Source organism: Kitasatospora sp. NPDC024654 (genome assembly GCF_055559155.1).
In genome coordinates, this window is sequence record NZ_JBVHLF010000039.1 from 1 (window position 1) to 57,671 (window position 57,671).

General features: G+C 68.4%; 30 protein-coding genes and 2 pseudogenes (1 of these 32 running past the window's edge). 12 read left to right on the plus strand and 20 right to left on the minus strand.

All coding sequences use genetic code 11. The features are described from left to right. Nucleotides 1–765, minus strand: a 765-nt coding sequence (locus ACZ38L_RS22570; RefSeq protein WP_465696340.1) for a transposase, incomplete at its 3' end; no start/stop codon positions are given. 139 nt (nt 766–904) lie between these two features. Continuing rightward, the gene (locus tag ACZ38L_RS22575; RefSeq protein ID WP_465696342.1) at nt 905–1,474 is read right to left on the minus strand and encodes a chloramphenicol phosphotransferase CPT family protein; all 570 of its coding nucleotides are present in this window, start codon (nt 1,472–1,474) and stop codon (nt 905–907) included. A 247-nt stretch (nt 1,475–1,721) separates the two neighbouring features. On the opposite strand from ACZ38L_RS22575, the pseudogene ACZ38L_RS22580 reads away from it, so the two are divergent. Both ACZ38L_RS22580 and ACZ38L_RS22585 read left to right on the plus strand, forming a co-directional pair. Beyond that, nucleotides 1,722–2,962 (plus strand): annotated as a pseudogene (locus ACZ38L_RS22580) (IS701 family transposase). A gap of 267 nt (nt 2,963–3,229) precedes the next feature. Continuing rightward, nucleotides 3,230–3,712: a transposase domain-containing protein gene (locus ACZ38L_RS22585; RefSeq protein WP_465696345.1), complete on the plus strand. Its 483-nt coding sequence runs from the start codon at nt 3,230–3,232 to the stop codon at nt 3,710–3,712. 10 nt (nt 3,713–3,722) lie between these two features. On the opposite strand, the pseudogene ACZ38L_RS22590 reads toward ACZ38L_RS22585, so the two are convergent. From ACZ38L_RS22590 to ACZ38L_RS22610, 5 genes and pseudogenes are all read right to left on the minus strand, one after another. Beyond that, nucleotides 3,723–3,911: pseudogene (locus tag ACZ38L_RS22590) on the minus strand (transposase); the annotation flags it as partial. Nucleotides 3,912–4,190: 279 nt separating this feature from the next. Further along, nucleotides 4,191–5,402: a transposase gene (locus tag ACZ38L_RS22595; protein WP_465696347.1), complete on the minus strand. Its 1,212-nt coding sequence runs from the start codon at nt 5,400–5,402 to the stop codon at nt 4,191–4,193. 11 nt (nt 5,403–5,413) lie between these two features. Beyond that, on the minus strand, nt 5,414–5,926 hold the full coding sequence (locus ACZ38L_RS22600; RefSeq protein WP_465696350.1) for a transposase: 513 nt from the start codon (nt 5,924–5,926) through the stop codon (nt 5,414–5,416). Between the two features lie 189 nt (nt 5,927–6,115). Beyond that, complete coding sequence (locus tag ACZ38L_RS22605) at nt 6,116–8,575, minus strand: glycoside hydrolase family 15 protein (RefSeq protein ID WP_465696352.1); 2,460 nt, start codon at nt 8,573–8,575, stop codon at nt 6,116–6,118. 819 nt (nt 8,576–9,394) lie between these two features. Continuing rightward, complete coding sequence (locus ACZ38L_RS22610) at nt 9,395–9,694, minus strand: hypothetical protein (protein WP_465696354.1); 300 nt, start codon at nt 9,692–9,694, stop codon at nt 9,395–9,397. 3 nt (nt 9,695–9,697) lie between these two features. Here ACZ38L_RS22610 and ACZ38L_RS22615 point away from each other — a divergent pair, with 3 nt between their 5' ends. The 6 genes from ACZ38L_RS22615 to ACZ38L_RS22640 all read left to right on the plus strand — a co-directional run bounded on the left by ACZ38L_RS22615 (nt 9,698) and on the right by ACZ38L_RS22640 (nt 16,312). Then, a complete protein-coding gene (locus ACZ38L_RS22615) occupies nt 9,698–10,066 on the plus strand; it encodes a hypothetical protein (protein ID WP_465696356.1) in 369 nt (122 codons plus the stop codon). 180 nt (nt 10,067–10,246) lie between these two features. Beyond that, nucleotides 10,247–11,602, plus strand: a complete 1,356-nt coding sequence (locus ACZ38L_RS22620) for a tyrosine-type recombinase/integrase (protein ID WP_465696358.1) — start codon at nt 10,247–10,249, stop codon at nt 11,600–11,602. Nucleotides 11,603–12,222: 620 nt separating this feature from the next. Then, complete coding sequence (locus ACZ38L_RS22625; protein WP_465696360.1) at nt 12,223–12,495, plus strand: hypothetical protein; 273 nt, start codon at nt 12,223–12,225, stop codon at nt 12,493–12,495. 271 nt (nt 12,496–12,766) lie between these two features. Next, entirely contained in the window at nt 12,767–14,059 is a 1,293-nt protein-coding gene (locus ACZ38L_RS22630) for a hypothetical protein (protein WP_465696363.1), read from the plus strand. A 203-nt stretch (nt 14,060–14,262) separates the two neighbouring features. Then, the gene (locus ACZ38L_RS22635; RefSeq protein WP_465696365.1) at nt 14,263–15,378 is read left to right on the plus strand and encodes a hypothetical protein; all 1,116 of its coding nucleotides are present in this window, start codon (nt 14,263–14,265) and stop codon (nt 15,376–15,378) included. A 358-nt stretch (nt 15,379–15,736) separates the two neighbouring features. After that, nucleotides 15,737–16,312, plus strand: coding sequence for a hypothetical protein (locus tag ACZ38L_RS22640; RefSeq protein WP_465696367.1), 576 nt, complete (start codon nt 15,737–15,739; stop codon nt 16,310–16,312). Between the two features lie 479 nt (nt 16,313–16,791). On the opposite strand, the gene ACZ38L_RS22645 is transcribed toward ACZ38L_RS22640, so the two are convergent. The 8 genes from ACZ38L_RS22645 to ACZ38L_RS22680 form a co-directional block, all read right to left on the minus strand. After that, on the minus strand, nt 16,792–17,211 hold the full coding sequence (locus ACZ38L_RS22645; RefSeq protein ID WP_465696369.1) for a hypothetical protein: 420 nt from the start codon (nt 17,209–17,211) through the stop codon (nt 16,792–16,794). Further along, nucleotides 17,208–18,152, minus strand: coding sequence for a hypothetical protein (locus ACZ38L_RS22650; RefSeq protein ID WP_465696372.1), 945 nt, complete (start codon nt 18,150–18,152; stop codon nt 17,208–17,210). Before ACZ38L_RS22650 ends, ACZ38L_RS22645 begins: the two co-directional genes overlap by 4 nt. 455 nt (nt 18,153–18,607) lie before the next feature. Beyond that, nucleotides 18,608–19,207, minus strand: a complete 600-nt coding sequence (locus ACZ38L_RS22655) for a DUF1349 domain-containing protein (RefSeq protein WP_465696375.1) — start codon at nt 19,205–19,207, stop codon at nt 18,608–18,610. A gap of 26 nt (nt 19,208–19,233) precedes the next feature. Next, on the minus strand, nt 19,234–20,358 hold the full coding sequence (locus ACZ38L_RS22660; protein ID WP_465696377.1) for an acyl-CoA thioesterase/bile acid-CoA:amino acid N-acyltransferase family protein: 1,125 nt from the start codon (nt 20,356–20,358) through the stop codon (nt 19,234–19,236). Between the two features lie 514 nt (nt 20,359–20,872). After that, nucleotides 20,873–21,343 carry a DUF1877 family protein gene (locus ACZ38L_RS22665; RefSeq protein ID WP_465696380.1) on the minus strand — a complete coding sequence of 157 codons (471 nt, stop codon included), beginning with the start codon at nt 21,341–21,343 and terminating at the stop codon, nt 20,873–20,875. Between the two features lie 27 nt (nt 21,344–21,370). After that, nucleotides 21,371–29,404 (minus strand): fibronectin type III domain-containing protein, encoded by an 8,034-nt coding sequence (locus tag ACZ38L_RS22670; protein WP_465696382.1) that lies wholly within the window; start codon nt 29,402–29,404, stop codon nt 21,371–21,373. Between the two features lie 557 nt (nt 29,405–29,961). After that, a complete protein-coding gene (locus ACZ38L_RS22675) occupies nt 29,962–33,588 on the minus strand; it encodes a fibronectin type III domain-containing protein (RefSeq protein ID WP_465696384.1) in 3,627 nt (1,208 codons plus the stop codon). 932 nt (nt 33,589–34,520) lie between these two features. After that, a complete protein-coding gene (locus ACZ38L_RS22680) occupies nt 34,521–36,140 on the minus strand; it encodes a serine/threonine-protein kinase (protein WP_465696434.1) in 1,620 nt (539 codons plus the stop codon). 703 nt (nt 36,141–36,843) lie between these two features. Between ACZ38L_RS22680 and ACZ38L_RS22685 the strand changes: the two genes are divergently transcribed. From ACZ38L_RS22685 to ACZ38L_RS22700, 4 genes are read left to right on the plus strand one after another with little or no spacing between them, the layout of a single operon-like run. Beyond that, complete coding sequence (locus ACZ38L_RS22685; RefSeq protein WP_465696386.1) at nt 36,844–38,352, plus strand: DUF2397 family protein; 1,509 nt, start codon at nt 36,844–36,846, stop codon at nt 38,350–38,352. Continuing rightward, nucleotides 38,352–39,662 carry a DUF2398 family protein gene (locus tag ACZ38L_RS22690; protein WP_465696437.1) on the plus strand — a complete coding sequence of 437 codons (1,311 nt, stop codon included), beginning with the start codon at nt 38,352–38,354 and terminating at the stop codon, nt 39,660–39,662. Before ACZ38L_RS22685 ends, ACZ38L_RS22690 begins: the two co-directional genes overlap by 1 nt. Beyond that, nucleotides 39,662–45,037, plus strand: a complete 5,376-nt coding sequence (locus tag ACZ38L_RS22695; protein ID WP_465696389.1) for an SbcC/MukB-like Walker B domain-containing protein — start codon at nt 39,662–39,664, stop codon at nt 45,035–45,037. The genes ACZ38L_RS22690 and ACZ38L_RS22695 overlap by 1 nt, the downstream gene beginning before the upstream one ends. Further along, nucleotides 45,030–46,316 carry a DUF2399 domain-containing protein gene (locus ACZ38L_RS22700; RefSeq protein WP_465696392.1) on the plus strand — a complete coding sequence of 429 codons (1,287 nt, stop codon included), beginning with the start codon at nt 45,030–45,032 and terminating at the stop codon, nt 46,314–46,316. Before ACZ38L_RS22695 ends, ACZ38L_RS22700 begins: the two co-directional genes overlap by 8 nt. 351 nt (nt 46,317–46,667) lie before the next feature. On the opposite strand, the gene ACZ38L_RS22705 is transcribed toward ACZ38L_RS22700, so the two are convergent. The 5 genes from ACZ38L_RS22705 to pglX form a co-directional block, all read right to left on the minus strand. Continuing rightward, complete coding sequence (locus ACZ38L_RS22705) at nt 46,668–48,836, minus strand: DEAD/DEAH box helicase (RefSeq protein WP_465696394.1); 2,169 nt, start codon at nt 48,834–48,836, stop codon at nt 46,668–46,670. Next, a complete protein-coding gene (gene brxD, locus ACZ38L_RS22710; RefSeq protein ID WP_465696397.1) occupies nt 48,833–50,179 on the minus strand; it encodes a BREX system ATP-binding protein BrxD in 1,347 nt (448 codons plus the stop codon). Before brxD ends, ACZ38L_RS22705 begins: the two co-directional genes overlap by 4 nt. After that, nucleotides 50,179–52,950, minus strand: coding sequence for a BREX-2 system phosphatase PglZ (pglZ, locus tag ACZ38L_RS22715; protein WP_465696400.1), 2,772 nt, complete (start codon nt 52,948–52,950; stop codon nt 50,179–50,181). The genes brxD and pglZ overlap by 1 nt, the downstream gene beginning before the upstream one ends. Then, on the minus strand, nt 52,950–56,891 hold the full coding sequence (locus ACZ38L_RS22720) for a DUF6079 family protein (protein WP_465696402.1): 3,942 nt from the start codon (nt 56,889–56,891) through the stop codon (nt 52,950–52,952). Before ACZ38L_RS22720 ends, pglZ begins: the two co-directional genes overlap by 1 nt. A 62-nt stretch (nt 56,892–56,953) precedes the next feature. Then, nucleotides 56,954–57,671: the 3' portion of a BREX-2 system adenine-specific DNA-methyltransferase PglX gene (pglX, locus tag ACZ38L_RS22725; RefSeq protein WP_465696404.1), read on the minus strand. It continues 2,978 nt past the right edge of the window; only the last 718 of its 3,696 coding nucleotides appear in the window; its start codon lies off the right edge, out of view; it ends in the stop codon at nt 56,954–56,956.

Consider the following 57,671-nt stretch of genomic DNA (forward strand, 5'->3'; position numbering starts at 1 on the left):
ACGGCCGGTGAAGGCCCAGCCGACCGAGTACTCCCAGCGAAACGTCGGCGAGGCGCGACCCCCGGCCGAGGCGATCCACTCCAGCAGCTCGCGGGAGAACCCGGCCCCGTCCACCCTGACCAGCAGCTTCTGCCGCCTCCACCACGGCAGTTGGGCCACCGCCCGGGCCAGCACACCGATGTTCACCACCGTGTCGTTGGCAGGCGTGCCACCCGCGTGCAGCTCGGCGACGAGCACCTCGCCGGTGTTGTCGCACACCGCCACGAAGGCGTGGTGGCCGAAGGTGCCCTTGTAGGTGCCGGATGCTCCGTCCTTCTCCGACGGGGCGGTGACCAGGGAGCCGTCGGTGTCGATGACCGTCCAGCCGGTCAGCTCGACGCCGTCCACGACGACTTCCGGGAAGCCCTCGGGGCGGTCGCGCAGCAGCCGCCAGACGTGACGGCGCACGCTGGCCCGGGCCCGCTCGATTCGCCCGAGGGCGAGGGCGTCGATCTCCTTCAAGCACCGCCACACGGTCGGATAGGAGGCCACCGGCCCGAACACCGGCCGCTGATGCTCCAGCAGCCGCACGTCCCGGATACACACCGCTCCCAGCGTGATCGCCACGGCGAGGTCGGTCAGCACCTGCCCCCGATCGTGCACGGGCCGGAAGCCCTTGCGCGCCAGCGCGCCCGACAGCGCCACGGTCAGCCCCGTCCGCTCGGCGAGCAGCCGCAGGTGCACCCCGCCGACATGCCCGATCTGCCCCTTGCCGTCCCCCGACATCGCCAAACCCCGCGCCCACTCGCTACCCTGCACGTGAAAGGTGCCCCCACCCCGCCGACGATCTGACCCTAGTACTCCAGCCGTAGATCGTGATCTCCATGCGGCAGGGCCCGTGTCGATCAGGCTCAGTTCTCCGTGCTCAGCTTTCCTGGTAGTCCGTCAGGCAGTCTCGGCGGAGTCGGGTGAAGGCAGTGGGGCTGGGACGGTGCGGGAGGAACTCCTTGATCCGCCGGGCGCATTCGCGTGGACTGGCCGTGCTGGTGTCGCATTCGAGGTCGTAATCGCCGTGGGCGTGGACCAGGTCGTATTGGTGCGCCGCGAGGCCCTGCGGGCGGTCGCCCCGGGCCAGCTCACGGCGGGCTAGTTCGTCCAGCGGGCAATGGACACCGACGAACAGTACGTCTTCGGGCCGCAGCACCGTCAGGCAGTCGAGCAGCCGCCACGGCTCGCTCAGAACGTGGTCGACCACAATGTCGTTGCCCGCCTCTGCCATTGCCGCAATCGAGCGGTGGAAGCCCATCCTGGTCCGCCGCAGCGCGGCGTCGAGCTCCTCCGCCCCAAGCTCCCGCTTGCTGCGCATAGCGTTGAAGCCGTCGACCGCCAGGTGAAAGAAGACGCCGTCGTCCAGGATGTCCAGAAGCTCCCGGGCGATGCTCGACTTCCCTGAACTGGACGTGCCGTTGAGAAAGATGATCCGACCAGGTGTCATATCAGCATGATCACACGTTGCTGCCCTAGCGCCGGGTTCAGGGGTCCTCCAACGGATCTCGGCGCCCGGAAGATCCGTAAAGATCCCCGAACCCGCCAGAGAGTGTGCTCGCGCCAGCGAGGGCGAGACCAACGACGGCTGCGGCCACCGTTGAGCATCGTGAGTTGTGTCGACAAACGAAGATCAAATGGTGGCCGCGGGTCACATCGTAGTGCCTGCCCGCTGGCGGTCGATGTTCGACCAGCTGATGGGCCGCGTCGCAGGCCGATTCAGCAGAATCGAACCACGCCGCCGCGCAACCGCGCTGGTACTGGGCCTGCTGTCAGACCTGCCGAGGAAGAACTGCTGGACCCTGGCCGAGCACGCGGGCGACGCGACCCCGGACGGCATGCAGCACCTGCTGCACCGCGCGAAGTGGGACGCCGATGCGGTCCGCGATGACGTGCGCGCCTACGTCGTGGAGCACCTGCGCGACGATGATGCGGTGCTCGTGGTCGACGAGACCGGGGACCTGAAGAAGGGCACCGCGACCGTCGGCGTGCAGCGCCAGTACACCGGCACAGCGGGCCGCATCGAGAACGCGCAGGTCGCCGTCTACCTGGTCTACTCCGCAGCCCGGGGGCATGCCGCGATCGACCGGGCGCTGTATGTGCCGCGCTCGTGGACCGACGACGCGGACCGCTGCCGGGCCGCGGGCATTCCAGAGGGCCTCACCTTCGCGACCAAGCCGCAGCTCGCCGCCCGGTGATCAGCCGGGCGCTCGACGCCGGGACGCCCGCCCGCTGGGTCGCGGGCGACGAGGTCTACGGCGACAACCCGCACCTGCGGGCCGCTCTCGAAAGCCGCCAGTTCGGCTACGTGCTGGCCGTCTCCAGCAACCACCAAGTCGTCACGCCCGCGGGGAAGTTCCCGGCGAAGGCGCTGGTGGCGAAGATCCCCAGGCGGGCTTGGCAGCGGCACTCGGCCGGGGCGGGCGCCAAGGGCGAGCGGTACTACGACTGGGCCCAGATCGACATCCACAGCCCGGCCGCCCGCCCCGGCCACTGGTGGCTGCTGGTCCGCCGCAACCGGCGCAGCGGTGAACTCGCCTTCTACCGCTGCTATTCGCCGCGCCCGGTGCCGTTGTCCGACCTGGTGCGGGTGGCCGGTCGGCGCTGGACGGTGGAGGAGACGTTCCAGGCAGGCAAGGGCCTGGCCGGCCTGGACGAGCACCAGGTCCGCCGCTGGACTTCCTGGCACCGGTGGGTCACCCTCGCGATGCTCGCCCACGCCTTCCTGGCCGTCACCGCAGCCGCCGAACGCCGAGACCACCCCGCGCCCGACGACCTGGTCCCCCTGACCGGCAACGAGCTCCAGCACCTATTCGCGGCACTGATCAACCCGGTCCACGCTCTTGCGCATCGACTCCGCTGGTCGCGGTGGCGACGGCGCCACCAGGCCCGCGCCCGCGCCTCCCACTACCGACGACAAGCAACCGCTCAGCCGTGAAGATCACGATCTACGGCTGGAGTACTAGACAAGCCGGATCATCGCAGGTGGCAGCAATGCCGGTGAATTAGCAGAACTCTGCTGGTCAGCGGCCCATTGAAGGTCGGGTTGGGCCGATTTCATCCTTGGTGACGCTGGGTAGTTCGTCACGTTCTGATGATGACTCAGCCGAGTGGCGGACACAGCAACGGAGCCCCCGATAGGACAGAAGATCGACCAAGATCCGACTGTCTGATGGGGGCTCCGTTGGGTGCTCAGTCTGCCAGCATGTCCGTCCTGCCCGCCAGGGTCGCCGCGCACAACTCGCGGCACTCACGGAGAGTTCCGGTCGGCGAGCGGTTCGGGGAACGGGTCCGCCTCGGGGTGCTGACTCGCTGGATCACACCGGAGATCGTTGACGAGGTGTTGGAGCGCACCGGTCGCATCGAGGTTCGACGACGGCTCCTGCCGGCCCGGGCGGTGATGTACTTCGTCCTGGCGCTGTGCCTGTTCAGCAGTGCCGAGAGTGCAGGTCAGCCGGGATATCGGGCGGTCTTGCGCACCCTCACCGAGAAGCTGCGGAGCCAGCCCGGGTTTGGACTTCAGCGGCTGCCGACGAGCCCGGCCCTGACCAAGGCCCGCCAGCGACTGGGCGAGAAGCCGCTGCGCGTGCTGTTCGAGCGGACCTGTGGCCCGCTGGCGACTCCCGCCAGCGCCGAGGCGTATGCCTCAGGATACGAGATGGCTCATGCGGCGTGTGATTCCACGTAACTGATAGGAAGTCGGCCGGCATGGCCCGCCACTTGGTGCCGTTGTCGACCAGGTAGTGGATGGCGTCCAGCATCGTGCGGTGGCAGTACGCCTCGTGCTGCCCGCCCCGGCCCCGCAGCCAGCCCGGCACTGGCAGCAGCGGTCTCACCGCCGCCCATTCGGCGTCCGACATGTCCGTCGGGTAGCGGGGCTCGCGCATCCCGTGGTCGCCGGCGTTCCCGAACCGGTGAGCCAGGCAGTCACACGCAAGGGTGACCGGGCGGGACTCCACGGCCGCCACTGCGAAAAGCTGTGACAACAGGGCCTCCTGGATCACTCGTTGGCGTAGACACCCTCCGAGCTACCACGAGGCCCTGCTTTCATGCCCGGCACCGACCGCGATCACCCGATCGAGACTTCCGTTCGATCGACAGCCTCCTTGATCGGTACGACAACTGCTTCTTAGCTTGACTCTGTCGGGGATCTTGGACGACGGGGCTCAAGTACCGAGGGTGCGCCAGGACTTCGTCCGGGGGATGTCGTTCTCGTCCAGGTAGGTCTGGAAGGCGGTCGGCGGTCTCGGCGGGAGAGCTCCCTCGGTGACGGGCCGGCCGCTGAGTCGTTCGATGTTCACGGCGATGGCTGTGAGTACGTGCTGCAGGTGGGCTTTCGGCCGGCCTCGGTAGCGGCAGTGGCGCATGCCGTGTCCGTGGGCGAACTCGTTCATGGTGCCCTCGATACCGGAGCGGACCGCGTAGCGGGCCTTCCACTCCGGTGTCTGCTGCTCTGTTCGGACGTGGACTTGCAGGTCGCGGAGTTCTCGCGGGGGGAAGCCCACGTTGCGGGCGTCACCGGAGCTGGTGCAGCGGGGGCGGTCCGGACACGGCTGGCACTGGCTCTTGGTGAACCGTGCCACGATCAGGGGTGCCGCGGTGGGCGAGGAGGTCGGGTAGGGGCCGTGCCATCCGGCGCTGACCTGGCCGTTGGGGCAGGTGACCTGTCGGCGGTCGAAGTCGATGTGGAAGTCGTCGCGGTCGAACCCTTCGTTCTTGCGGTGCTGGCGGGTGGGGTTGCCCGGCAGGGGTCCGCTGACGGTGACCTGGTGTTCGCGGGCGGCTCGTTCCAGGTGGACGAGGGAGGTGTAGCCGCCGTCGACCAGGTGCTCGGCGGGCAGCAGTTCGCGACGTGCCAGGCGGGTGTGGATGCCGGGCAAGGCCTGGCCGTCGTTGGTGGCGGCCGAGGTGGTGGCCACGTCCGTGATCACGTTGACGCTGTCGGGAGCACAGGTCTCGGTGACGTGCGCGGCGAAGCCTTTCCAGCTGATGATGTGCCCGTGGCGGACGTAGCGCGCCGTGGTGTCGTAGGGGGAGACGATCGCCGACGCGGAGGGCGGCAGGCCACCGTCGTCAGCGGTGCGCCAGCGCAGGCGGCCCGCCGCGTCACGGTAGTAGTTCTGCACGAGGATCTGCCGTAGGGCTTCGGCCTGCGGGCCGGGCCGGTAGGCCGGTCCGTGCTCGTGGAGGTGTTCCAGCAGGCGGCAGGCGTCGTCACCGGCGGCGAGGATCCTGGTCTTGGGCCGGGTGGGGTTCTTGCCCAGGCGGACCGGGCGGCCGTAGCGACGCCCCCAGTCCTCGTCGACCAGGCCGGTCAGCAGGTGCGAAGCGGTCCGGGCCACCTCTTCCAGGACGGCACGGACGGCCTCGGTGACCATTTCCAGCCGGGTCAGTTCGGCACCGCGGCCAGGACGTGGGTGGAGTCGGTGCGCTGAGTGGTGCGCTCGCGCACGAGTCCGGCCTCCTTCAGGCGCGCGAGTGCCAGATCGAGGAGGCGGTCGGCTCGGTCCTCCAGGACCAGGCGCTCACGGAAGTCGGCCAGCACACTGTGGTGGAAGCCGGGATCGTCCAGTTCCATGGCCATCGCGTACTTGAAGTCGATGCGGCAGCGCACCGCTTCGGCCGCTTGCCGGTCCGACAGGCCGAGCAGGAACTGCAGCACGCTGACGGTGGCCAGCTGGGCGGGCGAGATGCCGGGGCGTCCGTCGCGCGGGTACCAGCCCGCGAAGTCCTCGTCGCGCCACAGCCCGTCCAGCCGGTCTCTGACCCACATCGCCGTCGTGCCGCCGGGGTTGCTCGCCCGCGCGATTTGCGCGGTCAGAGCCGGAACTTGCTCACCGGAGCGGGGATGGAGCGACAACTGACACCTCGACAACTGCAGGTCTTCGATCAGCCCGAGCATGCCCGCTGATCAGGCGGGCACACCGGGAACGCTCCAAGATCCCCGACAGAGTCAAGCTTAGACAAGCCTCATCATTGCAGCCCAGAAGGCACTTTCGCTTTTTCGATCACGATCTGGATACGGCCCCAGATGAAACGCGCAGGCTAGCGCTCGGCGTACCGGGGGCCGAGCCAGCTGCATGGTGCGGGGTCAGCGCCAGGTGTCGTTGAGGGTGACGCTGCCGGAGGCAGGGCTGGTGTAGGAGTTGTTGGGGTCGCTCTCCCAAGTGATCGTGCCGTCAGGGTTCTTCTTGATGTACTTGTACTGGAAGGTTGTGTTCGCGGGCACGGACACAGTGCCGGACCAGATTGGGTAGGCCACCGAGGACAGAGGGATTGCCGCGCTGGTATTCCAGTTGCCGAGGGCGGGGATCGAGCCAACAAGGTAGACGTTCTGGCCCCAGTTGGTGGTGGCGTTCACGTCGAAGGTCGTCTGGACCTGGCTGGCATTGGCATAGCGCTGCGCGACGATCGCCGGGGTGTCCACAGTGGTGCCGGCGGAGATGTCGATGGCGAGACGGACGTACTGGGCCATGGCCCACATCAGCGGGGTGGAGGAGTTGTCGGGCTGGCCTTGGGTGAATCCGTCAGCGCTGGCGACGGGCCAGATCTGCTCGGAGATCTGGTAGCCGTCGTTGGCAGCGTTGGCCATGCTGCTCAGCATGGCGTTGGCATCGGTGATGTTGCCGGTCTGCACGTCGTACTCGCCGCGCTCGCCGGACAGCACCGGCCAGGGGCGGCCGACGCCTGCGCCGGTGTAGTCGGCGCCCGTGGAGGTCTCACCGTAACCATCGTGATTGTAGCGATTGAAGTAGGTGCCGACGCCGGGGATCACGGTCTTGATGGTGGCGTCGACCGCGGCCAGGGAGTTGGTGATCTGGGGCGAGGTGGGGTTCTTGATACCGAGTCGGGTCAGCTCCAGGAAACCCTGGTCGACGATGGCTCGTTCATCCCAGGTGCCGCCGCTGTTGGATAGCGAGACGGTGTCACCATTGTTCGGGTTACCGTTGGGGCTGATCCGGAGGTAGTAAGAGCCGCCTGCAATGGAACCGGTGGTGGTGTATGTGTCGGCGTCGACCGCGGTCTGGAACGTATCCGCAGCGTTGAGGTAGGTGGTCGCATCCGTGGAGTCACCATTGGCGGTGGCGATGTTCGCGGCGCAGACCAGGCCAGCGATCTCGGCGGCCATGGTGGACGGGGAGTAGCCGCTGTTCTCCTCCCAGCGCTCTTGTCCCGTCTTGGGGCCGTTGCTCACCAGGTAGTTGGCCAGTAGCTGGAGCTGGGGCCAGGTCGTCGAATCGGTGCGGCCGAGCTGGTAGGCCAGGATGATCGGGAAGGCGGCTTGGTCCATCTGGATGCCACCCCACTCCTGTGTGCCGTTGAGCCAGGAGTTCTGCTTGACATAGCCACTGGAGGTTTCCTCGTAGTTGAGGATGTAGCTCAGCGCGTCGTTGGCGTCGGTGGTGTCACCAGCTGCGAGCAGCGCGGTCGCCATCTGGTACTCGTCGCGCGTCCAGACTAGGTGATAGCCATGCTGGCCGGCGCTGTTGGCGCTGACACTCCCGCCCCAGGGCGTGTTCGGTGCCGCGACGAAGCCGCCGATGTAGTTCTTGTCCTCGTCGGCCTTCACCTCCATCAGCGACACGTCGTACTGCTGTAGGAGTTTCGAGTCGCTGGTGACGGATGCCGGGGCAGCGTGCAGGCCGCCCATCCAGGAGTGCCAGCCCGACCGGAACGCGGACTCGGCCGAGCTGAAGCCAGTGGAAAGGGACGCGGAGGTGTCCGCCACTGCCGCTGAGGTGCTGGTGTCGAAGCCCAGCGCCAAGGTGAAGCTTGTTGATCCGCTGGTAGCGACGGGGATCTGACCGGTCTGAGTGATGTGCCCGGCCGAAGAGACGCCGCTGTAGCTGGTGGACAGGTTGCGGTTGCTGCCCAGCAGGCTCACGCCGTCGCTGGAGGTGCCGGCATATCCGGTGTTGGTGGCGGTGAAACCGGTGCTCGCAGCCATGGCGCTGGCCACGGTGCCGTTGCTCGCCGTCAGGTCACCGCCTGCATCGGTGCCGCCGCTGTTGCCCATGCCGTCGTTGTTCAGCGCCGGGCTGTATTGGGCGTACAGGTTCAGCGGCGATGAGGTGTGGTTGGTGAAGGTGGTGTTGATCAGCACCACCGAGCGCGAGGGGTCAGCGATGTAGGTCTTGGTGATCGTGTACTTGCCGTTGGTGGCAGTGTTCGTCTGCTGCCATTCCAATGAGGTTGCGTCCACTAGGGACACGGCATGCGTGGTGTTGGCGACCTCGTTGTCCGTGAATGTCGATCCGTCGGTGACGTAGTACTGCAGTCCGAACGTGTCCGGGGTGTCGACCTGCGGATACATTACATTCTGTAGCTGGCCATCGCCCAGGGTGTACCAGATCTTGGAGTTGGGTGAGAGGGCGTCCGCGAAGCCCTGGGTGTGCGGCTCGTCCCAGAAGGCGTCCGCCCCGGGCCCTCCGGAGACTATCGCCGCCGCAGCGGGACCAGCAGACGCAGCCAGCGCCGCAGCGACCATGCTGATCCCAGCCGTGAAGAGGGAAGTGCGGCGCAGCCACGGCTTGGCTCTGTTGATGGACATCGTTATCCACATATGCCTTTCGATCGCCCATCGAAGTGGGGGTGCGCCGCAGGCACGGCGACCTGCGCCCGGGCGTGTCTTGGCCCTCGACGCAGTCCCTGACACTGCGTCGGCCCGCCGAAACGGTGTTGGCCGTGCAGAGCTTGTCCGGTCGCACAGATACTGTCAATACTCCAAGCATGGAACCCTGGCCCACACACCTTCCTCTTCGAGTAGTGAACGCAAGGTGGGTGCAGGTCCGCGCCATTCGGATCGACCTCGCCCTCCGTGGCGCCAGTTGCCATATCTCTTGAAGATGAAGGCTGGGGCCACTCTTAAGTAGCCGTCAGCCATCTGGGGGTCTCCACGCACTTGTGGTGAGCTACCTGCGGGCGCCGCGAACAAGGAGGCACTAGCACCGAACACCTGCGCTGGCTATGAGGCATGCGTCGAACTGAGCCTGACCCGCGCATTCGGCCGCCGTCGGCTCCTCGATGTCCAGCCCAAGTCGATCGACGGCGGGTAACCGCCGCACCCACCCCGCCAGTGCCGCCGGCTCCCTTGAGCCCAACAGCGAGGGCTGGCGCCGCACCGAGGAACGCAAACACTTCAGCGAGGTCGCCGACGCCATCGTCAAGCCGCACCTGCCCAGCGGCGGCACGATGACCGTCTCCTACAGCCCCCTGCTCGAATCCGCCCACCGCGTCGGCCGCGCCCTGAACCACCTCGACGACTCCGGCCTCACCGAGAGCGTCCTCACCGAAACTGCCACCGAACTCGCCGCCGTCGAGAACGCCGAACTCGGCGACCTCACCGGCCGCGCCCAGCAGGCCGTACTCCTCAGCCGCGAGGACGCCCCCCGTCCAGGTCGCCGCCGCCGACCGCCTCCTCGAACAGGACCCCTTCGGCCCCACCGCCCTGTTCACCGACATCGACCCCACCGCCGCCGCCGTCGCAGCCGCCCACTGGCTGGCCGCCGCAGCCGAAGTCACCGCTGAGGCCAGTGGGCAGGACCCCACCCAGGTCGTCCTCGAAGCCGACAACATCGAAGCCCTCCCCCACGAAACCCCCACCCTCGTCCTCGGCCTCATCGACGACGGCGCCACCCCGCATGACGCCGTCACCGGTCTCGTCCGCCACGCCATGCACATCACCGACGGCCTGCTCCTCGACCCCGCCGGTCTCAGCGAGCAGCTCGACGACCTGACGGAGGACCTCGCCGAGTACACCGGCGACGATGAGGCCGACCTCGACGACATCGCCCTGCGCCTGACCCCGCTCGACCCCAAGCGCCCCGCACGCGACCTCCTCGAAGACCTCCTCTCCGGCATCCACGGCTGCTGGCTCCTCCACAGTGAGTACGACGAGCTCGACGACGAAGAAGAGGACGAAACCTCCGAGTCCGAGGACGACGAAGAACAGCAGGCCGAAGCACACCAGCACCGAAGCCGCGCCCGTTTCGCACAGCTCGTCCGCCAGGAAGCCGCACGCAACCGCGACCGGCTGGTCTGAGGCGCTCAGCGCCAGGACGAACCCTGATCGCAGCCCACACTCGGGTTCTCCCTTGTCGCCAGTCAAGGGAGACCCGCAGGTCAAGGCAACACTTTCCGGGCCGGTGGTCGCACGGCGGTCGCCCCACCGACGCAGACTGGAAGGAAGACCACTCGCGCACGATCCTTCGAGGCGATCACCATGCGCTGCTCACCAAATCCCGGCAGAGACCGAGGCCGCGTCTACCGGCGCTGCGGGTGCCGTGACGACCACCGACGCCAGCTCGGCACCCGCTGCCCCCGCCTCGCCACCGACCCCCGCCACGGCAGCTGGGCCTTCGCCGTCGACGCCCCCTCCACTGACGGCCACCGCCGCACCATCCGCCGCGCCGGCTTCCCCGACGAGATCGAGGCCCACACCGCGCTGCGGCGCTTCAACGAGGGCCTGGCCCTCTGCGTTATCACCGACCCGCGGCAGCGCACCGCCGACTACCTGAGGGACTGGCTCGCCGAGCGGGAGCTCCACCTCAAGCCCACCACCATGGCCCGCTACCGCGCCTACGTCGAACAGGACCTCATCCCCGCCCTCGGCCAGATCCCCCTGATCGACCTCACCCGCCAGCACCTGCGGGCCTTCGTCACCGACCAGCTGCGACGAGGCCGCGGCAAGGTCACCGTCCACCGGATCATGGCCACCCTCTCCAGCGCCCTCGGCTCCGCCGTCACCGGCGAACGCCTGGCCCGCAACCCCGCCAAACCCCCGCTGCTGCCCCGCCCGGCCTCCGCCCCGCGGCACCTGTGGACCGAGGAGCAGACCGCCCGCTTCCTGCGCTTCACCCACGTCACGGACCCGCTCTACGCCGACCTCGCCGAACTCGTGATCGGCTCCGGCATCCGCAAGGGCGAGGCGCTCGCCCTGCACTGGGACGACGTCCACCTGCCCGAACGCGTCTTCTTTGTCCGCTCCACCCTCTCCGTCGTCGACAACAACCAGGTGTTGCTCACCGCGCCGAAGACCAAAGGCAGCAGGATGTGGGTCACCCTGTCCGACCGCGTCGTCGACGCCCTCGAAGACCGGGCCGGCACACGAGCGTTCGGCCAGATCACGCCCGCCGGCGGCTACGTCTTCCATCGCCACGGCCGCCCCCTGCACCCCAAGAGCGTCCTCGACCGCTTCCACCTGCTCTGCGACAAGGCCGGCGTCCCTCGCATCGCCCTGCACGACCTACGCCACCTCACCGCCAGCTTCGCCACGGCGGCCGGGGTCCCACTGCCCGTCGTCTCCAAGACCCTGCGTCACCGCACCCTGTCCACCAGCGCGAACATCTACACGGACCTGACGCTGCTCGCCGCCCGCGCGGCCGTCGACGCCGTCGCCTGGGTCCTCAACAATGCCGACCGCGCCGCCCTCGGCCGGCCCGCCTGCCGCGCCCGGCGCCCCTGGCACCAGAACCCGCGCCCGCACCGGCAACTGCCCGCGCACCAGCAGACACGAACGGAAGAACCCTCAGCCACCTGGCCAATGTGGCCCGGAGACCACCGTGCGACCACCAGCTGACCGGGCAACAGAAAGAGCCGGCACTCGGTTTCCCAAGTACCGGCTCTCACAACCGACTTCACAGTCGGGACGACAGGATTTGAACCTGCGACCCCTTGACCCCCAGTTGGTCGCGCCTCCGTCCGTCCTCTAGCAGACTGGACAGAGCGTCAGCTTCGAAGCCTTCAACAAGCCTACACTAAGCGGAGGTTCGCTCACTCAGCCGAGAGGTCGCCCGTCAACCCAAGTCATAGGCGCGGTGGTCAACTTCGCGTAGGAATGTCCAGATCTGCCTATGGGCGCTCATCGCCGCTCATCAGCTGTGGTCCCCAAATGGTCCCCAGGTCTCAGCGAGTCGCTGCCTCACCGACGGTAAGTTCGACCCCGCCAAGGTTCTCTACACCAGGGTACGCTCCCTCCCCTTCTGTAGCCAATATCACATGGAGTGGATGGGGCTCAGCCGTGCTTCGCACCGGGGCCAAGGTGAGACCGCGTTGACGTCACAGTCCGTGCACTTGCCACCAATCGCAGCATAGGGAGACCGCGCCGCGCGGCTACCAGTCGGCGGGCATGCAGATCTCGCCCGCCTCGCACCACGCCAGACCGAGCGGCTGACCGCCGCACTGCGCCGCAGCACCAGCGTGCTGCTGGTAGTCGGGTCCTGGCCAGGCGCGCGGCTGCGGCTGACGGTACGAGATCCGGCGCACCGAGGGCTGGGCGACGGCTGGGGACTACTCTCGGGCCGACAGGTCACGGTGGACGTGACCGGCCGCGGCGCGGTCAGCGGCCGCCCACGCAGCGAGCGGGTCTGGCTGCCCGACGCGCAAGGCGGCCTCAGCGCGCTCGCGCCGGACGAGGTCAGCCCCGCTGAAGAGCCGGCCACCCCGGACACGGCGCTGCTGGCCGTCCGGTAGCCGACCCCCTGGCCAGGTGAAAACAGCGCCCGAATCGCCGGGAACCAGCCGTGACGGTCCTACCGTCCAGACACGACGACCACTCGTTCGAAGGACTCCTCATTCTCATGCGCCCTGACTTCTCCAGACTTCGGCGTGTCTCATGAGACACATTGGTGCGGATGCTGTCGTGCGAAAGCGCAGGCTGAACAAGGGGGGTGACCGCTAGTCTGTACTGGAGCCCTGCTGGATGACCGCGGGCCCAGCGCCTTACGTGCGAGGTGGGGACGTCTTGAGCTATTTGACCGATGCTGAGCTTGCCTTGGGCCTCTCCCGGCATCTCTCCGTGTACCAGATGGGGCCCGAACGGGCGGCTCTGGAGCAGTTGGAGTTTGCTGGTTGGACCTTCGACGTCGCGTTCAGGTTGCAGGGGAGCACGGTCAGCAGCGCCGGCAGGGTGAAGGCCATCGGGCTCGAAGTGGGACTCGGCCCGCGGAACCTGCGAGACGTCATCGTGACGATGGAGACCCTGAGCTGGATCACGGCGGTTCGCGACGCGAACGGTCAGCTCGTGTCCATCACTGAGAGTATCCCCGCGGCAGGTGACCTCATACAGGCCGCACCCCAGCTCTTTGATGTGCTCATGGTTGGCCCTGTGGAGCGGGCAGCGCTTGCGCTGCTTCGTGCGACGACGCTGCAGCCGCTCCTGGAACAGGATGCGCTCCACGCCGCAGCTACGGCTGATGGCGTCAAGGGGCACGATCAGGCGGCTGCGGATGCTCTGAGGTACCTGACCCACACGGGTCTCATTCGGCGTGTCGTTGTCGACGACGGCCGTCCCGTGCTCTACAACCCCAACGTCTGGACTCAGGGAGACGACGCTGTCGCGAAGGCGGCGTTGCGGGCGGCGGATGCCAGAGCGACTGCTGATGTGACCGCTCTCATGGAGGAGGTCTCGCTCAATCCTGGCCTGCCCGAAGCGCACGTTCGGTCCACCGAGGCGAAATGGGTAGACTTCGCCGTGTCCCAGAACCTGGTGCAGAGGTCGGTCATCCAGACTTCTGATGGTGAAGAGCGGGGGTTCCTCTTCACGCCTCACGCCCGCCGTGATCCTTTCGGGGGGACCGCCGGAGATGCGTCTGGCCATGTCCGGCAGCTCGTGGGCTCGATGATCTATGCCACAACGTTTGCGACGTTCAAGCTTCATTCCCCGGAGGCCTTCCTGCGCGCGCTCATCAATCGCGGCGTGGCGGGCCACACCTCTAACGTCGGAACCGACTACCCGATGCTTGAGAAGGCGGGTGTCGTGAAGGTCGTGGACGGCTTTGAGCCGGGCCGGTATCGGCTCCAGCTTCTGCAGCAGGACGTCGCTCAGGATGCCCTCGACATGCTCAACGCTCGCGAGGGCACCGGCACCGAGAAGGCGGACGCGGCAGCTCTTCGGGCACAGCGCTCGTACCGCCATGTAGAGCAGGAGCGGGCGCGTCTCGCGTTGATTAGCGATGTCGACAAGGTCGAGGAGGCCAGGCTGATTGCCGCCCTCCGGGAAGTTCCTGTGAACCGGATGATGGGCGGCCGCAAGTGACCGGGGCGAGTATCGGAAGTGCGGGTGAGGGGGCATCCAGTCGCCGGCGCCGCGCCCCGGCTCGCCCTCAGGCCGGCACGAAGCCTGCGGACACCGTCGGAGGCACACTGGAGCGGCGGGTAGCTCGACTTGAGTTTGCGGAGGGTGCATACGTTCGTTTGCGCGTCCCGCTTCCGGCGGATGACGCGGATGCCGGGCGTGACGTGCTAACCGATATTGATGTGCTCTCGATTGATATTGATTCTCGGCTGCGCATTTCTCGATCAAGCATGGAGTGCAAAAGCGGCAGAGGGCAGAGTGGCGAGCCGAACACCATTGTATGGCTGGCTGGATTTCGGCAGTTGCTTGACCTGGATCGAGTGACAATCGTTCGCCAGACAGTAAGCCCGCGTGGTCAGGCCCTGGCGCGAAAGCTCGGCATTCTCGTGATGGATGAGGCGACTTTGAGTCGTCGAGAGAAGGCGCATGCCTGGCTTCCGGAGCGATTTGCACACCTGGATGGCCCGGCATGTGCAGCTGCAGAGGCCAGGACTGACACGCAGCTCAAGGGAATGCCGGGGCCCCTCTCTTCGCTGGCGCGACTTCTGCGGGGCGAAGCGCTCCTTGCCGACTCGCCGGCGCTCCTTCGTAGCGTTGAGGCATTCGGTGTTGCTGTGGAACGACAGGGCGTTCTTCCCGAACCAGCAGCCACTGTCTTGGCTGGGCATAGCCTGATGGCGGTACTACTGGCGGCATTGCAGGACGCTGGACGACTTGATGACTTCTCTGAGCGGCTGCTTCGGCGCAGGCTTGAGAGTGCGCTGACTGTTGGCGATCCGAACGACAGCTACGTGCTGCCGATGTTGGAAAGGGCGGATGCGTTCATTCGTCATGTCCAGGAGCGAACGCACAGGGCTTACGTAAGTTCTGGTGCTGAACCAGTTCGGATTGATTACCCTTCGCTGCGCGATTCTGTTGCCACTCCTCCTGCTTATATCAGCGACTATCTGGATCTTGTAGAGAGATTGCGGTCGAATCCGCAGGTGGCGCGGGAGCTCTTGCAGACCGCGGAGCTGGCATGTTTTGACGCGCTTATGGGTGACTCCGCATGGAAGTCGAAGTCATTTGAGCATCTATTTACAATGGAGCATAAGGCACTTTTGCTGGTTGGCTTTAGGTGTCTATCGAGAATTGCTGGCGATCGGGTGGCGTCGCATCTGAAAGGCTTGCACGCGCTATCATTTAACACTCCGTATGGGTCAGTTCCAGATCGAGGTCAGTCCGCCGATCAGAGCGCCCTGTTCACGGTGGACGACGTTCACGGAACTCGGGATGCGTAAACCGGGCTGAGGGTGGCGCCGCTATTCGCGGTTTGCTTGCAGCCGGCTGAGGTGAGTGACAGTGCCGCTGCGGGAAGCCTGCTCTTCACGGAGGGTGGTCGTCTCTGCCAGAAGGCTCAGCTGCGGCGTCTACCTGGTCCTGCAGACGGCGGGGCACTCCAGCCGGCGCTCGCGGAGCTTCCGCGGGCCTCGGCCAACGGCCTCGGGACTGGTGAGCTCGCATGTTCAGGTGTCGCGTATTCGCGGCCGAGCCCAGATGGGGCTCGCGCTGAGTGATCTGCGCGAGCTCGGCGGCGCCCGGCGGTCTGCTGGTCGGCGATTGACATGATGGGTAGCGGCAAGTCTTTTGGGAGCGACTATGGCGTTCACGACCGAAGCCGATTTCGGAGTCGCCGAACGGGACGAGTGGTCCTACTCGCCGGCTGTCAGCGTCGGACCGCTCCGGTTCGGTATGACCGTCGATGAAGTGGTCGAGGCGGCTGAGATGCTCGGCCAGACGAAGGTTAGCGATTGTGCACGGCGCTACGCGATCTTCTCGCCGACTTGGAAGGTCGAAGTCCACCGCCGCGGGATGGCTCCTTCAACGCCTGCCGTGACGGGCTATGTGAGCCAAGTTGTGGGGCTGTTCTGCATCGCTGCCGACGCCGTGCACGGTCCCCAGGTCGCGTACGACGGACTCCCGCTGGTCGGGAGAGACCTGTCGGAGCTGGAGAGCGACGCAATCGCGTATGCCGAGGCAATGGATGTGCACTTTTGCTACACGCCCGAGGGCTACGCAGGACCGGATGATCCCGGGGTCGTGATCCGAGGCCAACTGGTCGGGCAGGTCCTCCGATCGCGTCCGTTGTTCATGGTGCCGCGCGACGGGGCGTATACCGAATGGGACTCGATGCCCTCCGAGGAGCACCGTCTCAACAGCCAGGCCACGGCCTGACGCAGTGTGACTCATGACGACAGGTGGAGGAGATACTCCCGCCAGCCCACCAGTCGAGGCCGCGTCCGGGGCACCCGTTAATGCACGAAGGCGAGTTCCTTGATCACATCCGTCGCCGCGTTGTTCGCTTCATGGAGACGGGCGCAACCGGCGACCTGTAGCGAACACTGGTTGTGGTCGCCAGAGCCCGGGCGACCACAGGTGGGGGCTTTGACGCAGGCCCGGCCAGCGCTGCCGGGCCTTGTGGATCGTGGCCAGCAGCCGTGCCGGGCCCGGTCTGCGCGGCCCACAGCGGACTGGAGCAGGTGGAGGCAAGCATGTTGACCTCCTGGCCCTCCCGGTCCGCGCCGGTCAGGTCGCCGTCCTTGCCGTAGAACAGGTCCTTGTCGCCCGCCCGGGCAGGCCCCGGCCCAGGCGTCTTGAGCGGGTCGCGCCGACGCCGCAGCTCGGGCAGACGACAATCGGCGCGGGCTGAGGCATCAGGGCAGCGAGGGTTGGTCCGTCGTGGTTCGGGTGATCGGGACGATGACGGCGGACCGCCTCGCCGCCTGCTCGCGCAGGGCGGCGTTCTCAGCGAGCAGCGTCATGATGACGGTCGCAGCGGCGTCGACCTGGTCCTGGAGCCTGTGGCACTGCTGGCGGCTCTTGCGGATCTTGCTGCGGAGCTCGGTGAGCTCGGCGTCGCGTTGCTGGGCGTGGAGGCCGGCCGGGCTGGTGGCTGCGCGGCTGTCCCACTCGGTGAGGATGTCGGTTGCCCGGTTCATCGTGGCCCGGCTGACGCCGGCCTCGCGGCAGAGGTTGTTCTTGGTCAGTTTCCCGTCGGTGATCCGGGGACGGCCCGCGAGCAGGCGTTCCATCGCCTCGCGCAGGGCCTGCTCGGTCTTGGACGAGACGGTCACTGCCCGGCCTTCCTGATCATGAGGTCGACCCCGTGGAGCTGGGCGTCCAGGGCGGCCCGGCGGTTCTTCGGCAGAGCGGGATCGGTCCGAAGCAGGGTCAGGGACGCACGTTCGGCTTTCCAGATCGGCAGGTGCTCGGGGCCGAGGATGCTGTTGGCGCATCGGGACGGCCGGCAGCGGTCCAGTAGGGGGCCGCGGTGGCCGTCGGGGACGATCGCGTCCTCGATGCACTTCGCGCCGGTGGGGTCGTCGTCGTTCATGGTGCAGTGGTTGAGCGTGCCGAAGCGGATCGAGAAGCGGGTGCGTCGCAGCAGGTCGTGTTCGACTCGGAGATCACCGCGCTGGGCTCTTCCGGTGGCGCGGAGCTGTTCGGCTTCGTGCCGGACAGCGGCGAAGGCCTCGCGCATTCGGTCAGCGCCGGGGCCGAAGCCGATGGTGTCGCCGCGGTTGTCGGCGGCGAAGAGCTCCTTGAGACGCTCGAACCGGCGTTCGGTGATCGCGCCGGTCAGGTGCTTGGCCCAGGAGGAGTCCGGGTCCATGTAGCCGGGGGTGGTGAGGTTGGCCAGGGCCCGGGCGGCGACGTGTTTGAGTTGCATGCCGACGGCGATCTCGGAGCCGGGGAAGTCCCGGGTGAGCATCGCCATGGTCCGCCGGAACATGTGCGGCGTGACGTGCTGGGAGGGGATCTCGTCCAGGCCGGTGACGTGCCGGGCGGCGTTGACGCGCCTGACGAAATCGGTCACGGCGTCCCCGCTGGCGAACCGTGTCCCGGGCTCGAGGCTGGGGACGGAGGCGAACGCCAGTTCGGGATCGAGTGAGAGTCGCGCAGCGGTCTCGATGGCCTTGGCGACCGGAGCGACGATCCACCAGTGCTTGGTGGGCAGGTCCGGGTCGAGCTTGTGCTTGGTCGACTTGACCGCCGGGGTGCCGTAGTACTCCACGACGGAGCCCTTGAGGATCTCTCGGACTACTGGCGGGAGGGGCGTATTCCAGCAGTGCACAATTCCCTCAGTCGACACCAGGTTTGGACTCGACGGGGTCCGGGCGGCGAGCGGCTGGCCTCGTCTTCAGCTGGGACTCGGGCGAAGCTGTGGTCGGAGCTCATCGAGAGAGACCGCTTGCCCTGGTAGCTTGCCACTGGCAACGGGACCGGGCGGACCGGAGGTATTGGCTGCTGACGGATGTCAGGCCAGGATCGGCCGACGGTTGGGGTCGGCCACATCGGGACTGATGCGCTGTGGCGTGCGGTGCCGCCGATCTGGCAGTGGCGGCGGCCGCAATCAACCACTGCGCCGCTCTGCTGATCCGCGGCCTGTTCAGTAACCTCGTGGAGTTCGGCGGCCGCCGCCAGCGTCCTGCGCCTGCTCGCCTCGGCCGTAGTGTCGTTGCCCCGGCGTCAGGCCTGAAGATCGTGGAGCGACGCGTCCGCTGGCCCCGAAACGAACCGGGTGAATCGCACCCGCAGTCCCTCTCGCTGCGGGGAACAGCAGAACGGTCCTGCCGATGCCGCCGCGTTCGGCGCCAAGGGCGCCAATCGGACCATGCGCCAGGATCCCTCCTCGCAGCGCGCCCGGATGGTCACAGCATCGCCTTCACGGCTGGCCCGGACGGTGACCTGGCGCCCCGCCCAGTCGGGGACAGGCGCCATGGACCAGTCCGACTGGCTGCGGGTGACCACGGCACCCAAATGCGGAACGCCGTCCGTCATTTCCACCCCGGCTTTGATCCACGTCTGCTCGTCCACGCGGACCATGACCCCGGCCTGGTCGTACAACGCGTCGAACTGCGCTACGAAGGTCACCTCGATGGCGGACCCGGTGGGCAGCTCCGTCAGGAGGGCGTGCCCGTCGTCTCGGATGAAGCCGTAGCTCGTGGTGCGCCAGAAGTCGCTCCGGTTCCGAGTCGTCACCAGTAGTCCTTCACCGTCCGGCTCTGCGCCGAGTGGCGGATTGAGCCAGGTGGCTTCGGACCAGTCGACCGCGCGCTGCCCGTTCATTTGCCTTCTTTCATCAGACTGTTCGCTCAGCGGTCGAGGGAGGCGAGGAGGGTCAGGACCTTGGGCCAGCCTGCCTCTCGAGCGGCGGCGTTGCCCGCGCGGGTGCCGCCGAGGTTGGTCTCTCTGCCGGTCACTGGGTGGACCGGACGGGTGCCGGCTGCGAGGTAGGGGTAGGTGCCGACTCCGTGGCCGGCGTTCGGGAAGATCAGTGCCTGGTGCGGGTATGGGTCGTGGGCGGTGTCGAGTTCCTGGATGATCTGCCGGGCCCAGAGGGACGAGGTCCATAGCTGGTCGTCGGCGCCGGCGATGGTCAGGACGGGGCCGCTGACGTGGTCGAGCGGTATGGGGCCCTGGGCGATGGCCTTGCCGTCCTTGGTCCATGCAGTGGTGCCGTGGCCCGGGAATCCGCCGTTGACCTGGGCTGACGGGGAGTAGACGACCGCGCCGTGGATGAGGTCGGGGTAGTCGTCGGCGAGGAGCAGGGCTGCCTCGCTGCCGCGTGAATAGCCCATCGTCAGGATGTGATTGGGGTCGACCCCTGGCTGCGCGGCCAGCAGGCTCGCCGCGGTAGTGAAGTACTCCAGGGGGATGTTCTCCAGGGCGTCGGGGAGGCCGGGGAGGCCGAAGTAGCCGAGTGCCAGGGCCGGGTAGCCGTGCGAGGCGAGCAGGGCCGCGGCAGATGCCTCGCTGTTTCCCCCTTCCGAGCCGCCGAAGACGAGCACGGCCGGAAGGCGCGGGGTGCCAGGGGCCGGGAGGAACAGCTCCCCGGAGACCTTGTCGGCCGCGAGGGTGAGCTTCCTGCTGGTCACGCCGGCTCCGAACCATTCGCGGGTCAGCGTCCGGGAGGCGAGCTGGTGTCCGTGCGCCGCGGCAGTGAGCGTGACGTCGTAGGTGTGCTGCGGCGAGACAGGCGGGAAAAAGGACGTGCGCTCGGGATCGCCCGCCTCGGGGGTCATCGACCAGAACAGGCCCATGCCGTCCGCGCTCTGGTAGGTGCCGACGGTCGGAGGGGCCGTGTCCAAGACGACGACGCCGTGGGCGTCCGCCCGGAAGGTGGCCCGTCCGAGCCACTGCTTGCCTAGCCCGTCCACCGCCTGTGAATTGACGGCGACCTCCTCGCCGGGCGACAGACCGGTGATCCGTACGTGCACCGCTTGGTCCACCAATGCCGCTGGCGCGTCCACCTCAATGACCGCACGGCTGCCGCTCGGGTCTTCTGAGCAGCCCGTCGCCCCAACACCAACGAGGGCGAGCGCCGCCATGACGCGTGCCCAACACCGTATCCGATCCCCCACGCCCCGCCCCCGTTGCAAGTTTCAGAAAGACGATTCAATCGTATCGTCGGTTACTCCGCCAGGGTCTTCGCCGTTCGCTGGACAGTGCTGCGACATCTGCATGCCCACTTCTTCTCCACTCGGCGGCGCTGCCCTCATCACGGCGAGACAGCACAAGGCCCAGGCTCTTCAGCACTCGCCCGCAGTCGGGGCAGCTCAGCGGCTCGGGAGTGTGGTTCACGGCGGCCAGGGTAGCTCACCCGATCGAAACTCCCGTTCGGCTAACACCCCTCAAGATGGGAACGACAATAGCCACTAAACGATCAGTCCGGCATAAGCCCGGTGGATTCGGCCTGAGTGGGGCGCAGTGAGTGCGCCCCACTCGGTTCGTTCAGGCCAGCCAGACCAGCATGGCGGCCCCTCTGGCAGCGGATGCGGTGTAGAAGTCGCGAAGCTCGCGGAATGCGAACAAGGCTCCATCTACCGGGTCGGCGGCTGAGTAGCTGTAACAGCCCGTCAGGTCTGCTAACTCGTAGCGCCGCTGGAATTCCGTCTCCGAGATGGCGATAAGCGCGTCTGCGATCGCTGAGACCTGGCCCGGCGCGATGATCCGTGCGCCACCGTAGTCAGGCTCCTCGTCCTCCTCCAGGGTCGTTCCGCCGCAGATGGCCTGGGCAGCGATGGGCGCGCTGCCGGGGTCGTCTGTCACCTGCTCGCCGTTGGCCAGGATCCGGAGCAGGACATCCCAGCTTTTGGCGACCGCCGAGCTCTCTGCCATGGGTGCGTCGTCCATGCCATGGCCGGCCAGGGCCTGCCGGCTCTGGTCTGGAGTGATTCGCCACATGGTGAACTCGATACTCATATTGTTTCTCCGCTCCGGTACTCCGGTTCAGGCAGCGAGGACATATTTGACGACTCGGCCCACGGTTGCCACTTCCGCCTCCTCGGGGAAGAGCAGCTGAAGTGCGAGGGAGGTCCCACCGCCGCCAAGGGCCGCCTTGAACATGTCGCGCCAGTTGAGGCCGTCAAGGCCGTCATCGGCGCTGGCGCCACCGTAGCTGAACTGGGCTGTGACTGTGGGCCGTGCGGGGGCCGGCGGAGGCGGCGGGGGCTGGAGCGGATCTGGGTCTACCACGCTGATGGGTCCGGCAGGGAATGCTGTCAGCGCGGTCTCCGAGGCGACGCTGGAGACGTCTGCTCCGCTGGCCCGGCCGATGATCCGCAGGGGTGCCTGCACCAGGGCCCCGGCGCCAGCCGGCTGGCAGATCAGGACCTGTCGGAACTGCTGGTTGGCGGCGCCGCTCTCGGTCAGTTGGAGCTGCGCCAGCAGGCGGTTCTGCCAGGTCTGGTTCTTTCCGAAGCGGAGCAGCTTGTAGAAGATCAGGCCCTGAGTGTCGTCGGGGTCCGCCAGCGTCTTGTACCGGAAATTGGGCTGGGCCTCTGGAATCCCGAAGTCCTTCCAGTCGGTCCCGTTGAACATCAACATGATGCCTTCGGCCCCCTGCGTGTCCTTTGGGTAGGGCCGCATTTCGGGTGTGATCGGGTCTCCGGCAACCGTCGGCCAACCGGACATCTGGCTGAATCCGCGCAGGTAGCCGGCGAGCTTGTCGACCGAGGCGGTCATGCTCAGGCCGTAGGTCGATGCGGGTTTGACGTCCCAGATGGCGAAGCCGACTCCTCGCGGCGTCGGCACACCGGACACGACCAGGTCGGGTTCGCCGATCTCGGACCAGTACGTCTTGTAGGTCATGGTCTGGCCGCCCCAGACCGTCCGGGCACCCGGCAGGTCGGCGTACACATTGCTCGCGCCGTGCAGCGCAACCTCCTGCTCATAGGCCATTTGCAGGGTGAAGTTGTGCTGCTCAGATCCCTGGGCCGGCCCCCACCACCCGTTCCCCGGTGCCGGAGTGGAGCTCTGGCCGCTGGGATCGGTCAGGTCGGTGGGTTGGTCCTTCGCGTACACGTAGTCCGCTACGTAGGGGTCGTCCAGTCGCAGCCCGATCGGGTCGCGGCTGGTGAAGCGGCCGGTCGTCGGGTCGTAGTTGCGCGCTTGGAGGTCCTGGGTGCCGGTCATGACCGGGTCGTCGAGCTGGCCGGCGAAGCCGAAGGGGTTGGCGGGCGCGGCCCCGCCGCCGGGCACCGTGGTGGTCTGGACGCCGAAGGGGTCGTAGGTGTAGTGGGCGAGGGCGTTGCCGTTGGCGTCGGTCAGGTCGGTGATGGAGCCGAGCGCATCGTGCAGGTCGTACTCCGCGCCGGTGGCGGTGTGCTCGGACTGCGGGAGGCCGAGCGGGTCCTGGTGGTAGTCGCCGACGACGGCGCCGGTCGCGTTGGTCTCGGTGGCGAGTTGGGGCAGCGTGTTGTTGGTGTCCCAGGTGTCGGTGCGGATCGGGGTGCCACCCGAGCTGGTGGTGACCCGGTTGCCCTGGTCGTCGTTGGTGAAGGAGAAGCTGACGCCGCCCTGGACAGCACTGATCGGGTGGTTGTTGGCGTCGTAGGTGATGGTGCTCGCCGATGAGCCGTTGCCGGTGTAGTTGCCGTCTGCGTCGTAGACGTAGTTCTGGCGCACCAGGCCGGATGACGCGATGGTCAGCTCGTCCGCGGCGTCGTAGGTGTAGGTGGTGCTGCGCCCGGCACGGGTCAGTGCGGTGCGGTTGCCGACCTTGTCGTAGCCGTAGGTCACGACGGCGGAGCCGCTCGGGCAGCCGGTGGTGCCGGCCGCCGAGGTGCACCAGTTGGTGAGTCGGCCCGCGTTGTCGTAGGCGTAACTCTGCTGGGCCTGCTGCGTGCCGCCAACCACCGAGTTCAGCTGGGTGGGCTGGCCTGCGGCGTCACGGGTCAAGGACCAGGACGAGGCGGTCGTGCCGCCCTTGGCCGCGGTGACCGTGGCGATATTTCCCAGGCTGTCGTAGGTGCGGGTTTCCGTGTACCCGTTGGTGCCGGGCAGGTTGGTGGTGGTGAGGTTTCCAGCGGCGTCGTAGCCGTAGCCCACGGTGGCGCCGTCGGCGGTCTGGCTGCTCTGGTGGCCGTCGTTGTCGTAGGTGTATGTGGTCTTCTCGCCGTCCGGGTAGGTGCGGCTGGTGATGTGGCCAGCCGTGTCGTAGCTGTAGGCGAAGCCGTTGTTGGTCAGCTGTCGGCCGTTGTTGTCGTAGGTGAGCGTGCGGCTTCCGGTGCCGTCGGTGATCGAGGTCCGGCGGCCGGCCGCGTCGTAGCCGTAGGTGACCTTGGGCGTGGCGTCGCTGTAGCTGAGGCCGGTGGTCAGGCCACGCGGGTCGATGGTGGCGGTGGTGACGATCTTTCGGGCGTCGGTGGTGGTGATGCGGTTGCCGTCGGCGTCGTAGCTGTAGCTGGTGGTGCGGGCGAGTGGGTCGGTGACGGTGAGGAGTTGGTGGTTGGCGTCGTAACTGTAGGTGGTGGTGTGGCTGTTGGCGTCCTGGCGGGTGAGCAGGTTGCCGGTGGCGTCGTAGCCGTAGCCGGTGGCCGCGCCGGTCGGGTCGGTTACCGAGGTGAGGTGGCTCGCGGCGTCGTAGCTGTAGGTGGTGGTCCGGCCGAGCTGGTCGGTGGCGCTGGTGCGCCGGTCGGTCGCGTCGTAGGCCACGGTGGTGGTGTGGCCCGAGGGGTCGGTCACCGTGGTCTGGTTGTCGGCCGCGTCGTAGCCGTATTTGGTGGTGTGGCCGAGCGGGTCGGTCGTGCTGGCGAGCCGTCCGTCCGCGTCGTATGTGCTGGTGGTGGTCTCGCCGAGTGGGGTGACCTGGGTGAGTTGGTGTCCGGCCTTGTCGTAGCTGAAGGCGGTGACCTTGCCGAGCGGGTCGGTCGAGGTGAGCAGGTGGTTCGCCGCATCGTAGGTGCTGGTGACCACGGCCCCGCTCGGGTCGGTGGTCTGGATGACCCGGCTGGCCTGGTCGTAGCTGGTGGTGGTCTGGTGCCCGAGCGGGTCGGTCACTGTGACGGGGCGGTTGGCCGGGTCGTACGCGGTCTTGGTGACGTTGCCGAGCGGGTCGGTGACGGTGGTGCGGTTGCCGTTGGCGTCGTAGCCGTAGGTAGTGGTGTAGGTCGCGGGGCTCGCACCTGAGGCGTTGCCGCGCGGCGAGGTTAGCGATGTCTGCCGGTCATCGTTGTCGTAGCCGTAGCTGGTGGTGTTGCCCAGCGGGTCGGTGCGCTTTGTTACCCGGCCGGCCGCGTCGTACGTGGTGGTCGTGGTCTTTCCACCAGGATCGGTGACGGTGGTGGGACGGTTTTCGGCGTCGTAGCCGTAGCTGGTGGTGTGGCCCAGCGGGTCGGTCTGGGTGATCTGGCGGCCGGCGTTGTCGTAGCCGTAGGTGGTCTTCTCGCCGAGTGGGTCGGTCACCGCCAGCAGATCACCCGCGATGTCGTAGGCGCTGGTGGTGGTGAAGTTGGCCGCGGTCGCGCCCGCGGCGTTGCCGCGCGGGTCGGTCTGGGTGAGTTGGCGGCCGTCCGCGTCGTAGGTCCAGCTGGACTCCTCTCCCAGCGGTGAGGTCCGCTGGGTCGGGTGGCCGTTGAGGTCGTAGCTGATCGTGGTGGTGTGGCCCAGCGGGTCGGTGACGGCGGTCAGGTGGCCGTCCTTGTCGTAGGTGTCGGTGGTGACCGCGCCGGTGGGATCAGTGGTCGCGATGGTGTTGCCGGCTGCGTCGTAGCTGGTCGTGGTGGTGTGGCCGAGTGGGTCTGTGACGGCTGTCGGGCGGCCGGCGGCGTCGTAGCTGGTCGTGGTGGTGTTGCCCAGTGGGTCGGTGACGGCAATCTGGTTGCCCACCGGGTCGTAGCGGTAGCTGGTCGTGTAGTTGGCCGCGTTGGCGCCCGCGACGTTGCCAAGTGGCGCGGTGGTCGAGATCACGTGGCCGGCGTTGTCGTAGCTGTAGGTGGTCTTGGCGCCGGTCGCGTCGGTGACGGAGGTCGCTTCGCCCTGCGGGTCGTAGGTGGTGGTGATGGTGTTGCCGTCGGGGTCGGTCTCGGTGGTCTGCCGGCCGAATGCGTCGTAGCCGTACTTGGTGGTGTGTCCGTCCGGGTTGGTGACGGCGGTGAGGTTGCCGGATGCGTCGTAGGAGTTGGTGGTGGTGTGGCCGAGCGGGTCGGTCTTCTTGGCCACGCGCCCCATGCCGTCGTAGGTGAAGGTGGTGGTGAAGTTGGCCGCAGTCGCGCCCGTGACGTTGCCGCGTGGGTCGGTCTGGGTGAGGACGTGTCCGGCCGGGTCGTAGGTGTAGGTCGTGGTGGCGTCGGTCGGGTCGGTGCTCGCGGTCAGGTTGCCCGCGGCGTCGTAGGTGTTCGTCGTCGTCTGGCCGTTGCTGGTCACCGTCGCGACCTGGCCGGCGCCGGTGTAGGTGAGGTTGGTCTTGCTGCCGCCCGGGCTGGTGGCTGAGTTGAGCCGGTTGTTGGTGTCGTAGCCGTAGGTCCAGGTGTTGCCGAGCGCGTCGGTGTGGGTGAGCGGGTTGTTGTGGCTGTCGTAGGTCCACGATTCGGTCGCGGGCGGGTTGCCGGGGGTGGTGCTGGTGAGGAGGTTGCCGGCGGCGTCGTAGGTCATCCGGGTGGTGTTGCCGTCGGGGTCGGTGACGGCTGTGAGGTCGAGGCGGTTGTCGTAGCTGTAGCTGGTCCGGCCGCCGTTCGCGTCCACGTGGGCCACCAGGACGTTGCCCGCGTAGTAGTCGGTGGTGGTGCGGTTGCTGGAGTCCGTGCTGGTCTCGGTCTCGGCTGCGGCGTTCCACGCCATCGTCAGCTGTGGTCCGCCGGGCTGCGGCTGAGCGGTCACCCGGCCGGTTGTCGGATCGTAGCTGTTCTGCACCAGCAGGTGGCCGCCCGGGTCGGTGACGGTGGTCAGCCGGCCCGAGCTGTCGTACGTGTAGGTGGTGGTGCCGTCCGCGGTGGTGACCGAGGTGAGCCGCTTGGAGCTGTCGTAGCCGTAGCTGGCCGACCTGCCGTCGGGCAGGCTCACCTTGCTGATCTGCCCGGTGGCCTGGTCGTAGGCGAAGCTGACGACCCGTCCGCCGGTGTCGGTGGCGGTGGTGAGCTGGCTGCCGCTGTAGCCGAAGGTCAGGCCGCGCCCGTTTCGGTCGGCGATGGCGGTCAGCCGGCCGTTGCCGTCGAAGCTGTCGACTTGGCCGTCGGGGGTCGTGAGGGTGTATCCGCCGGCGCTGGCGGCGAGCACGGACCTGGCACCGGCGGCCGACTGGTACGAGCCGTCTGCCTGTTTCGTGTAGACGGTCTGCGCACCGCCCTCGTCGGTGAAGACCACGGTGGAGCCGGAGACGGCGAGGTTCATCGCGTAGGGCTCGCTCCAGCCTGGCCCGAACGGTCCGGGTACGCTCGCCGCGGCTGAGTTGTAGGTCCGCCGCAGGTCGAACTGGAGGCCGTCACCCTGGAGCGCGCCGTCGTCGACGCTCTCGGTGTACGAGCCGGTCGCGGTGTCGACCGGGTCCCCGACGAACGACTGCAGCGCGGAGGTGGCGACCCGGCTGCTCCAGCAGCTGCAGCCGAAGGTCTGGTTGGGGAGTACGCCGACGGTGCCGGTGACGAGGTCGACTACGGCGATGTCCACCGGGCAGCCCTTGGTTCCGGCGGTGGGGCTGTTGGGTACGCAGTCGGTACGGCCCAGCATGTTCGGTGCGGCTGTCGTCATCGCTACTCGCCGGCCGGTGCCGTCCAGCGACGTGTCGGTCAGGAAGCCGGCCTGGCCGGGCACCGAGAGCTGGCCGTTGATCTGCGAGGCGACGGTGAGTCGGCCCGAGGCGATGTCGATCACGGCGACCTGGGCATCTGTACCGTCGCTGGCCTTGCCGACCAGGGTGACCAGGGTCTTGCCGTCACGCGAGACCGTGTACGCGTGGGCGGCGCTGGCGTTGGCGAAGGCGACCGGTGCCGCGGTGGGCTGGCTCGGGTTGAGGGTCACGAAGGTCGATCCGGCGGACGAGTCGACTTCCGCCACCACGGTCTGACCGTCGTCGCTGAGCGTCACCGGGTAGTTCTCGTCATAGGTGTAGCCCTGCTGCAGTGGGGAGAGCCAGGTACTGGCCGCGCTGCCGTCGGTGGCGATGTCGGTGCTGACGATCTCGCCCGGGTTCTGGAGTTCCGTCGACTTGCCGGGGTAGTGGTAGGCGAACTCCGCCTGCATCACGATCCGGCGGCCGTCCGCCGAGACTGCGGGCACGTTGGTGTACTGCGCCGGAACGGTGCAGTCGACGACGACGTTCGGGGCAGTCAGGTTGAGTGGGACCCGGGTGAGTGTCCCTGCGATCGTGTCGAACTTGTAGACGCCCGCCTGGGCCGGCACGTTGTTGCCCGACTGGTCGAAGTAGGTGGCGCCGTTGCAGGTGCCGTGGTTGGCCATGTCGCCGTCGTTCTCGACCGTGAAGACGAGGTAGTGGCCGTCGCTGGTGAGGCTGCCGGCGTGCACTTGGCCGGCCGTCGGGGCGCCCGAGGCGTTCGCGCTCGCCAGGGTTACCTTGCCGGTGTCGGCGTGCCACACGTACAGCTGGTTTCCGCCGTATCCGGCGAAGGTCTGTCCGTCGAAGCTGGCGGCGTCGAAGTAGTCCAGCTCCCAGGGGGACGGCCCGGCCGGTGGTGCGGCGGTTGAGGCGCTGTAGTTCCAGACCGGCAGGGTGGCGCCGGTCTGCAGGTCGTACCGGTACCAGCCGCTCTGGACGCTCGTTCCGCCGTTGCTGAGCGTCGCGTAGTAGAAGAGGTATCGGCCGTTGCCGGAGAGCTTTACCGAGGTCCGCGTCTCCTGGTAGGTCACCCCGCTCGACGGGCCCTGGTCGGCTGCGGGATGGCTGACCCCGACGGGCCGCGACGCCTGCTCGGTCAAGGTGCCAACTGCGGCCGGTGCCGACGCGGGTCCGCTGGTGACGGCGTTGGCCGCGCTCACTGAGACGCTGTAGTTGACGCTGTTGTTGAGCCCGGAGAAGAGCGCGCCGCCGCTCTGGACCTGCTGCGTCGTGGTCGAGCCGTCGGATCCGGTCAGCACGGCGGAGTAGGAGGTGATCGGGCTTCCGCCGTTGGCCGGAGCGGGCCAGGCGACGTAGACCGAGTGGTTCGCCGGGTAGCTGGTGATGCCGCTCGGCACGGCGGGCGCTGCGGCCGGCGTGACCATCGTGCTGTACCAGGCCGGGCCAGCCCCGTTGGCGTTCGACGCGGAGACGCCGAAGAAGTAGGTACTGCCGTTGGTGAGGCCGGTGACGGTGGTGGAGGTCGAGGTTGCGCTGAGGGTGGCCGGGGTACCCACCACGTTGCTGTTGGAGTCGTACGTGGTGACCGTATAACCGGTCACCGGGGAACCGCCGTTGTCCGAGGGGGCGGTCCAGTTCACCGCGGCCTGGCCGGTGCCAGCGGTGGCGGTGACGCTCGCCGGCGGTGCCGGCTGCGGACCCGCCTTGGGGGTGAAGGTCGCCGAAGTGGCGGCCGGGCTGGCGTAGCCAGCCCCGTTCTCGGCGATGACCGTGATGTAGTAGGCGGTTCCGTCGACCACGTTACCGATGGTGGCTGTGGTCGCCGTCGCGGGTACCACGCCGGAGCCGACGAAGGAGTTGTCGGCCGCCTTGAAGACTTTCACCATTTGCCAGTTGAGGTCGGCGCCGCCGTCGGTGGTGGGCGGTGTCCAGGTCACCGAGGCCTGCGCGTTGCCTGCGCTGACCTGCACATTGGTGATCGGCCCCGGCGCGGTGGCCGGTTCGGGGACCACGGCCGCTGATGGAGCGGAGGCCGGGCCGGCCCCGACGGCGTTGGTGGCGGCGACCGTGAGGGTGTAGGAGGTGCCGATGCTCAGGTTGGTGACGTTAGCGCTGGTCACTCCGGCCGCGACCGTCGTGGTGGCACCGCCCGGGGAGGCGGTGATCGTGTACCCCGTGATCGCGCTACCCCCGTCACTGGCCGGCGGCGACCAGGTGACCTTGGCGCCGAAGTACCGCTCGACGGCTACCACGTTCGTGGGCGCTCCCGGTGCTGTCGCCGCGGCCGGCGTCGTGTCGCTCGGCCGGTTCCCGTTGGTGGACGTCTTCGGTTTGCTCGGCGCCGCAGCCGTGGCAGGGGGGAGGGAGCCGACCCCGACGGGTAGTGACGGCGGGGGTGAGAGGGCCCGCCCGTGGTTGTCGAACTTCACCTCCACCGGGTCCGGCACGAGCCTCCCGCCCGGGTGCCGGGGGTGGCCGGTCAGCGAGGGGTCGGCCGGGGCTGGCTTGCCGCTTGTCTTGTCGCCCGGCTTGTCGGTCGGATCGGCCGGTGGGAGGGGCGCGGGCAGCGTGGTCACCGGCCGATGCGGGTCTGGCTGCGTGGGGTCGGCGCGCGGCTTGCCGGCCTGCACTGCGGGTCGACCGGCCGGTGCGGTGGCGACGGAGGTGGGCCGGTGGCTGGGTGTATTCGCTGAGGCGTGGGAGGCGAAGACCGTTGGGCCAAGCAGCGCGGCGATCAGTGCTGCGGTCAGTGGTAAGCCGATCTGTCGCCGGGCACGTGGCCGACGGCTCATGGGACTCCTCCTGATGGTCATCCGAAGGCCACCGGGTTGCGGCTGGTCAGGTGCCAGACCCGGCTGGGCGTAAGGGTGGTAGACGGCGGGCGAACGGCGGCGGGCGTGGCCGCGCTGATGGTGAACGTGGCGGGGTCGGTGTGACCGTCGGGGTCGAGCACGGTCAGGCTGGCCAGGGCCGTCGCCGGGGCGGTGAGTTGGTCGCCGTTGCCGTCGTCGGCGGTCAACGACACCGGTGTCCACTGGGTTCCGGCGGCGGAGACAGGCAGCTGCGTGATGTCCGCGCACCAGGAGTACTCGCCGCCGCTGCCGGAGTAGTTTCCGGCGGCTGTGTAGCTGATGGACCAGTCGGTCGCCGGATCGGGCGCCCCGCCCGCCGTCGGAGCACTCTGGTAGTGGAGCTGGCCACTGACCGTGTCGGTGTGCGGGCCGTTGAACGTCCAGATCAGGCAGAGCATCGGGGCGGAGGTGGCGGGGTCGCTGGTCCGCCAGGCACCGAGGCCGGTCAGGGAGAGCACAGCGGCCACCGTCGCGGGGGCCGACTTCACCGGCGGTCCCGTCAGGTTCGCGGCGTTGCGGACATAGACGCTCGCGTAGACCTGCGTTCCCGCCGGAAGTCCGGTGACGGTCACGCTGGTTGCAGACGAGTTGACGGTCTGTGAGGCGAGTAGCGCGTCATTGGCCGCAGCGTGGATCTCTACCACCGTGGCGGTGAGGTTGGCGCCGCCGTCGTTGGCCGGTGCGGTCCAGCTGACGGTGGCCTGTCCGTTGCCGGCCACAACGGCGATGCCGGTGACCGGCCCGGGAGCCGTGGCGGGCAACGGCGTGACCGTGGCGCTCGCCCCCGGGCCGTTACCGGTGGCGTTGGCTGCGGTGACGGTGACGGTGTAGGCGGTGCCGTTGGTCAGGCCGGTGAGGGTGGTGGCGGTGGTCGTGGCCAGGACGGTGATGGGTGTGCCGACCACGGCGCCCGCAGTGGTGGTGGTGATGGTGTAGCCGGTCACGGGTGAGGTGCCGGTGTTGGCTGGAGTGGTCCAGCTGACGGCTGCGGAGCTGTCTCGGGCGGTGGCGGTGACGCTGCCCGGAGCTCCGGGCAGGGCTGCGGGTCGGGAGAGGGTGAAGCTGACCGGTTGGCTGGTCAGGGTGTTGCCCGAGGCGTCGGTGAAGACGGCCTGGACCTGGTAGCCGCCGTCGGCGGTGATGGTGTGCGCGGCGTTCCAGGACAGGGCCGGGCTGGAGCCGTCGGCGCCGGTGGCCACGGGCCAGGACGGGACGGCCGCAGTGCCGTTGATGACGTCAGCCGGGGGGATGTCACTGAACGTCGTCCCGCCGGAGGCGCGGTACTGGAATCGCACGCCGGTCATCCCCGGTGCCGAGGTCGCCCCTAGGGCGAGCGGGTTGCCGCCGGTTGTGGCACCCGCGGCTGGGCTGGTGACTACCGCCGTGCCGACGCCGAAACTGTAGGCGGTGACCGGGGACTGGTCGCCGTTGCTGTCGACGGCGACCACGTTCAGTGTGTGCCAGCCCGGTGCGGGGGTCAGCGCGAGGCTGGTGCCGGTCAGCGAGCTGGTCGGCGACTGGTCGAGGCCGTACAGGTAGCCGGTGACGGTAGACCCGCTGTCCGCCAGGGTGAAGGTGGTGGATCCGGTTGCGGGCGTGCTCCAGGTGCCGGCCGGGTAGATGGGGCTGGAGATCGTCGGGGCGGGCAGAGGCGGGTTCGCCGTCGTATGGACCTGGAGAGTCACCGAGCCCTGAAACGGTCCCGGGCTCGCCCAGCCCGACAGGGTGCCCGCGTACGCGCTACCGAAGGCGTTGCTGCCCAGGAGCTGTGTCTGGGTGGTGCCAGCGGGCATGGTGGCCTCGGCCGCCACTCCGGTAGGCGCGCTGATGGTGACGGTGCTGCCGATCCGGTAAGCGGTAACCTTGCCGGCGCTGACAGCGGATGCCCAGGCCGCGCGCTTCTGCAGCTCGGCGCCGATGTCGCCCTGGCGCAGATTCACCGCCGGCGTGCTGTCCGCGAACAGCGAGTGATAGGTGGTCAGGATCTGCTGCAGCACAGGGTAGGCGAGCCGGTCCTCGGCCAGGCTGGACTGGTGCAGGACCAGCGGACGCGGGTCGTTGCCCAGCACGTGGCCGAGGTCGATCCGGGCTTCCACCGGCACGATGTAGGAGGTGAAGCCGCTGTTCTCGTCGAGTGGGGCCGCCAGGCAGGTCGAGCTGGTGCTCTGACAGGCTCCACTGCCGCCGGCGGCCTTGCTGGTGTAGATCCAGTTGTACTCGTCCGTCTCCTCCGTCGCCTTTCCGGCGCTGGAGAAGATGTTGGTCGCATAGCGCGGGATGGTCAGGGTCGATGTCCCGACCGCACGCTGAGCCGCCTCGCGGGAGGCGTCGCTGCCGATCCAGGCGACGCCGGCGGCCGCGAGCGCCGACGCGAGGTTGGGGTTGTCGGCCGGCTGCTGCGGGGGAACGGCCAGGCCTGAGTCCTGGTTGGTGACCAGCTCGGTGGGGACGATCGTCAGATTGTTCTGCTTGGCCCAGGTGATGTTCTGCTGGATCGCGTTCTGGACCGTCGGCTGGTCGGTCCAGACGGTGTTGCCGCCGGCGTCGGTCGTGCACTGCCAGGGGAGCACGGTCACGTTCTGTACGCAGCCGAGGAAGGGACGCCCGTAGGTGTTGTTGACGAATCGATAGGCAGCCTGGTCGGTCACCAATTGAGCGAGCAGCGGGTCGCTGCCCCCGTTCTGAGCCTTCCAGCTGTCGCTTCCGCTGCCGTCGAAGACCAGGTCGAGGGTGACGTTGTTGGCCTGCTCCCATTGCTTGAGGTACTGGGCGTCGGCTGCGGTCATCCGGATCGGCGTGGCTGCTGGGCCGGTGCCGGGCTGGCAGTTGGCGTCGCCGGTGGTGCACTTGAGCGCGGTGTTCCAGCGGTTGTCGGCATCGAAGACGTCGTCGATGTCGGCCGCGAAGTAGTTACGGTCGTAGCCGAGGTGGACGCCCTGGGTCAGCCAGTCCACGAAGCCGCGGGCCAGCAGCCTGAACTGCTGCTGGTTCTGGTTGTAGGCGAAGGTAACCACCAGCTCCTTGCGGCTGTCGTGGTTGTACTCGCCGACCAGTGAGCCGCGCGCGGTGCTGTTCGGGATCGGCGCGTCCACCAGCGGAGTGAACGAGGCGCCGGCCGGCAAGGTGCCAAGCGGCGTGGCCAGGTAGCCGTAACTCGTACTCGTCCCGGGTTGGGGCTGTTCGAACGGGACGCTGCCCTTAAGGTAGCCGAACGGGCCCGCCAGGCCGGCCTGCGTGACCGCGCCCTGGGTGCCGTCCAGCGAGCCGATGTAGCCGGGGTTCTGCGCGTAGTTCAGACCGACGCCCGGCTGCGCGTAGGTGTAGGCGTCGAACTGCCGGATCCCGAACTGTGCCTCGTAGCTCGCGAGGGCGGCCATCTCCGCCGAACCGCTGCCGAACGGGTTGTCGTTCGGCAAGACCACGCCCTCGAACTTGGCCCGGGGCACGTTGTTGGCAGTATCGCTGAGAAAGGCTGCGGTAATGGTCGGCCGGTTGGTGTCCGACAGTTTGACCGTGGTGAACGGCGTTCCCTCGCTAGTCAGTTCCGCCTCGATCGCGCTGACCGCGGTACTACCGTCATCCACCACGAGGACCGTGAGGTCGATGCGGTTCTGCGCCGGAGATGTGGCCGCTGCGGCACCGGCCGGAAGCGTCATCTGCCATAAGAGCAGGACCGATGACAACCCGACGCCCACTCCGCGCATCAACCGGCGTCTGAACCTGATCTCAGGCAGGCGGAGCGGCACCGACACGGCCCTCGAAGGGCCCCCAAGGCACGCTAGGACAGCATGAACAGACACGACTCCCCCACCTCGTGATCCTCAGAACGGCGCTCCCCCACCGCTGCTGTTCATGCCAACTCTTCACACTCACACACCGTGGCGTCAACAACCTTTCCAGTAACTTCCCGCCCCTGATGTCGCATTCGTGCGGCTATCCACCAACAAAACCCCCACCACAGAGCGGCATGCGTTATGAATCTGTGCCCTTGGCCCCTGGCCAACCGATCTTGATGAGGCTTCGCCGATCCGGATCGCAACGCCGAACCCTGTGAGGTTCCAGAACTCGGCTTGACTCTGTCACCGGCCGCAATGCGCAAAGCGAAGCGATCGGGGCGCGGTCGCAAGTCGTCTCCCTACGCCTCGTCTCGAGATCGGGGTGCCACCCTCACCTTGCTCGGGGCGAGAATCTGACCGGTTCAGACAACACAGTCGCCGCCGAGTCAAGATCGGCCAGCCGGGCAGCGAGTGTGGCCAGGGCAAGGCGTCGGAGCTGCTCGCGACGGCCGACGTTCACCGTCCCGCTGGACGACCGGTTTGCAATCGTCGTGCACTACAACAGCGGCGAGGAGTTCAGGAGCGCGGACTACTTCCTGACCCACCCGGAATGCGCTGACCTGGTCCTGGCCAGCACGGATCAGGACCGGATCGGACTGGGCCTGTGCTGGCCGAAATCCCCGCGCGCAACACCGTCCGGCGGGCCATCGCTGTATGCCAACACTTGGATCCGTGCCCGGCTAGCGGTACCGGCCCTTGCGCTCGGCCGGCTGCGACTGGGATCCGATCGACGTGTGCCGGGGCAGAAGGACCGACAACACTGCAGACAAGGCGATCCAGGTCAGCCCACCCAGAATCGCGGTGATCAGCGCTGGCAGCCACGTACCGGCGAGAAGCCCTGTTGAAAGTGCCGCATTCACCAGGGCCGCACCGACCGTCATCTGCACCTCGGAGGTTCGTCGTTCGAGGGCCCGGCTGAGCCCCTTCACGAGCGGCTTCCGGATGCCCATCAACGTCGGACACATGATCCCGCTCAGGATGAGCACACCCCACCAAGGCATCGGCGAGATGATCAAGAGCAGCAGGCAGGAGACGATGGTTACGCCCATGGACACGGCGAATCCATCGAGTGAGCCCATGCCTTCCACTGGTGGATCGTCAAAGCTGATCACCAGCGCCAGGATCAGGACAGCAGCAGCGCCGACGGTAGCCGCCCAGCCTGGAGACCAGGAGGCGAACGCGATCAGCTGGAGCGCGATCAGTGTTCCACCAGCCGCCGCAGTCCGCCACAGGGCCTTCTTCCTCGCGGTTTGCAGCTCTGCTTGGGTGGCCTGCGGCGCTGGGTCGGTCGGTGTCTCGGCGGTTGATAGTGCCTGCCGAGCGGCCAGGGCGGCAGGAGTGACGGGTGCGTGCTCGTCGAGCATGGTTGGGGGGTGAGGGATTGCCGGTGGCCGCCGCGTGGTGCGAGTCGGAGCGGACGCCATGTGCTGGGCTGCGCCGGTGCGCGGTCCGGTGCTGCGCCGTGGCACAGCGGGTGCGAGCAGGACGCGGATCGCGTCTGCGGTCTCGGATGCACCGGCGGCCCGGTTATCGGGAGTCTTCGCGAGCAGGCGGAGGACGAGGTCGTCGACGCCAGCTGGGATGGCCGGGCGGTAGGCGCTCGGGGCCTCGGGCTTGCGGGTTAGGTGTTGGTGTAGGACTGCCAGGGGCTGCCCTGTGAAGGGCGGCCGGCCGGTCAGCAGGGTGTAGAGCAGGCAGCCGACGGCGTACAGGTCGGCGGCGGGGCCGATGTTGCGGTCGCCCTGGGCCTGTTCGGGGGCCATGTAGGCGGGTGTGCCGATGACGCGGCCTGTGCCGGTGAGTGCGAGGTCTTCATACACGTGTTTGGCGATCCCGAAGTCGAGGATCTTGATCACGCCTCCGGGAAGGAGCATGGCGTTCGCCGGCTTGATGTCCCGGTGGACGATACCGGCGCGGTGAGCGGTCGCAAGGCCGGTGCACACCTGCAAGGTCCAGTCGAGGGCGTCTGTCACGGGTGGGAGGGCACCTCCGGTGATGACCTCCTCCAGGGACTGGCCTTCGAGGAGTTCCATGACGAGGAACGGCGCAAAGCGGTGCTCGGGGCCGGCTTGGCCGAAGTCGTGGATGGTGATGATGTGCGGGCTGCTCAGGTTCCCGGCCGCGCGGGCCTCCGCCGCGAACCGTTCGGCACCCATGGACGCCGAGTCGGCTCCGGTCAGCAGCTTCACCGCTACGGGCCGTCCGACCCGTTCGTCGAAGGCCCGCCAGACCTGGCCCATGCCGCCAGACCCCAGGACCGCGTCCAGCCGGTACCGGTCTTCCAGCCTCGCCACGCGCATGATCACCCCTGTCACGGCTTTCGGAACGCAGTCCGTCTGGGTGCGCCCCGTCGATCGTGCACTCTATCGGTGCCAGTGCTGGCAGCAGGTCGGCTTTCCCTTTGCCCCGAGCTCCTCGGATGCCCGTGATGTGCATCACACAGCGGACCATGGTGAGAGGCGCTCAGCGAGAGCCGTGGAGGGACTCACGCTCAGCCGCTCGGACGGTGGAGGGATCTGCGAGCCGATCTTCGAGGGCTTGGAGAACCAACCTCGCGCACCATGCTGCCAGCCACTCAAAATTCTCCCGTGAGGACTATTGCGCTTCCGATGCTGCGCCAAGCGCGAAGAATTGTCCAGCGGTTGACGGCATATCGGCCATTCTGAGTGTGTCTGGCCAGAGGTTACTTGATTTATCATCAGTTAGGTGTGATTGCTTCATTAGACGGGCCCATGTGGTCTCTACCTCAAACCAGCCTGCCTGATCTTGATCACGGCTTCAATCAAGGCGTACCTGCTGGCAGAGGCGCATCGAGGCGATCCGGGCGTTCACCTATCAGCCCTATCCGATGACAATTGTCAGCGCCCCTCTTTACGGTGCTCCGTGTCATTGCGTCGACGGTCAGGCTGGGCCGCTGTCTTGCCCCGCCTGTTTCAGGCAGGAGTACCTGGTTCCACCGTCGGCGTGCCCAGAAAGAAATGCGCATGGAAGGAGGGGCTGAAGTTGAACGGCGCTTGGTGGCGGATGCTCGATACGGATCTTTTCGGCGTCTTCGCTGACAAGGACGACGAGCGGCGCGAATTGTCGGCTGCGGTGCTGGGAGCCCTGCTGTTGGCGAGCAGCCGTGGGCCGATGTGGACCCTGTCCGACATTCGCGGCCTGCTGGTGGAGGTCGGGTACCGCGATTCGGTCGGCAACGAGGTGTTGTCGGACGTGGTCGAGCGGCTGACCGACACCGGGTATGTGACCCGCTTCCGCGACTACAGCGCTCCGGTGGGGAGCTATGCGGAGGGCGCTCGTCGGCGTGAGGCGTGGTCGCTGACCCGGGAGGGGCGGGTGATGGTCGCGGCCGTACGGGATGCGGTGGGTCGCCTGGACCGCACGCTGCAGCTGCCGCCCCGGTTGCTCGATGCGGTGGAGCAGACCCTGCGCGGGCTACTGCACCACTATCGCGAGGATGCTGGGATGCTGGCGCCCGCCCTGCCGCAGGTCCATGCGCATTTGGAGCAGTTGCAGGAGGCCGGCGGTGACTTCTACAGCGCGGTCGGAGCGCTGGCCCAGAACGACGTCAGTGACGACACGGTGTTCGCCACCAGCCGCCGGCACATCCTGCTGGCGTTGCAGCATTTCGCGCGCCGCACCGAGCACTCGCTGGGCCGGGTACGTTCGGCCTTCGACCAGCTCGAGGCGGTCGGTCTCACTGTCGTGGTGCGGCAGGCGCTGCCGGACTCGGGTGTGCTGGAGCCTGCGGCGCAGGAGAGCTGGGTCGCGGAGAAGGTACGTGAACTGCGTGATCTGAAGGCATGGTTCGCCCCGCGGGGGTCGATCGAGCGGCTGGTGGCTGCGGCTGCGGATGCCATTCATGCCCTGCTCGGTGCTATCGACCGCCGCTACTACGCGACGACGCGCGGCAGTGATGTGGGCGCGGACTTTCGGCAGATCGCCAGGATGCTGCACGCCCAGCCGAGCACCGCCGATGTCTACCAGGTGTTCGCAGCAGCGTTCGGGATGTGGCCTGCGCGGCATCCGCTCGCGCCGGGTGAGGAGGACGTAGCGGTGTACGACCGTGCGCAGGACGGCGGGTGCCATGAGGTGAAGGTGGTTCTGCGCCGCAGCGAGCGGGGAGCGCAGTCGACGGGGGTGCCGCGCAGGATTCCCGATCTGGATCGGGACCGGCAGCGGGGCGAGGAGGAGAACGACGCCGAGCTGGAGCTTCTGGAGATCATCGCTCGCGGCCTGGTCACTCCCGGGCCCGTGCCGTTGTCCTTCTTCGAGGGCCTGGCCGCCGATCACACCGCCGTGTTGATCGAGCTTCTGGAGGAGGCGTTGAACGGTTTCGACGACTCGGTGGGCTGCGGGTCGACCTCCACGGTGGGGGCCAGCCTGACGCTGTGGCCTGGCGAGATGGGGCGGATGGTGACGGTGGAGTTCGAGGAGGGGACCCTGACGGCACCCGATGTCCTCGTCGAGGTCCGCCTGCTGGAGTCTGGCGTGGAAGGGATGGCCGCGTGATGGTCACAGGCTCTCTTCCGATGTCACGCGGGGCGGGCGTCAAGCTGGAGCCCGAGGCTGGGCTGGTGGTGGCGCGGATGCTGCGACAGCAGATCCACTGCGTGGAGGCGGACCCGGAGACGTTCCGCTTGGCCGTGAACTACCAGCGGGAGGTGGCCGCCTGGTTCGACCGGACGGCCGGCTGGCGGTTCGAGGTCTACCGGACAGAGGGGGTGTGCCGGTTGTACAAGCGGCGCCGTGATCCGCCGGGCGACCGCGCTCCCGTGGTGAAGCGCAGCAAGTCCTCCGCCGTGGCGTCCCCGCTGGTGTTGGTTCTGGCGAGCCTGGTGTGCGAGCAATTGTGGCGCAGTACGCAGGCCACGTTCAACGATCTGCAGCGTGCGGTGGTCCAGGCGTGCGGGATGGAGGCCGACGCGGGGCGGTTGCCGCGCTTTCGGCCGGTTGCCGCAGCTGGGGAGAAGCAGGCGACTGCGGCCTCCCACCGGCTGGCGTTCATCGACGCGCTTCGGCTCTTGGAGTCGTGGCATGTCATCGCCTCGGATGCAGCGCTGGATCTTCTGGAGCAGGATCAGGGGCTGGACCTGGTCATCACGGCGCGTCGTGAACGCCTGGCCCTGTTGATCGCGTCCGTCGCGCCGTCGCTGCTGGACATTGACCTCGATGCGCCGCACACGCATGTCGGCGCGCTGTGTGCGGACCAGCGGGAGCTGCCCGAGGACGCGCCGGCGAAGGCGCATGAGAGGCGTCGGCGGCATCTGGCGATGCGGGCGGTGTTGGATGACCCTGGCCTGGCGCCGGATCCCGATACCGAGGTGGGGCGGTACCTGTCCTCCTACACGGGGCGGGAGCGTGCGCTGGACGCGGCTGCGGTGGCCGGGCTGGTGTGCACCGTTCGCCGGGACTGGTGGACGGTGGCCGACCCGCAGGGGCACACCACTGATCTGACGTTCCCTCACGGCCGCACGCTCGAGCAGCAGGGTGCGCTGCTGCTGTTGGACGCCTTGGCCGGGCGGGATGAGCCGATGGGGTGGTTCGGCATCGAGTGGGCGTGCGCCGAGCTGCGCGGGGTCCTGACCGAGCGCCCGTGGTGGGCACGCCGGTACCAGGGCCCCAACGGGGATCGGTCGCTGGCCGAGGCAGCGATCGGGCAGCTGCTTTCCGCCAGCATCGTTGCCGCCGATCCCCCGCCGGGCTCGGGCTGGCGGCCCACGCCGGCCATCCATCTGTGGCAGGTCCAGATTTCCCACGCCGCGAACGCGATCCAGGACACGGCAGGTGCCGACGGCGCCGCTGAACAGGAGAATCAGTGATGACTGAACACCACCGTACGCTTGAGAGCCTGGCCGGCCGCACCGGCTCACGCAGGAAGACCGTCGTGGTCGATCCGCACCCCGCCGCGGTGGGCAGGTGGCAACCGACCCGGGCCGGGGCGGTGAACTCCTGGCAGTGGAGCGAGGAGCAGTTCCTCTACAGCTCCGGATGGCTCGCCCTGGTGGGGATGAACGGCTCCGGTAAGTCCTTGACCAGCGGGGTCCTGTGCCCGACATTCATCGACGGCGAGATCAGCTCCAAGAGCCTGTCCGCCTCGGGCGAGGCGGCTGGCACCCTGACCTCCATCCACACCCAGGGCCGGCCGGGCCCGGCGAAGAGCGGCGCCTGGTGGCAGGAGTACGGCCGCACCGATCCGGGGCCCGACGGCCGGACGTGCACCCAGTGGCTGACCGCCGGGCTGTGGCTGAAGGCCAGCGGCGGCGAGCGCACAAGCCTGGAGCGGGCCTGGTTCCTGGTCCCCGCGCGGGTGAACGCGGGCCTGACGCTGGAGCATGACGGGATGCCGGTGGACATCGAGGACCTGGCGGCCCAGCTAGCCGAGCACGGCGGCCTGCTGTTCACCTCGAACACCCGGCTTGAGAACGCGTGCAAGGACCACGCCGCCGTGGTCCGCCGGGAAGACGAGTACCCCGAAGCGGTCCGCACAGCCATGTACCAGCCGCTGGACGCCTCGCAGATCGAAGCACTCGGGTCCGTCCTGCGCGCGCTGCGCAGCGTCCAGGCCAACGACAAGATCAGCCCCAGCTCGATGCAGGCCACGCTCACCTCCGCGCTGCCTTCGCTCGATGTGGCGCGGGTACAAAGCCTTGCGGACGCGCTGGCCAAGACAGAGCAGCTGCAGAACCGCCTTCGGGACGCCCGCCGGGAACAGGAGGTACTCAACAGCATCCGCAAGTTCTACCGGCGCTACGTCGCCGCGGCAGCCGCCAACGCCGCCGTGGGGTTGCGCGACGATCACGCGCAGCACTGCGAACTCGTGGCCGGCGAAGCGGCCCTGAAGGAGCGGAAGGCACAGCAGGAGGAGCGCCTACAGGCGGCTGGTGAAGCGATACGCGATGGGGAGCAGCAGCTTGTCCTGCTCGGCCGGACCATCAAGACGCTGGAGAGCCGGGTCCACGGGCACCCGGGCGCGAACCTGGACGATCTTGCCGTCCTCGCGCAGCAGCAGGAAGAGCGCGCTCGCGAGAGCGTGGAAGAAGCGCAGGCCGGTGCCGAGGCGCAGCAGCAGGCCGAGACTGTGAGTGCTGCCGCCTCGGGTGAGGCTGACACGGCCGTCGGACGGCTCGGGACGCTGACGTGTCAGGTCGGCCAGGCGGCGGGCGAGGTCGGTGGCAGTGCCTTCCACGCTTCGCTCGACGAGGTGACGGGGCGGCTCGCACAGGCGCGCGACGACGAGCCGGCCGCGGAGCTGGAGGCAGAGGTACGGGCTGTTCGCGCGCAGGCCGGCATCTGGCTGGATGCCCAGGCGACGGCCGCCGAGGACGTGAGTAAAGCCATCGGCGATCTCACCGCCAAGCTCGATGGCCAGGCCGACGCCCAGGAGCGCCACGATGCCGCCCGGCGCAAGTCCGAGGCGGCCGTGGAGCGGGCGCAGAGCCTGACGGACGAGGCGGAGCAGGCCGAGAATGCCGCGCGTCAGGCGCTGCAAGGGTTCGCCTCCCGTTTGGTGCGCCTGCCGCATCCCCCGCGCGCGCTCGTCGAGGGTGCCGTGCTGGACCCGCAGGCCGTCAGTGCCTGGCTCGAGGACGCCTCGGCCCAGGCGCTGGCCGACCTGGACTTGACCGGCGTGCAAGCGCACGCCCGTGCACTGGCCAACGGGGCGGCATCCGCCGCTGCCCAGGCCGAGATAGCTCGGATCACCAGTGACGAAGCCGGTGGGCGGCTTGCCGGGCAGACGGATGAACTCGCCCAGCAGGCAGCCGACTTGGCGAAGGTCCCCGATGCCGTCACGAGCCTGGTCGAGCGGTCACGCATGGTCGCCCGCTTCGCCGCCACTCCTGCCGCTGCCGGCGTGGAGCCGGCGCTTGGTGTCCGGGAAGAGAACCTTGATGGGCTGGCCGAGGCCGCGCGCAGCGAACTCGGACGGCGGCGAGCGCTGCTTCACGCCGCCTCCGATGCACTCGATGCCTCGGCCGTCGCCGTCAACGAAGCCGCGCGGCTGAAGGGCGAAGCCGCCGACGCGCAGAGTGCCGCGGACCAGGCGCGGCGCCAAGCCGACGGGACGAGTGCCAAGGCGCTGGACGCCGGGCAGAAATGGGCGATCAGCGTCCGGCAGTGGGCCGACTCACTGACCGTCCTCGAGCGTGATCGCCTGCGGCTGCCTGCTGCAGACGGTCGGCCTGTGTCGCTGGACGCACAGAACCTGCGGGACGACACGGTCACGGCTTACCGTCTCGCATCCACCCGGATCACCGCCGACCTGACCAACGCCCGCGCCGAGCTTGCCGCGTGCGAGGACCGGCTGGCCGACCTCGACGAGGAGATCGCCGAGACTCAGCGCAGCGAGGCCCGCCCGGGCCAGCCCGCCTGGAGGCCCTCACGCGCAGACCGGACCGGCGCACCGCTGTGGGCGCTGGTCGATTTCAGCGGGCACTTGCCGGAGGAGGAGGCCGGCCGCCTCGAGGGTGCACTGCTCACAGCGGGGATCCTGGACGCCTGGGTGTCACCGGACGGTGAGCTGACGGCAGGCGATGTCACGCTGGTCGCGACCGCCACCCTCGATGGCCCCACGCTCGCCGACCTGCTGGTACCCGACGCACACGGCCCGCTGCCGGCAGAGCTCGTCCAGCAGACGCTGGCCGGTATCCGAGTCCTGGAACATGGCGAGCAACCCGCTGCCGGGCAAGCTGCCTTCGCCAAGGACGGCGCCGTCCACCTCGGCCCGCTGATCGCCCAGAGTCCCAACGGCTGGATGCCGCGCTACATCGGCGCCTCCGCCCGTGAGCGCATGCGTCAGATCCGGCTCGCCGAGCTGCGCGAGCAACTCGCGGATGCGGCCGACTCCCTCGATGCTGCCGAGGCCCGCGTCGAGGCGCTCACCACTCAGCTGGCCACCGCCGCCTCGGAGCAGACCTTGCCCGACCCGGGCCCCTGGCTGCAGCTGGAGACCGCGGCTGCGACCACTGCCTCCGAAGCCGAGAGGCAAGAGAGCGTGGCACAAGAGGCCGTCCGCGCCGCCGAGGTCGCGCTCGGCAAGGCCGCGCAGGCCGAACGTTCTGCCACCGTTGCGTGCGACAACGCTTTCGTCGACGCGACGAGCCAGGCCGTGCGGGTCGCGCAGGAGCGGTGCGCCGACCTTCCCGGTTTGGTTGCCGCGTGCCTTGAGGCTGCTCGCACGGCCCTCGCCGGCGCGAACGCCATGCACGCCGCCGCGGCCCAGGCCAGCAGCGTGAAGGCCGCGCATGCCGAGGCCGAAGCCGCCTGGCAGGCCGCGCGCCGAGCCTCCGAGGAGATCGAGAAGGACCGGTCCAGTCTCCCAACCGAACTCGCGAGCGTGCTGCCAACGCGAGCCGGTGCTGATGAGGCGCAGCGCCTGGCCGGCGAAGCCGCCAGCGCCCTGATCGAAGCGGAGCAGGACCTCGGGCGGCACAGCGCCCTGGTCCGCGAGGCCACCAAGGCCATGCACCGCAAGGCGCGCATGCCGCACGGAAGTCTGCCGATCGAGTCGGAGGCCCTGGATGGCTACCGGTCGGCGGTGCGCAACCTCCAGCGCCAGCTGACCGAGTGGGCGGATGCGGCCACCCGTGCCTACTTCACTCTTGCCACCGCGGCCCGGCTCCGCGCCGTAACCACCGGGGCGCAGCGCCACGCCGCCGCGCTGCGCAGCCGCGCCGAGGCGGACACCGCCGCCGCCACCACGGCCCGCCATCACTACAACGAGGAACTGCGCCAGCACGATCAGCCCTACCGGGACCTTCAGGTCGAGCTGGAACAGCGCCGCAACGACGAGGTACAGCTACGCGAGCGCCTGACGGCCGACCGGCAGCAGGAGAAGGAAGCGGAGGTGGGGCTCGCCGTCGCCGCCCAGGAGATGACCGCCAAAGCGCAGGCGCTTCAAGGTTCCGCAACGTCGGTCGGCATGGCGCTGGAGATCCTTCAGGGCTTGTTCGACCACGGTCTCGTCGACGAACTCGCCGGAGGGGAGGTCCTCAGCCGTCCCGAGGACGCGGGCGAGGGCATCCACACGGCCCAGCTGATCCTCGAGCAGCGGGGCCTGTCGGTCGAACTGAATTCTGAACAGGCGCGCCTTGGCGAACAGTCGGCCCGCACTGCCTTGGAGGGGCGTATCCGTACGGTCCTTGAGCAGCTGCTGCGGATCCGCCGGTACGTCACCACCGAGGAGGCTCCCGGCACCGGCTGGCGGCGCATCGTGGTCACCGAACACGGCCACGATGTCGAAACCGGCGCAAGCGCATCCGCCGCGGGAGCCAAGACACTCCGGCAGGCGCTGGCCGAACTCGAGGTCGCCATTGCGTCGCTCGAGGAGGACTTCAACGATCAGGTCCAGAGCGAGATCAAGGGCGTGGTCTTCTCCGAACTGCGCAAGGACATCAACGTCCGGATCCACACCGCGGAGAAGATCGTCAACGACATCCGCGACACGCTCAAGGACGTCCGCACAGGCGTGGCCCGGGTCGGCGTGAAGCTGGACTGGACGCCCAAGACCAACGACCCTGTCGCTCGCGAGGCCCGCTCGCTCATCCGCGACGTCAACCATGAGGACAACTTCGACCAGATGTACGACTTTTTCGTCGAGCAGCTGAAGAACGAGGAGAGCAACCACCCCACCTGGGCCAAGCGTGTGGAGCACGTCTTCGACTACCGCAACTGGTACACGTGGGAAATCTCCGTCACCCATCGCTCGTTCTCCGAGGACCCGAACAGCGACGACGAGGTCTTCAAGGCCGTCTCCCCTCGCCGCAACCCGCTTTCCAACCTGTCAGCGGGTGAGAAGCGCCTGGCCACCATGCTGCCTCTACTCGCCGCAGCGCACGCCTTCTACTCCACTGCCGGCTACGAGGGTCCGCGGGCGGTCTTCATCGACGAACTCAACGCCGCACTCGACGCCCCGAACCTGCGCATGCTGCTGAAGCTCCTGCACACCTGGGACTTCGACGCCATCGTCACCCTGCCCGCGATGCAGCCGCTCCTAGTCCCTGAGACCGGGACCGTGGGCATCCACCGCATCCACCAGAAGAGCGACACCATGCGCTACACCATCCCTAGCATCTGGACCGGACGTGGCACACCGCAGACCGCCCGCATCCAGGTCGGCCAGCCCGTGACCGACACCGATGGACCTGAGCACGGCTCTGTCATCTCCATGGCCTCGCCGGAGGCAGCTGATGTCTGATCTCACCGATCCCGACATCCGTCCGCTCTGGGAGGCGATCGCCGCCCGCCTCGCGCGCGGGGACGAGCCCACCTCGATCAAGAGCGTCACTGCCCCACTCTCCCGAACCGGCCAGGCGATGGTCTCCGGCTGGCTCGCCCAGGGTCGGCGTGCCAGCAGCCGGGCAACCCTGCTGCGTGCGGTTCGAGGCGGCTTCGCCATCCCGATCCCCCGGCTACTGGCGGCCCTCGGCTACATACCCGGCGACCTGCGCGCCCTGGTCGAGGAGGCCGGGGTGGAGGTTCCCGACACCGCAGGCATACGCCGGGCCGCCGAGCACATGCGCAATGACATCAACAGCTACGCCGGACTCGCCTTGCCCGATGCACCGTTGCTAACGGCACGGCTACGGGGGTACGGCATCAGCGACGACACCATCGTCGAACGGCGTCGCCTCATCGACGCGCTGTCTCAGGTTCGCGCGCTGCTGCCGTTGCCAAGGCCCGTGACGCTGGCCCGGCTCGCCCACCACTGCACCGGCGACCCACACTACTTCGACCTCAACGAGAACGGACACGGAGACAAGCTGCTACTCCTGGCCCGTGATCTCCTGCAGGCCGAACAACCCGATACGCCGGCCGCCGACCGCGCGCTGCTGGCCCGGCTCGGCATCGTCGCCGACCGCCTATCCCAGACGGTCCTCGTCCTTAACGTCGGCGCTACCGGCGACGGGCCGACCGACCGCGCCCTGAACCTCGCCCGGGCGGACAAGCGCCCAGTCCACCTCACGCTCCACGACCTGACCGCCCACCCGCCGGCGCTGGATCCCACCCGGGCCTGGCTGGTCGTGGAGAACCCCTCCGTCGTCGACGAGGCCCTGATGCGCAAGGTCAACCGCCCGATCGTCTGCACCTCGGGCACTCTGACCGCCGTCGACCACACCCTGCTCGGCCTCGCCCGCGACTGCGGCGTACCGCTCGAGTACTCGGGCGACCTCGACCCAGCCGGCCACGCCATAGCCGCCGCCGTCCAGGCGCGGTACCAGGCCACCATCAGGTGCATGGACGAGGCCACACGGCTGCGGATCGCAGCAGCTTGCGCCGCACCAGAACCCCCTACGCTCCGGGTGAGAAAGCAGCACTCGGCACCCCTGTGGTCGACGTCATCAGGTGACGTGGCCGACCAGGTGGTCAGCCTGTCAGGCAACTCGGCGATCTTCCAGGAACACCCGGCTCTCCTCGATCTTCTCCTCGGCCCGGGCGAACACGATCCGCTGCCTGGACAGCGGTATGGCGGCTAGGCCGAGGCTCGTGCTCGGATGCCAGGGACAACCTGCGCGCCCCGGACGACGAACCGAACGTCATCCCCCGACCGCCACCGCAGTCAGGCCCCGCCGAATACTCGGCGGCCTACTCAACGAGTACCACGCCACCCCGCAGTCCGCAGGAAACTCCCAGATCAGCGGCCTTGATCGGAGTTGTGACACCCTTCAGGCAGCCGCCTACCGGGCATCGGCTCCTGATGACAGGAGACTCGGCCTCAAGGCCGTCGCCACCCTGCAACTGCTGCCTCTCACCGGCCACCGCGAGACTGTCCAGCAATAGGTTCCCGCTCGGCCGTTCCTCTCCCATACTGATTCTCTTCCGCAGTCTCAGGCTGTGCGCACAGAGAAGCGCACTGGTCCTGACAACACCGTCGTCGCCGAATCGAGGTCTGCCAGCCGGGACGCAAGTGTAGCCATGGCGAGCCGCTCCGGAAGGGCCTCGTGGAACTTCAACCCACGCATAGCCTTCACGTCGACATCGGGCAGGCACAAACGTGAGACAACATCCGCAGTGCCTGCCTTCCACATCTGCGGGGTGAGGTCCGTGCGTAGGCGCAGGTATTCGTCGGAGAAGCGCTGGCGTTCGTCGGTGAGGCCGGCGAGGGTGGCGGTGAGGGTGGCGTTGGCGCGGTAGCCGGCCCAGGTCCACCATCGGATGTCGTCGCCGACTCGGGTGATGACGGTGCCGCCGGGGTGGACGGTGTCGACGTTCTGCTCCCGCACGTGGGCGAGTTGCTGGGTGGCTCGGCGGGTGAGTTTGACCGGCGGGTCGGTCCCGATCAGGACGTCTCGGGCGGCCTGGTTGAGCGCGTAGGAGGTTCCGCTGTAGCCAGTGCCGAACCAGCGTGCGCGGCCCGCGAGGTCTGAGGGTTCGACGTAGCAGCGGCGCCTGGTCCAGTCGATCCAGGTGACCTTCCAGCTTCGCCCGCCGAGGAGGAGGACCCGTGGGCCGTCGATCTTCTCGGTGAGGAGCATGGGGTCGGTGCGGCCGATCTCCTGACGGCCGGCGAGGACGGTGAATTCGGGCGGTGCGGTGAAGACCGCGGTGATGCCCATGAAGTGGCGGCGCCCGAACTTCTCCTCGGCAGCCGGGCCGATGAACAGCAGCTCACCGTCCTGGTCGAGGAAGCCGTCGTTCACCAGGTGCCGCAGGATGGGTTCGGCGCTGCGGTCGAACGGCGGGAGGCCGTTCCAGCCCTGGTTCCAGAGCCCTTGGGCAATCTTGTGCTCTTGCAGGCTGAGAGCCAGGAGTTGCTGGGCAACGATATGCCGGGGCTCGGGCGGGGCGGTGACTGGCTCGATGTAACCGCGGCCCCACAAGACGAGCAGTGCCGAGGCGCTCAGCAGTGCCTCGTGGCTGCGGGCGAGGAAGAGGCAGTTGCGGTTGGAACCTGCGCGGCGTCCGGTGCGGCCGATGCGTTGGAGGAAGGAGGCGACGGTGGTGGGGGCGTCGATCTGGATGACGCGGTCCAAGTCGCCGACGTCGATGCCGAGTTCGAGGGTGCTGGTGGAGACGATGACGCAGTCGCGGGCCTCGGCGAAGGCGGCTTCGGCGCGGCGCCGTTCGTCAAGGGAGAGGGAGGCGTGGGAGAGGAAGGTGGTGACGCCTGCGGCTCGGAGTGCGGCGCCGAGTTCTTCGACGAGTTGCCGGGAGTCGCAGAAGACCAGCCGTTTCTCGCCGCGGTGGAGGGCGGCGATGACTTTGGCCGCGTTGGCGGTTGATCCGACGTAGTCGAGTTCGATGTCTCCCGGTGGTGTCACCGTTGTGGCGTCGGCAACGGCTCGTGGGGCGAGATCGACGCCGGGGGCGACGACCTGGGCGGGGCGCTGGCCGCGGCCTGAGCCTTGCAGCCAGTGGAGGAGGTCGCCCGGGTTGCCGACCGTGGCAGACAGGCCGATGCGCTGAATGGGTCGTCCGGCGAGGTGCTGGAGGCGTTCGAGGACGGCGAGCAGGTGCCAGCCGCGGTCGTCGCCGGCGAAGGCGTGGACCTCGTCGACGACGATGGTCCGGAGGTCGGCGAAGAGGCGGTGCTGGTCGACCTTGGTGCTCACCAGCATGGCCTCGATCGACTCGGGCGTGGTGAGCAGGATGTCCGGCGGGTCGGTGAGGATGCGTCGGCGTGCGGTCTGGGGGATGTCGCCGTGCCAGAGTGCCGCGCGCCGTCCGAGCCACCCGGCGTACGTTTCGAGGCGTGGCAGGAGGTTGTTCAGCAGGGCCTTGAGCGGGCACACGTACAGCACCGACAGGCCGGCCCAGCGGTGCTGTTCCATGGCGGACAGCAGCGGGAACGATGCGGCTTCGGTCTTGCCGCCAGCGGTGGGGGCGAGCAGGACCGCGTCCGATCCGTCGAGCAGCGGGGCGATGGCCTCCTGCTGGAGGGGGCGGAGTTCGCGCCAGCCGAGGGAGTTGACGATGTGGTGGACGAGAGCGGGCTGGAGCCGGGACAGCGCGGCCGTCCCGGCCCCTGAGCCGGATGGTGTGTGGGCGTCGCTCATAGGTCGAGCTCGATATCGCCCGCGGAAGCAGCGCTGCGTTCGGCTTCACTCAACTCGGCCGAGGAAAGGGTGAGGGCGTAGTGCCGGCGTGGGTCGAAGTCGTCGAACTCGTCAACCCGGTCGAGGACGTCGGCGACGAGTTTGCGCAGGAAGACGCGCGGTGCGATGCCGACCTGGCCGCCGAGTCCTCCGGTGACGGCGGTGGCGAGTTCGGCGATGTAGGCGTTGTCGACGAGTTCGGCAACCCGGTCCGGGTTGCGGGCGGCTCCGGCGTACAGGTCTCTGACGCTGCGGCCGAGTTCGCCGAGCCGCTCCAAGTCGAAGCCGGCGAGGCGCAGTTGGACCGCGCGGGGTGAGTCGAAGCGCGGGTCGGTCGTGAAGTCGGTGGCCAGGCGCTGTGCCAGCGGGGGGAGCCTCTGCACACCCTGCTGTCCGTCGTAGAACGCGGGCGTGCCGGTGATCACCAGGAACAGGCCGGGGAAGCGGCCGGCGTCGATCTCGTCCAGCAGCTGCCGCAGGGCGTTGAGGCCCTTCTCCCGGACGTCGCCTCGCACTCGCTGGAGGGTCTCGATCTCGTCGAGGACGAGCAACAGACCGGGGTGTCCGCAGTCACGCAGGACGGTCAGCAGCCCCTGGAGGAAGCCAAGGGCTGCAAAGTGGTCCAGGTCTCCGCGAACGCCTGCCGTCCGGCGGGCGCCGGCTGCCACGGACTTCTGACCTCCGAGCCAGGCGATGAGCGCCTCGGCCGTTGCGGCGTCGCCTGCGGCCTTGGCATGGCGGTAACCGCGCAGGGCCGCTGCGAAGGCGGGTGTGGTGCGGGCGACGTCGGCGAGACGGGACTCCATGAGCGCATCGACGGCCTTGTCGAGGGCTTCGGTGTCGTCCTCCGGTACGTCTCCGGCGTCGAGGACTTCCTCTTCCAGCGTGTAGAACCAGGAGTCGACGATGGCGCGCAGGGCGCTCGGGGCATGGCTCGCGGTGGACAGGCGTTCGGTCAGGCGCCGGTAGACCGTCTCCAGCCGGTGGAGCGGAGTCTCGGTCTCGGAGATCTGGATCTCGGCCGTGGCCAGGCCCATGCGCTTGGCGCGCTCGGCCAGCCAGCGTGCGAAGAAGGTCTTGCCTGAGCCGTAGTCACCGCGGACGGCGTGGAAGGCCGCGCCGCCTCGGGTGACGACGGTCAGGTCGTCGTCGAGGGCCCGCTCGAAGCGGTCGAGGCCGACTGCGAAGAGATCGAGCCCGAACTGGGGCACGGTGCCGCGGCGCAGGGCATCGACCACGTCGCGGCGGCGGGCCGCGCTCACGGAAGCCGCGTGTCCCCCGGAGGGGGGCTGAACCGTGTTCATCAGCTGTCCACCTGGAACTGTTCACGGGCGAGCGGCACGTTGAGCCGCAGCCTGGTTCCGTTGTCGCTGAATTCCAGCACGGGGTAGCCCTCTACGTTCATGAGTCGTTGCAGTGTGGCGGCGAAGCCGTCGGCGTTGCGTCCGGCCTTGCCCGCTGCCGCCGCCACCGCGGTCAGGGACAGGACGCCGTCTGCCGCCACTAGTGCGTCGACGACGGCGGCCATGACCTCGGGCTCGGGCGGCTTGCGGACAAACTTCCGCTGGAAACGGAAGGTCTCGGACGCCACCAGCCGTGTCCCGAAGGAGGGGCCGTGGGCCGGGGCGCTAGTCTCAGCGGCTTCACGCGTCTCCTCTATAGGCCCCTGGCCATCCGTGGGCTTGGCCTCGGACGGCGAGTCGGTCTGCTCGGCGACACGTGCCGCATCGCGAGTGGTGCCGCCTGCGTTCCACCAGTATGGGGTGACGTCCTCCGGTGCGAGGAGGTGCCAGTCCTTGGGCGGGTCGGTGTCCACGGGCAGCAGCGTCAGGACCGGAATGGTCATCTCGGCGAGGGAGACGCCACCGTGGTAGCCCGCCTTGCGGGGCGTGTAGCGGATGTCTTCGCGCCACGGCGCGACGATGCGGCCATCACCCTCGAGCACGCGCGGTCCAGTGAGCAGGACTTCGCCGGAGCCCGGTTCGCCGAGACGCCAGCGCGCGGCACCGACACTCCCGGCGGCTACCGGGGCGTCGAGTCCTTCGCCCCGCTCGAGGACGTGACCGTGGTCGGCGACGATGACGACGGGTCGGCTGTAGAGCCGTGCGGCGGCGAGGAGCTCCTCCAGGTAGGTCACGTCGGCGAGCCGCCACCGTGTGCGGTCGCCCTGGGCCGCGTGGTCGAGTGAGTCGTCCACCGTGTTCAGCACAACTCCGACGACCGCCTCGCCAGCCAGCTCGCGCTGCAGCGTGTCGGAGAGCCGCTGGCCGGCCGCACCTCCTATGTCCGCCTTGTGGAACAAGACAGCCGAACGGCGCTGCCGGGACCAGAACGCCTCGAAACCGGGCTTCTCCACCGACTGGCCGCCCTGGGTGAGGCTGCCAGTGAGGAGGGAGGCCCGGCTGATGCGGGTGAGTGAGGGGATCGCGGCGACTGCGGCCGTGCGGCGGCCCCGGGCGGGGCCGGTCTCCAGCCAGCCGCGGCGGGCGAGTTCTTCGCCGAAGCCAACCGCGACTTCGCTGCTCATGCCGTCGACCAGCAGGATCAGCGGTGCCCGGCGCGACTTGCCGGCGAGCTTGACGGCGATGGTGTCGAGCACGTTCTCGACCGGGAGCGCCCCGGCCGGCGTTTGGCCGGTCGCGGTGCGTGTCCATTCACGCAGGTATCGGGCGAAGGTCTCGTCGATGACGGCGCGCCGCCCACGAGCAGCGTGGTAGACGCTGTGGTAGGCGGCACTGACCGGTTCCTGGGCATCAGCGTCGCCGGCCCACAAGACGGTGAGGGCGGCATCCACCCAACCCCAGTCGGCAAGGTGCTGCTCGACCGCGTCGGAGACAGAGGTTGCGGTCGGCTGCGGGCCGGCCAGCCAGCGGGCCAGGCGCACAGCTGCTTCGGCTGTGCGGACACGCGCGCGCAGCAGGCCCGCGAGGTGGTGGCGGCGCAGGTCCTCAAGGGCTGCCTCGGCCGCGGCGAGGTCGCGAGTGCGGGGGCCGGAGGGGTCGAGGACAGCCGCGAGCGCGTTGAGGCGAGCCTGGAACCCGGAGGGCAGGTACACGTTGCCTGCAAGGGCTTCGGTCAGGCCGGCTTCCTGAGCCTGCCGGTCCGCCTGCTCGAGAACATCGAGGGCCCGGTTGCGGGCCTCGTGCTGTTCCGGTCCCGCCTGCTCGGCCTGCAGCAGCCAGCGGATCAGTGTCCCCTCGACCGCGAGGGTGAAGGGACGCAGGTCGGCAGGCTTGGGCCGGATGGTTCCGAACAGTCCGCCGAGCGCGAGGCCAGTCTCTGCCGATGGAGCAGGACCGGCCACCACGGAGCCGACAACCCCGAGGGCCATAGCTTCCTGACCGCGGCCCGCGGCGCACAGGTCGAGCAGCAGCGACGCCGCGTTGCCGGCGACCTTGGTCAGCCAGTCCCGAATACCCTGCTGCTCGTCCTTGACCAGTGCCGCGTAGGCGGCGGGCCCGAAGGGGCTGCGGGACCAGGCCAGCAGGGTGTCGGCGTCCAGCGGGGTGTCGCGACGACCATCTCCGCGGGTGCCGGCCGCGTCGGGGGATGCCCGGCTGATCGACAGCCTGGCCTCGACGAGTGCGCGCATCGCCGCATCCAGCGTGAGCACGGAGCCCAGCCGCGGCCAGCCGCCATGGGGCTCTGCTTCGAGGAGGGCGTTCACCAGCCAGGATTCCGCGCGGATGCGCGGGTCGAGACCGGTGGCGCCGAATCGCAGCCGGACGATCTCCGCCCGGTCGACGCTGAGGACCTGGCGGCGCAGGGCGTGGCCGAGCACGTCCCAGCCGAGCTGCTCGTCCTCGACCGTGGTGGTGACCACGAGCACCGAACCCGGGCCTGTGGCTTCTTCCTGGTGGCGGTGCCAGGCGTCGGAGATACCGAGGACGGAGTGCTGCTCCACGACCTCGATCCGGCGCTTGTCATCAGCCACGGAGGCGGTGAACTCGGCAGCCGCGCCGGTCTCGTACCGGCCGTGGACCAGGACGAGTCGGCGGTCCGGCTCGTTGGGAAGCTCCAGACGCAGAAGTGCTTCGATGACCCGGCGGTTGACCAGGGGTGGCTGGGCCGACATCACTCCGCCGTCCCTTCGCTCACGGTACCGCCCGCTCCGGGCTCGTCCGCGGGCTTCCACCCGATCTCGATCTCCGTATCCGGGTTGGTGGCGGCGAACTCACGGATCTCGCCGAGCAGATCCGCCAGCGCGCGTTCGAAGGCGGTCTCCCCGGCCCGGGCTGCCACCCTGCGGGTGGAGCGGCGCGGCACGGCTGCCGCAGGACCAGCCGCAGCGGTAGTTCCAGCGTGAACGCCTGGCGCGCTCGGCTCTACGGGCGAGGTGGGCAGGGGCGGCTGGCCGTGGAAGGTCAGGCTGACCTGGCCGGCCTCGGTCGGCGGCTCCTCCTGCGCCGGGGAGGACACTGGCGGTGCGGCAGGGGGTGCCACCGGTGCGGCGACAGGGGCCAGCCTGGCCGCGTCCCTGATCAGCGCCAGGGATTGCGGCTGGATCTTGTCCAGGACGGGTGCGAGCTGGCGAGCGAACTCGTCCTCGTGAGCGGCACGTTCCACCTCGGCGATCAGTCGCTGCGCGCGGTCGCCGATCCCGTCGGTCCGTCCGGTGTACTCGCGCACGGTCTCCAGCAGATCCCACTGCGTACGGTCGAGTGCTCCGAGGACGGTCTTCGCTGAGCCGACGGCGGCGCCCAGCTCCTGATCGGTGATGTCGTACGCGACCGCGGCGAGTTCCTTGACCAGCGGGGTGTCGTCCTGGTGCCGCGTCAGTCGCTGGACGAGGTCCGCGGCATGTCGAGCCGCCAGCAGGCGGGGCGCACGCGAATCGTTAAGGCCCAGCGCGGTAGCGTGCTGCGGCTTTCCGAGGGAGCTGCGCACCCCTTCGACGGCCGGCTCCACTGCCTCGACCTTCTCACGCACCGCTGCCGCGAGCTTCGCGACGTTGCGGGCGAACAGCACAGGCGGCACTCCGGAGACGCCAAACAGCGCCGCCGCACGCTCCCGCGCGGTGGCGAACTCGGCCTCGGTAGGCTTCTCCTGAGCCCGCAGGACGTGGCCGGCCCCGATCGCCTGCAGGGGCGGCGCCGTTGGTTCAGGCTTGCCGTTGTAGACCCAGGAGCGGTCGGCCAGCAGTGCGTAGGTGGCAATCAGCAGACTGCTGACCTGCTTGTCCAGTCCGGTCCAGCCGAGCTTGGCGATCCACTGGCGGATGTCTTCCACCTTGTAGTCGCCGGTGACCTGCTGCTGGGCGGCGTACTGGTCGATCCGCCGGCGCCACTCGGTACTCAGGGTCAGCGGACCGTCGTGGACCTCCCCAAGCTCCAGCGGGTGCACGACCTTCTTGACGACGGCCATCTGCCCGCGGTCGAGTTCCACGCGCCCGGAGCCGTCCTCCATGGCCTTGGTGATCCAGCCGAGCACGGTCTTCAACTCGGCAGGGGTGATCGCCTTGCGGTTGCCGGACGGGTCGAAGTTGGGGTGCTTGGGATACAGCTCCTGGAAGACGCCGTCGGCGACCCGGAGCATGTTGCCCTTGAAGCCAGCGGCGGCCTCCAACCGGGGCCTGTGGCCGGGCAGCATCGACAGCAGGTGGCCATCCTCTCCCACCGGTGCGCCGGCGTTGGCCTCGTCCAGGCGGCTGATGCCGTACAGCTGGCCGAGCGTGACGGTGAGCTGGGAGGTGAGGTTGTCCCGCTGTGCCTGGAGCTGGTGGCGCATGCGGATGCGGTCCTCGGTGGAGTAGTTGACCGCGAGGTCGTCGAGGCGCTCCCGCTCCAGCAGGTAGTTGATCTTCAGGAGCCGTCCGAGCTGGCCAGCACGCTGGCGCGAGAGGTGCGCCGGCAGCCACACCACGGTGGGCTGGTGGTGCCGTTCGTCCCGCAGCAGTTGACGGACCCGTGCGGCGTCGTTGCTCGGGTACTGGCCGGCGACGTCGAACGGGTAGTCGATGACGAAGCGCACCCGACCGTCCACCGAGGGGATGAAGTGGTCGTCCGGGATCTCCTGGGCGTCACGGACGTTGCCGAACACGAACTCGGCGGCGCGCTTGGTGCCGCGCCACACGATCTCGTGCTCACAGACGAACGCCTCGGTGTCCTTGATACCCAGCGCGTTCCAGAGGGTCTCCTTGATCCAGACGCGCCGTGCGCTCACTCGGTCGACCTCGCCGACGGCGTCCAGCAACGGTTCGACGTCGAGGTCGGACAGGTGAAGGGCGAACACCGGGTCGTTGCCGCCGTCCGAGCGCAGTTCCCCGCCGAACTCGCCCTGCAGTTCCTCCAGGCGCGCCAGGGCGACCTTGTCGTCGGTGATCGTGCGGGTGCGCTTGACGGAACCGTGGTTGAGGTCCGCGAGGCGGCGCGCGGTCAGCCGGGCCAGAGCCGGGACCTCGGGGGTCAGGTAGGCCAGCAGGAGAGTCTTGACGAGCCGATCGGTGGCCCGGAAGTCAGCGCTCTCCTCGCCCTGGTAGCGCTCCACCATCCAGAGGCGAACCTTCTCGTAGAATCGGTTGGCCTGCTCACCCTCCTTGCGGAGCTTCTCGGTGAACGCGTCGCCCATGCCGCCGGAGAGGACGTCCCACAGGTCGCCCAGCGGGATGATCTGGCCGACCTTCATGTCTGCGCGGCGCCGCCACAGCAACTCCTGGAGCAGCTTCAGACCGGTCCGCTCCCGCTGGAGCGCACCCGACAGCGCAACCAGGACGTTCAGCAGGGCCGGCGTCAGCGGGTACACGTCGCGGAAGTCCGACCAGTCCGCCTGAGTCGCGCCCTGCGAGTCGAGCAGCGCGTCCTTGACCCGCGCGTTCGCCTGCTCAAAGTCGGCGAACGCCGCGTCCAGAGCCGCCCGCGCTTCCGGAGAGCTGGGCTTCAGCACACGCTCCTTGATGATCGCCGGGAGGTTCCGGTCCTCCAGGTTGATCACGTCGAAGCGCTCTGCGAGGTAACCGACCTGGGACTCCAGGTTCTTGACCTCGGCGCCCGTGACGTCCTCGCCGACGAGCTGGGAGAGGTTCCTCTGCCGAGAGATGAAGGAGACGATCGGCACCGGCCGGTCCGCCACCCCCGACTCGATGATCTTGACGAGCTTGCCGACCTCGGTCTTCACGAAATCCTGGTCGCTCATCCTGGCCTGGAGCCAGAGGATCAGCTCGTCGAGGAACAGCACAATGCCGTCGTAGCCGAGCGACTTGGCGTGCCGGCTGATGACGGACAGGCCGTCCTCGAGCGGGATGAAGGCGTTCGCATCGCCGCTGGCGCCGCGAGCGTAGGACTTCATCGGGCCGCTGAGCAGTGCGGAGACCAGTGCCTCGCGCAGCGGGTCTCCGTGCGGGGCCGCGAACGCGCGGTCCAAGTCCGCGCTGGTCCAGCCGCTGGAGGGAGCCGCGGCTTCCTCCAGGGGCACTAGGTCGTCCTCGTCCGCCTCGCCGGGGTGGACCGTGCTACCGCCGACGGCCCGGTCCCCGAGCTTGCGGATGAACAGCTCGTCGCCCTCGATGCTGCGGTTGTAGCGCGCGTCATCCAGCATTGCGTCGGCCCGGTAGACCGGTGGCGTCGGCGCGTTCGGGTCCAGACGACGGATCGCCCGGACATAGCCGCCGAGCAGCGCGGAGTCCAGATCGGCGGCGCCGACGAGGTGATACGGGACCATGAGGAATCGGCGGTCGCGCAGCCAGTCGTCATGCTCGGCGATGACCTCCTGCAGACGCGGCTTGGAACGGGCCGCCGGCTCGTTGTTGAGCACCGCATGGAGCACCGACATGAAGTGGCTCTTACCGGAACCGAACGAACCGTGCAGGTACGCGGCGTTCGACGAACCGTCGCGGACGGAGCTGCGAACAAGGGTAAGCGCCTTGCCAAAGGCTTCCTTCAGCTGATCGGTGACGACGTACTCATCGACCAGGCGCTGGGTCTCTTCGAACCCGCCGGACAGCTCGACCTTGAACTTGCCGGCGAGGACCGCATCGGGGATGTCCAGGACGTCCCGGAGGAAAAGGTCAGTGCTGGACATCGCGGGTCGCGATTCCCTTCGTCGTGGAGTTCATGTCGGTGCGATCGTGCAATGGCTGCACGTTACTTGGCAGCGGCCCTGCCGCGCTTGGGCGCGGACGGACGCCAGGAGAGCAGCGCATCCGTGGTGATGCTGTGCTCGCGCTGCTGGGCTTCCAACCACTCCTGGCAGTCGGCCGCGGGAATGCCGTCCCACTCGGGATCGAACTCGCCGTGCCACTGCTTCAGCCAGGGCAGTAGTTCCAGCATCCCCGCGAGGAGCGGAACCAGCTGTTCACCCTTCCAGTTGTCCCGCTCCACACGGTCGGCCACCAGGTTGATGATGGCCTGTGCCTGGTCGCGGTGGTCCCAACCAGCCCAGCCAAGAACCAGTTTGGGGTCGGCCTCCGGCCCGGCATCCGGGTAGGAGATGAACCGCTCCTTCGGCACGTCGAGCTTGCCCCGATTCGACCAGTACGACTGCTTGAGGAAGTCTGCAGTGGCGTACTTCGGCGGCACGGGGATATCCAGCCGCTCACCGGCCAGGTCCTCCTCGCGCTGCTGTTCCCACACTTTCTCCCACTGTTCACGCTTGCGCAGGCCGGAGTCCTTATAGCGCAAGGCAGAGAGGTAAGGGACATGCTCGTCGGCGAGAATCTCGCGCAGCACGTCAGCGAGACGGAGATCCGGCTTGCCAAGGTGATCTGCCGCGTAGAGCTCGGCGACGGAGTGGATATCGGCGTCGTGGGTGAACAAGTCTGCGAGCTGGGCCGGCGTAAGCGCACGGGGCTGGCGCATGCCG

What these genes read in the sequence shown, in the direction of transcription:
- ACZ38L_RS22575 (WP_465696342.1), bottom strand. Translation starts at nt 1,474, where the DNA reads ATGACACCTGGTCGGATCATCTTTCTCAACGGCACGTCCAGTTCAGGG.
- ACZ38L_RS22585 (WP_465696345.1), top strand. Translation starts at nt 3,230, where the DNA reads ATGTCCGTCCTGCCCGCCAGGGTCGCCGCGCACAACTCGCGGCACTCA.
- ACZ38L_RS22595 (WP_465696347.1), bottom strand. Translation starts at nt 5,402, where the DNA reads ATGGTCACCGAGGCCGTCCGTGCCGTCCTGGAAGAGGTGGCCCGGACC.
- ACZ38L_RS22600 (WP_465696350.1), bottom strand. Translation starts at nt 5,926, where the DNA reads ATGCTCGGGCTGATCGAAGACCTGCAGTTGTCGAGGTGTCAGTTGTCG.
- ACZ38L_RS22605 (WP_465696352.1), bottom strand. Translation starts at nt 8,575, where the DNA reads ATGTCCATCAACAGAGCCAAGCCGTGGCTGCGCCGCACTTCCCTCTTC.
- ACZ38L_RS22615 (WP_465696356.1), top strand. Translation starts at nt 9,698, where the DNA reads ATGCACATCACCGACGGCCTGCTCCTCGACCCCGCCGGTCTCAGCGAG.
- ACZ38L_RS22620 (WP_465696358.1), top strand. Translation starts at nt 10,247, where the DNA reads ATGCGCTGCTCACCAAATCCCGGCAGAGACCGAGGCCGCGTCTACCGG.
- ACZ38L_RS22640 (WP_465696367.1), top strand. Translation starts at nt 15,737, where the DNA reads ATGGCGTTCACGACCGAAGCCGATTTCGGAGTCGCCGAACGGGACGAG.
- ACZ38L_RS22655 (WP_465696375.1), bottom strand. Translation starts at nt 19,207, where the DNA reads ATGAACGGGCAGCGCGCGGTCGACTGGTCCGAAGCCACCTGGCTCAAT.
- ACZ38L_RS22665 (WP_465696380.1), bottom strand. Translation starts at nt 21,343, where the DNA reads ATGAGTATCGAGTTCACCATGTGGCGAATCACTCCAGACCAGAGCCGG.
- ACZ38L_RS22680 (WP_465696434.1), bottom strand. Translation starts at nt 36,140, where the DNA reads ATGCGCGTGGCGAGGCTGGAAGACCGGTACCGGCTGGACGCGGTCCTG.
- ACZ38L_RS22690 (WP_465696437.1), top strand. Translation starts at nt 38,352, where the DNA reads ATGGTCACAGGCTCTCTTCCGATGTCACGCGGGGCGGGCGTCAAGCTG.
- ACZ38L_RS22695 (WP_465696389.1), top strand. Translation starts at nt 39,662, where the DNA reads ATGACTGAACACCACCGTACGCTTGAGAGCCTGGCCGGCCGCACCGGC.
- ACZ38L_RS22700 (WP_465696392.1), top strand. Translation starts at nt 45,030, where the DNA reads ATGTCTGATCTCACCGATCCCGACATCCGTCCGCTCTGGGAGGCGATC.
- ACZ38L_RS22705 (WP_465696394.1), bottom strand. Translation starts at nt 48,836, where the DNA reads ATGAGCGACGCCCACACACCATCCGGCTCAGGGGCCGGGACGGCCGCG.
- brxD (WP_465696397.1), bottom strand. Translation starts at nt 50,179, where the DNA reads ATGAACACGGTTCAGCCCCCCTCCGGGGGACACGCGGCTTCCGTGAGC.
- pglZ (WP_465696400.1), bottom strand. Translation starts at nt 52,950, where the DNA reads ATGTCGGCCCAGCCACCCCTGGTCAACCGCCGGGTCATCGAAGCACTT.
- ACZ38L_RS22720 (WP_465696402.1), bottom strand. Translation starts at nt 56,891, where the DNA reads ATGTCCAGCACTGACCTTTTCCTCCGGGACGTCCTGGACATCCCCGAT.